The 57047-nt window shown below is 65.1% G+C and carries 49 protein-coding genes and 1 pseudogene (2 of these 50 only partly in view); 32 read left to right on the forward strand and 18 right to left on the reverse strand.

Annotated elements, in window-relative coordinates; translation table 11 throughout:
• From ISM_RS11020 to ISM_RS11080, 13 genes are all read left to right on the forward strand, one after another.
• On the forward strand, nt 1–1870 hold the 3' portion of the coding sequence (locus ISM_RS11020) for an acetate--CoA ligase family protein (RefSeq protein ID WP_009814243.1). 194 nt of this gene lie to the left of the window's left edge; only the last 1870 of its 2064 coding nucleotides appear in the window; the start codon falls outside the window, past its left edge; the stop codon is at nt 1868–1870.
• Nucleotides 1863–2648: a carnitinyl-CoA dehydratase gene (locus ISM_RS11025; RefSeq protein ID WP_009814244.1), complete on the forward strand. Its 786-nt coding sequence runs from the start codon at nt 1863–1865 to the stop codon at nt 2646–2648. Before ISM_RS11020 ends, ISM_RS11025 begins: the two co-directional genes overlap by 8 nt.
• A 48-nt stretch (nt 2649–2696) precedes the next feature.
• Nucleotides 2697–4421, forward strand: coding sequence for an ATP-binding protein (locus ISM_RS11030; protein WP_009814245.1), 1725 nt, complete (start codon nt 2697–2699; stop codon nt 4419–4421).
• Nucleotides 4421–5767, forward strand: a complete 1347-nt coding sequence (locus ISM_RS11035; protein WP_009814246.1) for a sigma-54-dependent transcriptional regulator — start codon at nt 4421–4423, stop codon at nt 5765–5767. Before ISM_RS11030 ends, ISM_RS11035 begins: the two co-directional genes overlap by 1 nt.
• A gap of 138 nt (nt 5768–5905) precedes the next feature.
• Complete coding sequence (locus ISM_RS11040) at nt 5906–6925, forward strand: C4-dicarboxylate TRAP transporter substrate-binding protein (protein WP_009814247.1); 1020 nt, start codon at nt 5906–5908, stop codon at nt 6923–6925.
• A gap of 145 nt (nt 6926–7070) precedes the next feature.
• Complete coding sequence (locus ISM_RS11045; RefSeq protein ID WP_009814248.1) at nt 7071–7703, forward strand: TRAP transporter small permease subunit; 633 nt, start codon at nt 7071–7073, stop codon at nt 7701–7703.
• An 11-nt stretch (nt 7704–7714) separates the two neighbouring features.
• Nucleotides 7715–9115: a TRAP transporter large permease gene (locus ISM_RS11050; RefSeq protein WP_009814249.1), complete on the forward strand. Its 1401-nt coding sequence runs from the start codon at nt 7715–7717 to the stop codon at nt 9113–9115.
• 106 nt (nt 9116–9221) lie between these two features.
• Nucleotides 9222–9788: a hemerythrin domain-containing protein gene (locus tag ISM_RS11055; protein WP_040618481.1), complete on the forward strand. Its 567-nt coding sequence runs from the start codon at nt 9222–9224 to the stop codon at nt 9786–9788.
• A gap of 141 nt (nt 9789–9929) precedes the next feature.
• Entirely contained in the window at nt 9930–10961 is a 1032-nt protein-coding gene (locus ISM_RS11060; protein WP_009814251.1) for a BMP family protein, read from the forward strand.
• Nucleotides 10961–12499 (forward strand): ABC transporter ATP-binding protein, encoded by a 1539-nt coding sequence (locus ISM_RS11065; RefSeq protein WP_009814252.1) that lies wholly within the window; start codon nt 10961–10963, stop codon nt 12497–12499. The genes ISM_RS11060 and ISM_RS11065 overlap by 1 nt, the downstream gene beginning before the upstream one ends.
• A complete protein-coding gene (locus ISM_RS11070) occupies nt 12489–13541 on the forward strand; it encodes an ABC transporter permease (protein WP_009814253.1) in 1053 nt (350 codons plus the stop codon). The genes ISM_RS11065 and ISM_RS11070 overlap by 11 nt, the downstream gene beginning before the upstream one ends.
• A 3-nt stretch (nt 13542–13544) precedes the next feature.
• Nucleotides 13545–14492, forward strand: a complete 948-nt coding sequence (locus ISM_RS11075) for an ABC transporter permease (protein ID WP_009814254.1) — start codon at nt 13545–13547, stop codon at nt 14490–14492.
• A complete protein-coding gene (locus ISM_RS11080; protein ID WP_009814255.1) occupies nt 14492–15775 on the forward strand; it encodes an amidohydrolase family protein in 1284 nt (427 codons plus the stop codon). Before ISM_RS11075 ends, ISM_RS11080 begins: the two co-directional genes overlap by 1 nt.
• A gap of 56 nt (nt 15776–15831) precedes the next feature.
• Here the strand turns inward: ISM_RS11080 and ISM_RS11085 are convergent, their stop codons facing one another.
• The 9 genes from ISM_RS11085 to ISM_RS11125 all read right to left on the reverse strand — a co-directional run bounded on the left by ISM_RS11085 (nt 15832) and on the right by ISM_RS11125 (nt 27989).
• On the reverse strand, nt 15832–16476 hold the full coding sequence (locus tag ISM_RS11085) for a DUF1523 family protein (protein ID WP_009814256.1): 645 nt from the start codon (nt 16474–16476) through the stop codon (nt 15832–15834).
• Nucleotides 16477–16487: 11 nt separating this feature from the next.
• Complete coding sequence (locus tag ISM_RS11090; RefSeq protein WP_009814257.1) at nt 16488–16754, reverse strand: hypothetical protein; 267 nt, start codon at nt 16752–16754, stop codon at nt 16488–16490.
• 20 nt (nt 16755–16774) lie between these two features.
• Nucleotides 16775–18094 (reverse strand): DUF6638 family protein, encoded by a 1320-nt coding sequence (locus ISM_RS11095; protein ID WP_040618482.1) that lies wholly within the window; start codon nt 18092–18094, stop codon nt 16775–16777.
• Nucleotides 18095–18224: 130 nt separating this feature from the next.
• Nucleotides 18225–20162, reverse strand: coding sequence for an AAA family ATPase (locus ISM_RS11100; protein ID WP_040618483.1), 1938 nt, complete (start codon nt 20160–20162; stop codon nt 18225–18227).
• 222 nt (nt 20163–20384) lie between these two features.
• Nucleotides 20385–23708, reverse strand: a complete 3324-nt coding sequence (locus ISM_RS11105) for an error-prone DNA polymerase (RefSeq protein WP_009814260.1) — start codon at nt 23706–23708, stop codon at nt 20385–20387.
• Nucleotides 23705–25183, reverse strand: a complete 1479-nt coding sequence (locus tag ISM_RS11110; RefSeq protein WP_009814261.1) for a Y-family DNA polymerase — start codon at nt 25181–25183, stop codon at nt 23705–23707. Before ISM_RS11110 ends, ISM_RS11105 begins: the two co-directional genes overlap by 4 nt.
• Complete coding sequence (locus ISM_RS11115; protein WP_009814262.1) at nt 25125–25685, reverse strand: hypothetical protein; 561 nt, start codon at nt 25683–25685, stop codon at nt 25125–25127. Before ISM_RS11115 ends, ISM_RS11110 begins: the two co-directional genes overlap by 59 nt.
• Before the next feature lie 61 nt (nt 25686–25746).
• The gene (locus ISM_RS11120) at nt 25747–26880 is read right to left on the reverse strand and encodes a hypothetical protein (RefSeq protein ID WP_009814263.1); all 1134 of its coding nucleotides are present in this window, start codon (nt 26878–26880) and stop codon (nt 25747–25749) included.
• Between the two features lie 32 nt (nt 26881–26912).
• The gene (locus tag ISM_RS11125; protein ID WP_009814264.1) at nt 26913–27989 is read right to left on the reverse strand and encodes a coiled-coil domain-containing protein; all 1077 of its coding nucleotides are present in this window, start codon (nt 27987–27989) and stop codon (nt 26913–26915) included.
• Nucleotides 27990–28243: 254 nt separating this feature from the next.
• On the opposite strand from ISM_RS11125, the gene ISM_RS11130 reads away from it, so the two are divergent.
• From ISM_RS11130 to ISM_RS11175, 10 genes are all read left to right on the forward strand, one after another.
• Nucleotides 28244–29107, forward strand: coding sequence for an MBL fold metallo-hydrolase (locus tag ISM_RS11130; protein ID WP_009814265.1), 864 nt, complete (start codon nt 28244–28246; stop codon nt 29105–29107).
• 189 nt (nt 29108–29296) lie between these two features.
• Entirely contained in the window at nt 29297–29584 is a 288-nt protein-coding gene (yajC, locus tag ISM_RS11135; RefSeq protein ID WP_009814266.1) for a preprotein translocase subunit YajC, read from the forward strand.
• A gap of 112 nt (nt 29585–29696) precedes the next feature.
• The gene (secD, locus tag ISM_RS11140; RefSeq protein WP_009814267.1) at nt 29697–32330 is read left to right on the forward strand and encodes a protein translocase subunit SecD; all 2634 of its coding nucleotides are present in this window, start codon (nt 29697–29699) and stop codon (nt 32328–32330) included.
• The gene (locus ISM_RS11145) at nt 32323–33081 is read left to right on the forward strand and encodes a sulfite exporter TauE/SafE family protein (RefSeq protein ID WP_040618484.1); all 759 of its coding nucleotides are present in this window, start codon (nt 32323–32325) and stop codon (nt 33079–33081) included. Before secD ends, ISM_RS11145 begins: the two co-directional genes overlap by 8 nt.
• 15 nt (nt 33082–33096) lie before the next feature.
• The gene (locus tag ISM_RS11150) at nt 33097–33456 is read left to right on the forward strand and encodes an Mth938-like domain-containing protein (protein ID WP_009814269.1); all 360 of its coding nucleotides are present in this window, start codon (nt 33097–33099) and stop codon (nt 33454–33456) included.
• A complete protein-coding gene (ccmA, locus tag ISM_RS11155; RefSeq protein ID WP_009814270.1) occupies nt 33453–34085 on the forward strand; it encodes a heme ABC exporter ATP-binding protein CcmA in 633 nt (210 codons plus the stop codon). Before ISM_RS11150 ends, ccmA begins: the two co-directional genes overlap by 4 nt.
• Nucleotides 34082–34738 (forward strand): heme exporter protein CcmB, encoded by a 657-nt coding sequence (gene ccmB / locus ISM_RS11160; RefSeq protein ID WP_009814271.1) that lies wholly within the window; start codon nt 34082–34084, stop codon nt 34736–34738. Before ccmA ends, ccmB begins: the two co-directional genes overlap by 4 nt.
• Nucleotides 34739–34751: 13 nt before the next feature.
• The gene (locus ISM_RS11165; protein ID WP_009814272.1) at nt 34752–35483 is read left to right on the forward strand and encodes a heme ABC transporter permease; all 732 of its coding nucleotides are present in this window, start codon (nt 34752–34754) and stop codon (nt 35481–35483) included.
• The gene (gene ccmD, locus ISM_RS11170) at nt 35480–35638 is read left to right on the forward strand and encodes a heme exporter protein CcmD (protein WP_009814273.1); all 159 of its coding nucleotides are present in this window, start codon (nt 35480–35482) and stop codon (nt 35636–35638) included. Before ISM_RS11165 ends, ccmD begins: the two co-directional genes overlap by 4 nt.
• Nucleotides 35631–36170, forward strand: coding sequence for a DsbE family thiol:disulfide interchange protein (locus ISM_RS11175; RefSeq protein WP_040618033.1), 540 nt, complete (start codon nt 35631–35633; stop codon nt 36168–36170). The genes ccmD and ISM_RS11175 overlap by 8 nt, the downstream gene beginning before the upstream one ends.
• 36 nt (nt 36171–36206) lie before the next feature.
• Here ISM_RS11175 and ISM_RS18600 read toward each other — a convergent pair whose 3' ends face one another.
• Together ISM_RS18600 and acnA are read right to left on the reverse strand one after the other, a co-directional pair.
• Complete coding sequence (locus ISM_RS18600) at nt 36207–36341, reverse strand: hypothetical protein (RefSeq protein WP_009814275.1); 135 nt, start codon at nt 36339–36341, stop codon at nt 36207–36209.
• Nucleotides 36342–36541: 200 nt separating this feature from the next.
• On the reverse strand, nt 36542–39316 hold the full coding sequence (gene acnA, locus ISM_RS11180) for an aconitate hydratase AcnA (protein WP_009814276.1): 2775 nt from the start codon (nt 39314–39316) through the stop codon (nt 36542–36544).
• A gap of 322 nt (nt 39317–39638) precedes the next feature.
• Between acnA and ISM_RS11185 the strand changes: the two genes are divergently transcribed.
• Nucleotides 39639–40283 (forward strand): DUF1223 domain-containing protein, encoded by a 645-nt coding sequence (locus tag ISM_RS11185; RefSeq protein WP_009814277.1) that lies wholly within the window; start codon nt 39639–39641, stop codon nt 40281–40283.
• A 41-nt stretch (nt 40284–40324) separates the two neighbouring features.
• Here the strand turns inward: ISM_RS11185 and ISM_RS11190 are convergent, their stop codons facing one another.
• The 3 genes from ISM_RS11190 to purB all read right to left on the reverse strand — a co-directional run bounded on the left by ISM_RS11190 (nt 40325) and on the right by purB (nt 44060).
• Nucleotides 40325–41263, reverse strand: coding sequence for a lysophospholipid acyltransferase family protein (locus ISM_RS11190; protein ID WP_156783370.1), 939 nt, complete (start codon nt 41261–41263; stop codon nt 40325–40327).
• Nucleotides 41264–41360: 97 nt separating this feature from the next.
• A complete protein-coding gene (locus ISM_RS11195) occupies nt 41361–42437 on the reverse strand; it encodes a flagellar motor switch protein FliG (protein ID WP_009814279.1) in 1077 nt (358 codons plus the stop codon).
• A 315-nt stretch (nt 42438–42752) separates the two neighbouring features.
• Complete coding sequence (gene purB, locus ISM_RS11200; protein WP_009814280.1) at nt 42753–44060, reverse strand: adenylosuccinate lyase; 1308 nt, start codon at nt 44058–44060, stop codon at nt 42753–42755.
• An 82-nt stretch (nt 44061–44142) separates the two neighbouring features.
• On the opposite strand from purB, the gene ISM_RS11205 reads away from it, so the two are divergent.
• A complete protein-coding gene (locus tag ISM_RS11205) occupies nt 44143–44550 on the forward strand; it encodes a DUF6314 family protein (RefSeq protein ID WP_156783371.1) in 408 nt (135 codons plus the stop codon).
• Between the two features lie 12 nt (nt 44551–44562).
• Here the strand turns inward: ISM_RS11205 and ISM_RS11210 are convergent.
• Nucleotides 44563–45336: pseudogene (locus tag ISM_RS11210) on the reverse strand (IclR family transcriptional regulator).
• Nucleotides 45337–45492: 156 nt separating this feature from the next.
• On the opposite strand from ISM_RS11210, the gene ISM_RS11215 reads away from it, so the two are divergent.
• From ISM_RS11215 to ISM_RS11245, 7 genes are all read left to right on the forward strand, one after another.
• Nucleotides 45493–47010 carry an ABC transporter substrate-binding protein gene (locus ISM_RS11215; protein WP_040618035.1) on the forward strand — a complete coding sequence of 506 codons (1518 nt, stop codon included), beginning with the start codon at nt 45493–45495 and terminating at the stop codon, nt 47008–47010.
• A 125-nt stretch (nt 47011–47135) separates the two neighbouring features.
• Entirely contained in the window at nt 47136–48053 is a 918-nt protein-coding gene (locus ISM_RS11220) for an ABC transporter permease (RefSeq protein ID WP_009814285.1), read from the forward strand.
• Between the two features lies 1 nt (nt 48054).
• Nucleotides 48055–48954: an ABC transporter permease gene (locus ISM_RS11225; RefSeq protein WP_009814287.1), complete on the forward strand. Its 900-nt coding sequence runs from the start codon at nt 48055–48057 to the stop codon at nt 48952–48954.
• A gap of 3 nt (nt 48955–48957) precedes the next feature.
• The gene (locus ISM_RS11230; protein ID WP_009814288.1) at nt 48958–49965 is read left to right on the forward strand and encodes an ABC transporter ATP-binding protein; all 1008 of its coding nucleotides are present in this window, start codon (nt 48958–48960) and stop codon (nt 49963–49965) included.
• Nucleotides 49962–50948 (forward strand): ABC transporter ATP-binding protein, encoded by a 987-nt coding sequence (locus ISM_RS11235; protein WP_009814289.1) that lies wholly within the window; start codon nt 49962–49964, stop codon nt 50946–50948. Before ISM_RS11230 ends, ISM_RS11235 begins: the two co-directional genes overlap by 4 nt.
• A gap of 3 nt (nt 50949–50951) precedes the next feature.
• Nucleotides 50952–52514: a gamma-glutamyltransferase gene (locus ISM_RS11240; protein ID WP_009814290.1), complete on the forward strand. Its 1563-nt coding sequence runs from the start codon at nt 50952–50954 to the stop codon at nt 52512–52514.
• Nucleotides 52515–52525: 11 nt separating this feature from the next.
• Nucleotides 52526–53920, forward strand: coding sequence for a M20 family metallopeptidase (locus ISM_RS11245; protein ID WP_009814291.1), 1395 nt, complete (start codon nt 52526–52528; stop codon nt 53918–53920).
• 107 nt (nt 53921–54027) lie between these two features.
• On the opposite strand, the gene ISM_RS11250 is transcribed toward ISM_RS11245, so the two are convergent.
• From ISM_RS11250 to ISM_RS11260, 3 genes are all read right to left on the reverse strand, one after another.
• Nucleotides 54028–55173 carry an iron-containing alcohol dehydrogenase gene (locus ISM_RS11250; RefSeq protein WP_009814292.1) on the reverse strand — a complete coding sequence of 382 codons (1146 nt, stop codon included), beginning with the start codon at nt 55171–55173 and terminating at the stop codon, nt 54028–54030.
• A complete protein-coding gene (locus ISM_RS11255) occupies nt 55170–56549 on the reverse strand; it encodes an aldehyde dehydrogenase family protein (protein WP_040618036.1) in 1380 nt (459 codons plus the stop codon). Before ISM_RS11255 ends, ISM_RS11250 begins: the two co-directional genes overlap by 4 nt.
• 97 nt (nt 56550–56646) lie before the next feature.
• A protein-coding gene (locus tag ISM_RS11260; protein WP_040618488.1) for a glutamine synthetase family protein crosses the window boundary here: on the reverse strand, nt 56647–57047 show its final stretch. 952 nt of this gene lie beyond the right edge of the window; only the last 401 of its 1353 coding nucleotides appear in the window; its start codon lies off the right edge, out of view; it ends in the stop codon at nt 56647–56649.

Below are 57047 nucleotides of genomic sequence, written 5' to 3' on the forward strand. Positions count from 1 at the left end.
TGCGGTGTTCATCGGGGTCAATCGCACCCTGACCATCGAGACGGTGGCGCGGCTCAGGGCCATGGGCGCGGGCGGGGCGGTGTGTTTTGCCAGCGGGTTCCGCGAGGCGCAGGCCGAGACCGGTGATGGCGACAGCCTGCAGGAGGCGCTGTTGGCGGCGGCGGGGGAGATGCCGATCATCGGCCCCAATTGCTACGGGTTCATCAATTATCTCGATGGCGCGCTGCTCTGGCCCGATCAGCATGGTGGCGAACGCACCGAGCGCGGGGTGGCGGTGCTCACCCAGAGCTCGAACATGGCGATCAACATCACCATGCAGGCGCGGGCCTTGCCTCTGGCCTATGTCGGCACGGCGGGCAATCAGGCGCAGATCGGCCTGTCGGAGATCGGCGCGGCGATGCTCGAGGATCCGCGGGTGACGGCGCTGGGGCTGCATATCGAGGGGATCGGCGATCTGCGGGCCTTTGAGGCGCTGGCGGCAAGAGCGCGGGCGTTGGGCAAGCCGGTGGTGGCCTTGAAAGTCGGCAAATCCGAGCAGGCGCAGAAGGCCGCGGTGTCGCATACCGCCTCGCTCGCCGGGTCGGATGCGGGCGCGCGGGCCTTGTTGCGCCGGTTGGGCATTGGTCAGGTCGAGAGCCTGCCCGGGCTTCTCGAGGCGCTGAAGCTGTTGCATTTCGCGGGGCCTCTGGCCTCGAACGGTGTGGCGTCGATGTCCTGCTCGGGCGGCGAGGCGAGCCTGATGGCGGACACCGGGTTTGGTCGTGACATTCGCTTTCCGCCACTCGATGAGGGCCAGCGGGTCGGGCTGCGCGCGGCGCTGGGTCCGATGGTGGCGCTGGCCAACCCGTTGGATTATCATACGTTTATCTGGGGCGACGGGGCGGCCATGGGCCGGACCTTTGCGGCAATGATGGGCGGCGAAGAGATCGCCATGGGCTGTCTCGTGGTGGATTTCCCGCGCATCGACCGCTGCAGTGACGCGGCCTGGGATTGCGTGCTCGAAGGGGCGGGCCATGCGGCGCGGGCGGTGGGCAAGCCGCTGGCGCTGGTGGCGACCTTGCCCGAGGCGCTGTCGGAACGGGTGGCGGCGCGGGCGATTGCAGAGGGGCTGATCCCGATGCTGGGGCTTGATGAGACGCTCTGCGCCATCGAGATTGCGGCGCGGATGGGCAAGGCAGCCGTGCCTGAGCCGCTGACCCTTCCCGGCGCGCGGAAGACAGGCGCACGGGAAACGGGCGCGACCCATGTGCTGAGCGAGGCAGAGGCCAAGGGGGCGCTGGCGGAGCATGGCGTGGCGGTGCCCCGGTCCGAGCGGGTCGAGAGCCGCGCGGCGCTGGGTGAGGCGGCGGCGCGGGCGGCCTATCCCGTGGTGCTCAAATCCGAGGGGCTGGCCCATAAGACCGAGGCCGGGGGCGTGGCGCTCGGCCTCAAGGATGCGGCGGCGGTGGCGCAGGCGGCGGGCAGCATGCCGGGCGAGAGTTTTCTCATCGAGGAGATGATCGACGGCGGGGTGGCCGAGCTCTTGATCGGGGTGGTGCGTGATCCGGCGCATGGCTTCGTGCTCACCCTTGGGGCGGGGGGCACCTTGACCGAGATCCTGCGCGACAGCGGCTCGCTCTTGCTGCCCACCACGGAGGACGCGGTGCGCGACACGCTGCGCGGCTTGCGGATTGCGCCGGTTCTGGCGGGCTATCGCGGCAAGCCGGGGGCGGATATGGGCGCGATCCTTGCCGCCGTCATGGCGGTGCAGGATTATGTATTGGCCCATGCCGATGAGATAGACGAAGTTGAGATCAACCCGCTGATCGTCACGCCCTCGCGGGCGGTGGCGGCGGATGCGCTAATCAGGAAGGGAGAGAAAGATGAGTGAGAGCCCGGTCAAGACCGAGCGGCGGGGGCATGTGCTCGAGGTGACGCTCGACCGGCCCAAGGCCAATGCGATCGACCTGCAGACCAGCCGTGCGCTGGGCGAGGTGTTTCGCGATTTTCGGGACGATCCAGAGCTGCGGGTGGCGATCATCACCGGCGCGGGCGAAAAGTTCTTTTGCCCCGGCTGGGATCTCAAGGCCGCGGCGGATGGCGATGCGGTGGATGGCGATTACGGCGTCGGCGGCTTTGGCGGGCTGCAGGAGCTGCGCGGGCTCAACAAGCCGGTGATCGCGGCGGTGAATGGCATCTGTTGTGGCGGGGGTCTCGAATGGGCGCTGAGCGCCGATATCATCCTTGCCGCCGAACATGCCACATTCGCCCTGCCGGAAATCCGGTCCGGCACGGTGGCCGATGCCGCCTCGATCAAGCTGCCCAAGCGCATCCCCTATCACATCGCGATGGAGATGCTGCTCACCGGGCGTTGGATCGACGCGGAAGAGGCGGCGCGCTGGGGCATGATCAACCGCATCCACAGCGCCGAGACGCTGATGGAGGAGGCGCGGGCGCTGGCCGATCATCTCGCCTCGGGGCCGCCGCTGGTCTATGCGGCGCTCAAGGAAGTGGTGCGCGAGGCGGAGGGGATGAATTTCCAGGACGCGATGAACCGCATCACCAAGCGCCAGTTCGAGACGGTCGATATTCTCTATGACAGCGAGGATCAGCTCGAAGGGGCGCGGGCCTTTGCCGAGAAGCGCGACCCGGTGTGGAAGGGCCGCTGAGCCGCCGCCACGCTTGAACTTTGCCCGGAAATCACGTCAGGGTGCCGCATGATTTTGCGGCGCCTTTTCATATTTGCCCTGTTGCCGCTGGCCCTGCTGGCGGCGCTTTATGTGGGGTCCGAACGGTATTTCCGGGCGCAGGAAGTGGCCCGGGCCGAGGGGCGCGTGTCGCTTTACCGGTCGACCGTGGTGGATGAGCTCGACCGGTTTTCCTATTTCACCCATGTGCTGGCGCGGGACCCGTTCGTGATGGCCGCGTCGATGCAGGGGGTGGCGGGCACGCTCGATGCGCGGCTGCGCGATTTCGCGGAGCAGGCCAAGCTCGACGCGATATATCTCATGGGCACCGATGGCACGACGATTGCGGCATCGAACGCCGGCACGCCCGCGAGTTTCGTGGGCCAGAACTATGCGTTTCGGCCCTATTTCCGGCAGGCCTTGGAAGGCGGGCAGGGGCGGTTTTACGGGATTGGCGCGACCACCGGGTTGCCGGGCTATTTCGTGGCCGATCCGGTGCGCGACCGCGAGGGGCGCATTCGCGGGGTGATTGCGATCAAGCTCGATCTGACGCGGCTCGAGGGGGCGTGGCGGGAGAGCGGCGAGCTTGTGCTCTTGGCCGATGCGGCGCGGGTGGTGTTGCTTTCGTCGCAGGAGGCGTGGCGCTACCGGGTGCTGACGCCGCTCAGCCCTGAGGCGCGGCGCGAGATCGAGGCGGCGCGGCAGTTCACCGGTCATGCGCTCGAGCCGCTCGACTGGCAGCAGAATGAGCCGGGGCGGACGATCGTCGCCGGGGAGGGGATGATCCATCTGGTGCGGGGCGACCTGCCGCATGGCTGGACGCTGCATTACCTCGGCAGCGAGACGCAGATCGAGACGCGCAGCTGGCTGGTGGTGGTGATCGGGGCGGTGATGCTCGGTCTGTTGCTCTTGGGTTGGCAATGGCGGCGCAACCGGATGATCGGCGCGGCGCTGCGCCGGTCGGAGGCCGAGGAGGCGGCGCTGCGCGAGGCGAACCGGCGGCTGGCGGTGGAGATCGAAGAGCGGCGCACGGCGCAGCGGCGGTTGCAGCGCACGCAGGGCGAGCTGGAGCGGGCCAGCAGGCTGGCGGCGCTCGGGCAATTGGCGGCCTCGGTGACCCATGAGCTGGGCCAGCCGATTTCGGCGATGCGCAACCATCTGGCGGCGGCGGAGATGTCGGGGGCTGGCTCTTCCGGGCAAACGGGGCTTACGGCGCGGCTGAGCGGGCTGGTGGAGCGGATGGAGGGGATCACCCGGCAGCTCAAGTTCTTTGCCGCGCCGACCGCGCCCGAAATGGGCGAGGTCGATCTCAACGCGGCGCTGGCGGAGGCGCTGGCGCTGGTGGCGCCCAATCTCGAGACGGCGGGCATTGACGTCACGCGTGATCTGTCGGGGTCGGCGGTTTTGGTGCGCGGCAACAAGCTTCGGCTTGAACAGGTGCTGACCAATCTTCTGCGCAATGCGGCGGATGCGATGGAGGAGAGCGCGACGCGGCAGCTGGTGCTGCGCACCGGGGTCGAGGAGGGCATGGGCTGGGCCGAGATTGCGGATAGCGGCAGCGGGCTTGGCCCCGGCGGGCTTGAGGCGCTGAGCGAGCCCTTTGTGACGACGCGTCCTTCGGGGCAGGGGATGGGGCTGGGGCTTGCGATTTCCGGCGGGATCGTCAAGGAGCATGAAGGCCGCCTGACCGCGCGGGACAGGCCGGGCGGCGGCACGGTGTTCCGGATGGAGATCCCGCTGGCGGAGGAGATGTGATGGCCGAGGGCAAAGCGACCCCCCTGAACCTGCTCATCGTCGATGACGATGCGGCGATGCGCGCCTCGCTGGTCGAGCTGGCCGAGGCCGCCGGGTGGCAGGCGAGCGCCGTCGGGCGGGCGGCGCAGGTGGCCGATCTCTTGCCCGAGCTGCGGCCCGATGTGATCCTGTCGGATGTGCGGATGCCGGGGATGTCGGGGCTCGACCTGCTGGCCAGCCTGCAGGGCGCGGGCGCGCCGCCCCTGGTGCTCATCTCGGCCCATGGCGATATCACCATGGCGGTCGAGGCGATGCAGGCCGGGGCCTATAGTTTCGTCGAAAAGCCCTATGATCCGCGCCGCTTGCTCAGCATTCTGCGCCATGCGGGCGAGCAATATCGGCTCACCCGGCAGGCCGGGCGGCTCAAGGCGCGGCTGGCGCAGCTGTCGGGGCTCGACCGGGTGTTGCTTGGCGGGACGCCGGAGATGGTGGCGCTGCGCGAGACGGTGATCGACATGGCCGATGCCATGGTGCCGGTGTTTCTCAGCGGTCTGACGGGCACCGGCAAGGATGTGGTCGCCAAGGCGCTGCATGATCTGGGGCCGCGGTCCGAGGCGCCTTTTGTGGCGCTCAACTGTGCGGCGCTGTCGGAGCGGCATTTCGAAGAGGGCATGTTCGGCATTCATGGCGAGCGGCAGGGCAGCCTGATGGGGGCGCGGGGCGGCACGCTCTTCCTCGATGAGGTCGGCGCCTGTCCGGTGGCGGTGCAGGCCAAGCTCTTGCGGGTGATCGAGACCGGTGAGGTGACGCCCATTGGCGCGCCGGGGCCTGTGCCGCTCGACTGTCGGGTGGTGGCGGCGACCAATGAAGACCCGGAAGAGGCCATCGCGGCGGGGCGGCTCAGGCCCGATCTCTATTACCGGCTGAGCGGCGTGGTGCTGCGGCTGCCGCCTCTGGTGCAGCGGCGCGACGATCTCGAGATGCTGGCCACGCATTTCCTGCGCCATTACGCGGCGATCTACGAGATGTCCGCCCCGGCGCTTACCACCGAGGATCTGGCGGCGCTCTTGGCGCATGACTGGCCGGGCAATGTGCGCGAGCTGCGCCATGTGGCGGAGCGGCGGGTGTTGATGGCGCGGCGCGACCGGGGGTCGATGGCCGAGGCGCTGCGCCCGGATGTGGTGGCCGAGGACATGCCCGGCACGCTGCGCGAGGCGGTGGCGGCGCTGGAACGGGGGATGATCGCCCGCGCGCTCAAGGCGCATGAGGGGCGGATGGACGATGTGGCGGCGCAGCTTGGCATCGGGCGGCGCACGCTCAACGAGAAGATCGTCAAGCTCGGTCTCGACAAGGATGCGCTTCTCTAACGCTCAGCAAATCCCGCCGTTGCCCTGCGGAAATCCGCAGGGCGGCCCCCTGACCCCCTGCGGATAACTTCATTGGCGAATCGACCTGCCGCGTTATGATCTCGCGAATTCAATGGATTTTGACTGGGAGGATCATCCATGAACGGATTTCTGAAAACCACTGCGCTTGCGGCAATCACCCTCGGCTTTGCCGGTGAGGCGATGGCTGTGGAGTGGAATGTCTCGCTCTGGGGCAAGCGCCGCGCCTTTACCGAGCATGTCGAGAAGCTCGCCGAGCTGGTGAGCGAAAAGACCGGCGGCGAGTTCACCCTGAACATCAGCTATGGCGGCCTGTCGAAGAACAAAGAGAACCTCGACGGTATTTCCATCGGCGCGTTCGAGATGGCGCAGTTCTGTGCCGGCTATCACCGCGACAAGAACCCGACCATCACCGTGCTCGAACTGCCGTTCCTCGGTGTTGAGACGCTCGAGCAAGAGCGCGAGCTGAGCATGGCGCTCTATGCGCAGCCGGCGGTGCAGGAAGATCTGGCGCGTTGGAACGCGACGCTGCTGATGCCGTCGCCGATGCCGCAATATAACCTCGTGGGTCTCGGCGATGCGCCGACCAGCCTCGAAGGGTTCGAAGGTCTGACCGTGCGCGCCACCGGCGGCATCGGTGAGGCGATGAAGGCCGTGGGTGCCGTGCCGACCTCGATGTCGGCCACCGAAGTGCGCCAGTCGCTCGACAGCGGCGTGATCAAGGCCGCCGCCTTTGCGCCGCATGCGCATATGTCCTTTGGCACGATCGAGAACGCCAATTGGTGGACCACCAACCTCAACCCCGGCACCGTGAACTGCCCGGTTGTGGCCAACACCGATGCGCTCAATGATCTGTCGGATGAGCATCGCGAGGCGCTGCTGGGGTCGATCGACGAGGCGCTCGACCATTATGTCGCCAATTATGAGGGCAACACGATGGAGCGTTGGGGTCCGGCGCTCGACGAGCGTGGCATCGAGAAAGTGACCTTCTCGGCCGAGGCGCTCGCCGCCTTTGAAGAGCGCGTGGCTGGCCCCGCGGCGCAGGACTGGATCAGCTCGATGAGCGAGCGCGGTCTGCCGGCGCAGGAGCTCTATGACTTTGCCACGTCGAAGCTGAAAGAACTCAAGGGCAGCATGTAAGCCTTTGCGGCCCTGCCCCCCGATCCGGGGGCGGGGCCTTTTTATGCACCTCCGAGCGCCGCCCCAGAGGGGGCAGGATGCGCCACCCCGCGCGGCGGGGCATGGGGGCGGATCGTAACGGGACATATCACGGGAGGGACACGCCATGGCGGGCGGCGGAACGGTGCTGAGCGATGACAGCACGCTGAGCCGGGTGGACCGGCAATTCTATCGCATCGAGAGGGTTCTGGCGCTGGTCAGCGGGCTCGCGGTTTTTGCGATGATGCTCTTGGCGGTGGGATCGGTCAGCGGGCGCAATTTCTTTGACCAGCCGCTACCGGGCTATGTCGACTGGATCGAGCAGGCGATGCCGCTCATTGCCTTTATGGGCATTTCCTATGTGCAGCGCGACGGCGGGCATATCCGCATGGATCTTGTCGTCGGCAATCTCAAGGGCCGTGTGCTGTGGCTGGTGGAGATGATCACCACGCTGGTGGTCCTTGGCCTGATGGTCCTTCTGGTCTGGGGCACCTGGGCGCATTTCCAGCGCAGTTTCGATTTCGGCGCGCCGCTATGGAGCCGCGACAGTTCGATGGATATCGCGCTGCCGCTGTGGCCGGCGAAGCTCTTGGCGCCGGTGGCCTTTGGGGTGCTGTGCCTGCGGCTGGTGCTGCAGGTGATCGGCTATGGCCGGGCCTTTCTTGAGAATGCGGAAAAGCCGGTGGCGGTGCCGCTGGTGGTGGATGCCGCGACACAGGCCGCCGAAGAAGCGCGCCATGTGTCCGATGGCAACGGGTAAGGGGCAGAACCATGGAACCGATTGATATTGGGCTGATCGTCACCGGCGGCATGCTGGTGCTTGTGATCCTCGGCATGCGGGTGGCCTTTGCCGCCGCGGCCTGTGGCATGGTGGGGCTGATCTGGATTTTCTGGGCCAAGTTCGGCTATGACCCGGCGCGGTTCGGCAAGGCGGTGACGGTGGCGGTCAAGACCGCCGGGCAGGTGCCGCATTCCAAGGTGAGCGCGCAATCGCTGAGCCTCATTCCGACGTTCATCCTGATCGGCTATCTCGCCTATTACGCGGGGCTGACCAAGGCGCTGTTCGAGGCGGCGAAACGCTGGATCGCCTGGGTGCCGGGGGGCTTGGCGGTGTCGACCGTGTTCGCGACCGCGGGCTTTGCCGCCGTCTCTGGCGCGAGCGTCGCGACCTCGGCCGTTTTCGCGCGCATCGCCATTCCCGAGATGCTGTCCATTGGCTATGACAAGAAATTCGCAGCCGGTGTGGTGGCGGCGGGCGGCACGCTGGCCTCGCTCATCCCGCCGTCGGCGATCCTCGTGATCTATGCGATCATCGTCGAGCAGGATGTCGGCAAGCTCTTGCTGGCGGGGTTCCTGCCGGGGATCTTCTCGGCGCTGATCTATGCGCTGCTGATCATCGGCATGGCGATGTCGATCAAGGGGTTTGGCCCGCCGGTGGGCGGCTTTACCTGGCGCGAGCGGCTGGTGGCGCTGCCGCCAGCGCTGCCGATCCTCGTGGTTGTCGCGACCATCGTTCTGTTTGTCTACAACCCGTTTGGCGGCGATGCCTGGGGCACGCCGACCGAGGGCGGGGCGATCGGGGCATTTGTGGTGTTCCTGATGGCGCTCTATCGCGGCATGCGCTGGGGGCAGTTCAAGGATGCGCTGCTTGAGACCGCGAAGCTCAGCGTGATGATCTTTACCATCATCTGGGGCGTTCTCATCTATGTGCGCTTTCTCGGCTTTGCCGATCTGCCGGGGGCCTTTGCCGATTGGATCACCTCGCTCACCATGTCGCCGATGTTGATCCTTGTGTGTATCCTGCTCGCCTATGCGGTGCTGGGCATGTTCATGGATGCGATCGGGATGCTGCTTCTGACCCTGCCGGTGGTCTATCCGGCGGTGATGGCGCTCAACGGGGGCGAGTTTGTCAGCGCCGCCGACAGCACCTTTGGCATGTCGGGGCCGATGTGCGCGATCTGGTTCGGCATCCTCGTGGTGAAGATGGCGGAGTTCTGTCTCATCACGCCGCCCATCGGGCTCAACTGTTTCGTGGTGGCCGGCGTGCGCGATGACCTCAGCGTGCAGGACGTGTTCAAGGGCGTGACGCCGTTCTTTATCGCGGATGCGATCACCATCGGCCTGTTGGTGGCCTTCCCGATGATCGTGCTCTGGCTGCCCGGTCAGGTCTGATCCGGGAGCAAGGACCAAGTGACGGGGCCGCCTCTGTGCGGCCCCGCGTGTTTGCGGTGCGGGGCTGCGCATTTGTTATAGTGTAACGTGCCCCCATATGCTCGTCATGACCAGACAGCATGACATAAGCCGGGAGGCGCTTCCGCAAGAGATGCGTTTCCTGCTGCGGGACTATCCGCGCGACGCTTGGCCGGAGAATCCGCATTTCACCCGCTCGATCCGCAACTGGATGGGCGCCCATCAATCCTTTCGGCAGCTCGGCGAGATCGCCCGGGGCGAGACCGAGCTCTATCTCACCAAGGGGCGTGATCCGCAGGAATTCGCGGCGCGGTTTGCCGAGTTTGGCAACCTCTTGGTGCGCAACCTCCACGGGCACCATACCTGGGAGGATCGCAAGTTCTTTCCGGAGCTGGAAGGCGCCGATCCGCGCTTTGCCGAGGGGCTCGAGATGCTCGAAGGGGATCACGCGGAGATGGACGAATTGCTCGACCAGTTCACCCGGCAGGGCAACCGGGTGGTGCAGCTTGTGACGCTCGACGAGGGGCAGGCGCGAAATGAGGCAGGGCTGCTGCATGATTTGGCAGCGCGGCTCGAAGGCTTTCTCGCGCGGCATCTCAGCGACGAGGAAGACCTTGTCGTGCCGTTGCTTTTGCACCACAAATTGAGAGGATAGAGCGTGATCCCGGGCGGCTGGCCCGGCCGGGACATTCGGGGCAGGAAAACTTGGGCGGACCCAAGGTCGTTGCCCCGAATCGCTTTGCTCTTTACCGTTTGGTAAAATATGAAAAATCGCCAACTGGGATGGGATAGGAATATGAAACTCACAAAACCCGTGTTTGCCCCGCTGAACCGCCGGGGTGTTCTCAAGGGCGGTGCCGCGCTCGCCGCGACCGCCGGTCTTGGCGCGATGCCGACCGGCCTGCTTGCACAAGAAAAGATCAGCGTCGCCGCCATCTATACCGTTCCGGTTGAGCAGCAATGGGTGAGCCGCATCCACAATGCCGCCACCGGCGCCGTCGAGGCCGGTCAGATCGAGTATCAATTCTCGGAAAGCACCTCGAACACCGATTACGCCCGCGTCATGCGCGAATATGCCGACAGCGGCGTCGACATGATCATCGGCGAGATGTTCGCGGTCGAGCAAGAAGCGCGCGAAGTGATCGCGGAATATCCCAACACCACTTTCCTGATGGGCTCGTCCTTCCCGGCGGATGAAAACTATCCGAACCTCGGTGTGTTCGACAATTACATCCAGGATGCGTCCTATCTCAGCGGCATCATTGCCGGGTCGATGACCGAGACCGGCAATATCGGCATGGTCGGCGGTTTCCCGATCCCCGAGGTGAACCGGTTGATGCATGCCTTCATGGCCGGTGTCCGCGAAGTGAAGCCCGAGGCGAAATTCCAGGTGAGCTTTATCGGGTCGTGGTTCGATCCGCCGAAAGCCAAGGAAACCGCCTTTGCGATGATCGAGAACGGTGCCGATCTGCTCTATGCCGAACGCTTTGGCGTGTCGGACGCGGCGCAGGAGAAGGGCATTCTTGCCATTGGCAACGTGATCGACACCCAGGCCGATTACCCCGAAACGGTCGTGGCCTCGGCGCTGTGGCATTTCGAGCCGACGCTGCAGGCGGCGCTGGCCAATCACAAGGCAGGCACGTTCAAGGCCGAGAATTACGGCGTCTATTCCTTCATGAAGGAAGGCGGCTGTTCGCTGGCCCCGCTCGGCACGTTTGAAGGCAAGGTGCCGGCCGAGGCGATGGCGCTTGTCGAAGAGCGGACCAAGGCGATCAAGGCCGGTGAGTTCACCGTCGAGATCAACGACGACGAGCCCGCTTCTTCCTGATGACTGACAAGACGACGGCGCAGGACATTGTCCTGCGCCTCAACCGCATCACCAAGCGCTTTGGCAGCCTGACCGCCAATGACGGGATCAGTTTCGAGCTGCGGCGCGGTGAGGTGATCGCCTTGCTGGGCGAAAACGGTGCGGGCAAGACCACCCTCATGAATATTCTCTTCGGCCATTACACGGCCGACGAAGGCACGGTCGAAGTCTTTGGCCAGCCGCTGCCGCCGGGCGAGCCGGGGGCGGCGCTGGCGGCGGGCGTCGGCATGGTGCATCAGCATTTCACGCTGGCCGACAATATGAGCGTGCTCGACAATATCCTGCTCGGCACCGAACCTTTGTGGAAGCTCGGCATGGGCCGTGGCGCGGCGCGGCGCAAAGTCAGCGATCTGGCGCGCGATTTCGGGCTGGTGGTCGATCCGGACGCCCGCATCGGCAGCCTGTCGGTGGGCGAGCGGCAGCGGGTCGAGATCCTCAAGGCGCTCTACCGCGATGCGCGGATCCTGATCCTCGACGAGCCGACCGCGGTGCTGACCCCGCAGGAGACCGACGCGCTCTTTGAGACCTTGCAGAAGGCAGTGGCGCAGGGGCTGTCGATCATTTTCATTTCGCACAAGCTGCATGAGGTCATGGCGATCTCGCAGCGGGTGCTGGTGCTGCGCCACGGCAAGCTGGTGGGCGAGGTGGCGACGCAGGCGACGGATCGTCACAAGCTCGCCGAGATGATGGTCGGGGCCGAGATCACCCCGCCGGCGCCGCGCGAGGCGCGTCCCGGCGCGGTGCTGATGTCGCTCAAGGCGGTCAGCACGGCGGCACGGGGCAATCAGACCGGGCTGCGCGCCGTTGATCTCGACCTGCGGGCCGGGCAGATCACCGGGCTCGCCGGGGTGAGCGGCAACGGCCAGGGGGCGCTTGCCGATCTGCTGTCGGGGCTCGAGGTGCCGCAATCGGGCGAGATGCATCTCGCCGAGGGCGAGACCGCCCGCTGGACCCCGCGCGCCGCGGTGGCGCAGGGCGTCGGGCGCATCCCCGAAGACCGGCACAAGACCGGCACGATCGCCGATTTCAGCCTCACCGAGAACGCGGTGCTGGAGAGCTATACCAAGCCGCCGATCGCGCGGCGGGGCTGGATGAACTGGCGCGAGGCCGAAGACCAGACCCGTGCCATCATCGAGAAATACGACGTGCGCTGCCCGGGGCCGGAGGCGCGTATTCGCCTGCTGTCGGGCGGCAATATGCAGAAACTCATCCTTGGTCGGGTCTTTGAGGCCGCGCCGCGCATCATCCTCGCCAATCAGCCGGTGCGGGGGCTTGATATCGGGGCGGTGACCTATGTGCAGGAACAGCTCATCGCGGCGCGGGACGCGGGCGCGGCTGTGCTGCTCATTTCCGAGGATCTCGACGAGGTGCTGGCGCTGTCGGATGTCATTCATGTGATGTCCGAAGGCCGGTTGTCGCCGGAATTTGCGCGCGGGACGAAGACGCCCGCCGAGCTGGGGGTATGGATGGCAGGACAGGGGTTTGACGATGCGGCTTGAACCGGTGGCCAATCCGGGGCTGGCGCGATCGCTGGGATACCCGGCGGTGGCGCTTGGCCTGACGGTGGTGGTGGCGTCGCTGCTGGCGCTGGCGGCCAAGGCCGATCCCTTTGCGACGCTGGGGCTTATCCTCAAGGGGGCGGCGGGGTCGAAATTCGCGCTGCTCGAGACGTTGAACCGGGCGACGCCGCTCATTTTCACCGGGCTGGCGGTGGCGGTGGCCTTTCGCGCCAAGCTCTGGAATATCGGGGCCGAGGCGCAGTTCTATGCCGGGGCGCTGGTGGCGGTGCTTTTGGGCACCGGGGCGCTGGGCTTTCTCCCCGGGTTTCTGCTGATCCCGGCGATGGCGGGGGCGGCGATGCTGGCCGGGGCGTTGATGCTCTTGGGGCCGGTGATGCTCAAGGTGCGGCTCGGCGTGGACGAGGTGGTGACCACCTTGCTTTTGAACTTCATCATGCTGCTCTTTATTTCCATGCTGCTCGAAGGCCCTCTCAAGGACCCGATGGGCATGGGCTGGCCGAAATCCGAGCCGCTCGACCGGGCGGCGCGGCTGGGGAGGATCGTCGATGGTCTACGGCTGCATTGGGGGTTTGGGCTGGCGCTGATTTCGGCGGCGGTGGTCTGGATCATCCAGGCGCGCACCACGCTCGGCTATGAGATCCGCGCGGTGGGGCAGAACCCGCAGGCAGCGCGGTTTGCGGGCATTCCGGTCAATCTGGTGCTGGTCAAGACGGCGCTGTTGTCCGGTGGTCTTGCGGCGCTGGCGGGCTGGTCCGAGGTGGCGGGGCTCAAGGGCAATCTGACGCTCGATATCAGCCCGGGCTTTGGCTACACCGGCATCATCGTGGCGATGCTGGCGCTGTTGCATCCGGGCGGTGTGGTCATTTCAGCCATCTTTGTCGCGGGCATTTTCGTGGGCGCAGACAGCATGAGCCGCGCCGCCGGGGTGCCGACCTATATCGCCGATATCCTGCTGGCGACGGCGCTTCTCTTCATGGTGCTGGCGATATTGCTGACGCGGTTCCGCGTGGTGAGGGGGTAGGCCATGGCGGATATCATCGACATTCTTCTTTCGGCAAGCTTCTGGGCCGCGGCGGTGCGCATCGCCTCGCCGCTGATCTTTGCGACGCTGGGCGAGCTGATCTGTGAGCGTGCCGGCATTCTCAACCTCGGGATCGAGGGGATCATGGTTCTGGGGGCCTTTACCGGCTGGCTGGCCGTGTATTACGGCGCGGATCTGTGGACCGGGGTGGCGGTGGCGATGGGGGCGGGGATGCTCTTTGGCCTGCTGCATGCGACGCTGACGGTGCCCTTTGGCCTGTCGCAGCATGTGGTGGGGCTTGGCATCACGCTCTTGGCCACGTCTGTGGCCTATTTCGCCTATCGGCTGGCGCTGCCGCAGGTGACGAGCCCGCCGCGCATCACGCCGTTTCAGCCCTACGAGATTCCGCTGCTGTCGGATATTCCGATCCTCGGGCCGGCGCTCTTTGCGCAGACGCCTTTGACCTATCTCGCCTTTGTGCTGGCCTTCGCGGTGTGGTTCACCCTCTACCGCACGCCGCTCGGTCTGGCCCTGCGGGCCGTCGGCGAAAACCCCGGCGCGGTCGAGGCGCAGGGCCTGTCGGTCACCGCGCTGCGCATGGGCGCGGTGATGGTGGGCAGCGGTTTCATGGCGGTGGGCGGTGCGTTCCTGACCATGTCGGCCTTTTCGAGTTTCTTCTTCGAGATGGTGAACGGGCGTGGCTGGATCTGTATCGCGCTGGTGGTCTTTGGCGCGTGGAAGCCGGGCAAGGCGGTGCTTGGCGCGCTGTTGTTCGCCGGGTTCGATGCGCTGCAGATCCGGTTGCAACAGACCCCGCTCGGCGCGGAAATTCCCTATCAGATTTTCCTGATGATCCCCTATATTCTGTCGATCCTGGCGCTCATCTTCATGTCGCGCCGGGCCGAGGTGCCAGCCGCGCTCATGGTGCCCTATAACCGAGGAGAACGCTGATGGCCGAGTTCGACATTCTGGTGACGGGCGGCACGCTGCCGGATGGCCGCGTGGCGGATATCGGCATCACCGGCGACCGGATCGCGGCGCTGGGCGATCTGTCGGGGTCGACAGCAGGCGAGGTGATCGAGGCCGCCGGCGATCTGGTGAGCCCGCCCTTCGTTGATCCGCATTTTCATCTCGACGCGACGCTGAGCTATGGCACGCCGCGCATCAATGCCAGCGGCACGCTGCTGGAGGGGATCGCGCTCTGGGGTGAGCTCAAACAGACGGTGACGGTGGATGAGATGGTCGAGCGGGCGCTTGCCTATTGCGATTGGGCGGTGAGCCTCGGGCTGCTCACCATCCGCAGCCATGTCGATGTCTGCGACGACCAGCTGCGCGCCGTGGAGGCGATGTTGCAGGTGCGCGAGACGGTGAAACCCTATCTCGATCTGCAGCTCGTGGCCTTTCCGCAAGATGGGCTCTATCGCGACCCAACAGCGCATCAGAACCTGATCCGCGCCCTCGATATGGGGGTGGATGTGGTGGGCGGCATCCCGCATTTCGAGCGCACCCGCGCGGCGGGCGATGCCTCTGTCACCGAGCTGTGCGAGATTGCCGCGAAACGCGGGCTCATGGTCGATATGCATTGCGACGAGAGCGACGATCCGCAGAGCCGCCATATCGAGACGCTGGCCGCCGAGACCACGCGGCTCGGGTTGCAGGGGCGGGTCGCCGGATCGCATCTCAGCTCGATGCATTCGATGGACAATTACTATGTCTCGAAGCTCTTGCCGCTGATGGCGGAGGCCGAAGTATCCGCCATTCCGAACCCTCTCATCAACATCATGCTGCAGGGGCGGCAGGACACGTTTCCAAAGCGGCGCGGGCTGACCCGGGTCAAGGAGATGCAGGCGCTCGGCATCCGGGTGGGCTGGGGTCAGGATTGCGTGCGCGATCCGTGGTACAGCCTCGGCACCGGCGACATGCTCGACGTGGCCTTCATGGGGATGCATGTGGCGCAGATGAGCGCGCCGGAGGAGATGCAGCGCTGTTTCGACATGGTGACGCAGGAGAACGCGGCCATTCTGGGGCTCGAGGAGTATGGGCTGCGCGAGGGCGCGCTCGCCTCTCTCGTGGTGCTCGATGCGGGCAGTGCGATCGAGGCGCTGCGGCTGCGCCCGGCGCGGCTTGCCGTGGTGTCGAAAGGCAAGATCGTCTCGACCCAGCCGCGGGGCGACGCGACGCTCAGACTGCCGGGACGACCGAAGAGCGGCAACCGGCGGCATGAACTCAGCTAAGAACCGCCAAGAACCGCCAAGACCTGCGCCGTCCCCGGTGAGGGCGGCGCTTTGGGTTATTTCGAGCGCCAGCTGTCGCGCCAGCGGCGCAGCCGCGACCGGCGGTCGTTGATCGCGTTTCCGGCGGCGTCCCAGCTGTCTTCGATATCGTCAAAGACCGGGTCGATGCGGCGCGCGCGAAACCGCCGCCAGCGCACCCAGATCGCCCAGACCGTGGCAAAGAACAGCGTCAGGATGATGATGTTGAGCCAGGGGATCGGGCTGTAATCCGGGCCCGGCGCGGGCTTGATCGAGATCGCGTTGGGAAAGATCGTCAGGAACTCGTTGCGCCAGCCGTAGTGTTTGACCACGTACCATTCCGGGTTGGCCTTGGTCGAGACGGCGTCATTGGCCTCGGTATAGAGATTGGCGGTGTCGAATTTGAAATAGGGCGGCCAGCGCCAGCCGGTGTCCTCGTTGCGATAGACGATGGCGCGGCCATTGGGGCGCACCGCCTGAATGAACTGCACGTCGCGATTGGCGAGCGAGGTGGATTGATCCTCGGGCTCCGACCAGAAGATCCGGGTCCAATCGGTCAGATCCTGCCGTTCCTCATAGGTGTTGACGATGCGCACCGTGTCATGCTGCGGCAGCGTGTAGTGAAAGAAGATCGCGACAGCCGCCCAGAAGGTCAGCCAGAACGCCCATTTGAGGTAAACCATTAAGCGGCCTTTCAGTGGAAATTCGTCAGGTAGATGATCACCGAGACGATGATCACCGGGATCACATAGACCCCGAGGATAAGCTTGCGCCGGAGCGAGCGGTCATAATCGCGCAGGCCGTCGTCCATGAAGGCCTCATAGCTGCCTTCGTGGCCGCCTTCCTGCCATTCGGCGTTGAGTTTGCCACGGCGCACCGAGCGCGACCAGAGCGACAGGCAGATATAGATCACCGTCAGGACAAAGAACCCTATGACGACGAGCCGGGCCAATGCGAACATGGGTCTGTCTCCTTAGCTGCTTAGCGGCGGACCGGGCCCCAAGGGCCGGTGGTGGGCCGTTTGAGGGGCGGGGGTGGCGTTTGATGGGCAAAGAGTGCCTGTCGGGTGGCCTCTTTGTCCAGTTGATAGTCCTGTTTGAGGAAGCGCACGGCATAGTCCTTCTTGGCCTCGGGCCAGCTGGCATAGAGCCGGTAGAAGAGCGATTTGTGGCAGATGAAGAGCTGTCGGATATCCTTGGGGGCGAGTTCGGCCAAGAGCATGTTGACGAGATCGGCATCCGGGTGATCGGCGGCGCGCAGGGTGTAGAAATAGGCCGGGTGATCGGAGGCGATCCGCGGCCAGTCGCCGCCCGCCTCGGCCCAGGTCACCAGGCTGTTGAGCGCGTGGAACTCGGGCGGCAGGAGGGCGCTGTGCCGGGCGGCGAGACGGCGCAGCGCGGCGCTGTCGGCGCCCGGGGTGATGTCATGGGCACAGAGCGCATCGACGAGGATGAACTCCATCTTTTGGCGCAGGATGGCGGCGGCATCGATGCCGCGCGCGCCGATCACCGGCTCGACCAGCTTGTTGAGGTCGAGAAACTTGGCGATCTGGTTGCGCTGGCTCAGATCAAAGACATGCGCCAGCGGCGCGTCGTCAAAGAGCGCCCGGTCGCCCGCGGTGATGAGCGCGGGATGGGCCACGGTCTGAAAGAGATAGGTGCCGCCGAAATGGGCGGTCCAGAAATTGCCCTGCTCAAATTCCATCTTGGGCAGGGCGATCGGGTTGCGGGTGATGTCGCCGGTCTCGCCCGCCAGATCGATCATCTCGGCGATGAGCAGGTCGTCATACCAGCCGTCGTCGCGGCTCAGAAATTCGCCGATCTTCTGTTCGAGCTGGGCCGCGTGGCGCAGCGCGCCGCCGGTGGTGTCGGCCTCGATGGTGATGCGGCGCAGATCGAAGAGCCGGGCGGGCGTGGCCATGTCATAGACCGAATTCACCAGCTCACCCGCCACCGCATCGCGGGCGGTGAGGGCAAAGAGCGCGGGTTCGTTGTCGTCGATGAAACGGCGCAGGATCGAGCGCGAGGTCGAGAATTTCGCATCGAGCAGCGGCGCGGTTTTCTGCGCGGTGCTGAGCAGGATGAACTGCCGGTTGACGCCCGCATGGTTGAGATAGAGCGGATCGCCGAGCTCGTGGCCGATCTCCGGCGAGAAGCCCGAGATGTCGATGTAGAAATCGGTGAGCGCGGTTTCGCGGCCCGTCAGATGTTTGAGCGCCCGGTTGTAGCGTTCCACCAACGCGGGCGAGGCCACGTGGACGAGATTGCCATACATGAGGCCGGATTGGATGAGGCGGTTCATTTTGTTGGCCTTCTCGCAGAACAAGAGCGAGGCGCCCGGCCCGAGGGGGGGGGGGGCGGAACGCGCCCGCCCTGGGGGGCGGGTCGGGCGCGTCGCGGCGTTGCCGCGATATAGGCTTGTGTCAGAGAGCTCATCCCTTGCTCTCCAGATAGCGGCGCTTGGCCTCTTCGGTGCGGCCATAGTCGCGGATCATCGCTTCGATCGCGGCTTCGTCGCTCTTGTCGGCGTAGCGGAATTCGCTGTCGGCGTAGCGGTTGATCTCTTGCAGCACCATGTCGATGGTGATCTGCTGGCGCAGCTCGTCGATCATCGCTTTCTTGGTCTCATAGTCGCGGAAGAGGAAGAGATCGGGCTTTTCCATCCATTCATCGGGCAGTTCGAAATCCATGGCGCGGACCTTGACCGCGTCGGTGATGTTCTTGATCGCGCGGCCGGTAAAGCGTTCGTCGGCCTCTTGGATGCCCTTGAGATAGGTGCCGAGCTTGGCAATCGTGTCGAGCGGGCCGATCTCATTTGCCACCCGGTCATAGACCCGCAGCAGCCCCTCTTCATGGGGTTTGCCATGGCTTTCAAAGCTGGCGGCAACGGCTTTTTCGATCTCTTGCGCGGCGTAAAGTTCATGCGCGCCGAGCGGGATGTCGTGGTCGTTGCCCATCAGCAACGCCAGAATATCGATGTAATCCTCGCGGGTCTGTGGCCCATCGACGAGGAACCGGGCCCCGGCGCGCTGGCGCAGGGCGTCGTCGACATTTTCGGGATAGTTCGAGAACATGCCAAAGGTGCAATTGCCGCGCACCACGGTGTTGGCCCCGGCAAAGCTCTCCATCAGCACGGCGGTGATTTCGAGCTGGCCGGCAGAGGATTGGCGGTCGCCCCGCTTGCCGGCGAGCTGATCGATATCGTCGATCGTGCCGAAACCGATCACGCCCGGATCGAGCACGTTGTTGATGAAGGCCTTGGCGTTTTGCGCCGATTTGCCCTGATAGCTGTCGATACTGTCGGTCGAGAGGTTCTGATAGCGAAACGGATAGCCCGCGTTGTCGCAATAGTCCTTGATCAGCCCGGCCATCATCTGAATGAGCGTGGTTTTCCCGGTGCCCGGCTTGCCGTCGCCCATGAAAGTGAAGATGAAGCCGCCAAGCTCGGCAAAAGGGTTGAGCCGCCGGTCGAAATCATAGGCCATGAGCATTTTCGACAGCTTCAGCGCCTGATATTTCGCGATATGGTTGCCGACCACCTCATGCGGTTTCTTGAAGCTCATGGTGAGGGTTTGCGACTTGCCCTTGGTCGAGGGGGCAAAGCCTCGGATCGTCAGGTCATCGGCCTCGATGCGCCAGGAGGCATTGGTAAAAGGCGCGAGCCGGGGCGCGGTCTGGGCGCGCAGGGCGGCCTTTTCCATGAGCTGTTCGGCATAGGCCTGGGCGGTGGCGATGGCGCGGCTGTCGTCATGGGCCTCGCGGGCGAGCATCTGATCGAGCTCCCAGAGCGCGCCTTGCAGGGCCATCTGGGCGTGATCGGTCAGCAGCTCTTCGACCTCGCCGAGCTCGACCGTGGTTTCGCTGCCATGGGGGGCGAGGAGGTAGGCCGCCGCATTGGCAAAGACATGGGCCGCGATGAGCGCCTCGGCAGCCATCAGCTCGGTAAAGTCGGATTTCTTGTCGGCGGGCAGCGTGCCTGCGAGATTGGCGCGGCGCAGATCGGCGAGGCCGGTGGCCTCGGCATAGTGTTCCGCCAGCGCCAGCGCGATGGCCAGCGCCCGGCGCAGATCGGTGAGCAGCGTCGCCTGCTGGGGCGAGGGGATCGGGTCGTCCTCATCGGTGCCGGTGATCCGGGCGATGAGATGCACCCCCTCGGGCCGCGCGGTCGAACGGGTCACAAGCCCCGGCGTCGTGCTGCGAAAGCGCCGCCGCGTGCCGACCCCGGACGAGCGTTCCGGTGCGGCCTCGGCGGGGGCGGCGCTGGCGATGCGGGGGGTGTGGTCGAACCCGGTGAGCAGGGCGGTGGCCGCCGTCATATGTTTGGTGATATCTGCTTCGCGCAGCTCCATCATATCGGCGGTCAAACTCATCTTGCGCATCCCCTTGCGGCGCGGCCCCGTGGCGCGCGACCTGTTACCATACCTCTGCCCCGGTCCGGAGCGCCGGGCGGGCCTTGGGGCGCGCGATCCCTGTCGTGATGTCAGGGGGTTACTGCGCGGGGCCGGACCGGGCGGGGCGGGGTCTTATAGGAGGAAATGTATAGGCGCGCCCAGCGTTTTGCCATGTTTAATTGGCGGTGCCCGGCGGCAGGGTCAGTGGAAATCGCGGCTTGGAAAGAGCTTCTTGGCCTGATCGCGCGGGTGGCGGGCGCTGGGGCTGCGGGTGCTGGCGCGGGGCTGTTCCTTGGGCAGGTTGTCGGTCACCGATGTGGTGCCGCCCACCACCTCGCTCAGGGGATGGCCGAGATCGCCCAGCCGGTGCGACAGGTCTTCGATCTCCTGCGCGATGAGATGCACCACTTGGCCCTCGCGCTGCAGCGGGCCGGTGACCCGCAAGAGACGCCCGCCCATCACCGGGCGGCGGAACCGTTCGAACACCTTGCGCCAGACCACCACATTGGCCACGCCGGTTTCATCCTCGAGCGTCAGGAAAACCACGCCGGAGGCGGTGCCGGGGCGTTGCCGGGTGATCACCAGCCCGCAGATCGAGCGCCGTTCGAGCGGCGCGGTGAGCAGCGCGTCATGGCGCGTCAGCCCGGGCATCGACGGGCGCAGCAATTCCATCGGATGCGCCCGCAGCGTCAGCCGCATCGAGACGTAATCCTCGACCACCTCTTCGCCCAGATGCATCGGCGGCAGGGTCACGGCGGGTTCGTGGATCGCCTCGCCATCGATGGGATCGTTGAAAAGCGGCAGCGGCTTTTGCCCGCGGATCGCCCGCACCGCCCAGAGCGCATCGCGCCGGGTCAGCCCCATATCGGCAAACCCGTCCGCCTCGGCCAGCCGTTCCAGCACCGCAGGCGCGACCCCGGCGCGCAGCCAGACGCTTTCGGGATCGCGGTAGCCATTGCCCCGCGCCGCGACGATCCAGCGGGCGTCCTCTTCGCGCAGCCCCTTGATCTGGCGAAACCCGAGCCTGAGCGCCAGCGCCCCGTCGCCGCGCCGTTCGAGCGTGTTGTCCCATTCGCTGTGATTGAGGCAGACGGGGCGGGTTTCGACCCCGTGGTCGCGGGCGTCGCGGACGATCTGGGCGGGGGCGTAAAACCCCATCGGCTGGCTGTTGAGCAGGGCGCAGGCAAAGATCGCCGGGTGGTGGCATTTGAGCCAGGCCGAGACATAGACCAGAAGCGCAAAGGCCGCCGCGTGGCTTTCGGGAAAGCCGTAATCGGCAAAGCCCTCGATCTGGCCGAAACAGCGTTCCGCCACCTCGCGGGCATAGCCATTGGCCATCATGCCGGTGAGGAACCGGTCGCGGTGTTCGCCGATCGTGCCCATGCGCCGAAACGAGGCGAGCGAGCGGCGCAGGTGGTCGGCCTCTTCGGCGGTATAGCCCGCCCCGGTCATGGCGATCTGCATCGCCTGTTCCTGAAAGAGCGGCACGCCGAGCGTGCGGCGGGTGACCTCTTCGAGCGCCGGGCCGAAGGGCTCGGGCGCCTCGAGCCCTTGCCGGCGGCGGATATAGGGCTGAACCATACCGCCCTGTATGGGGCCGGGGCGGACGATGGCCACCTCGATCACCAGATCGTAGAATTCCCGGGGTTTCATCCGCGGCAGAAAATTCATCTGGGCGCGGCTTTCCACCTGAAACACCCCCACCGCATCGGCGCGTTGCAGCATCTCGTAGGTGTGGCGGTCCTCCTGCGGCACGGTGGCGAGGCTGAGGTTCTGGCCTTCGTGCTGGGCCAGCAGGTCAAAGGATTTGCGCACGCAGCTCAGCATCCCGAGCCCGAGCACATCGACCTTGAGAATGCCCAGCGTGTCGATGTCGTCCTTGTCCCATTCGATCAAGGTGCGGTCCTCCATCGCCGCGTTCTCGATCGGAGCGAGCTCGTCGAGCCGCCCCTTGGTGATGACGAAGCCGCCGACATGCTGGCTCAGATGGCGGGGAAAGCCGATGATTTCCCCGATGAGCCGCATCGTCTGGGCGAGCCTGCGGTCGGCCGGGTCAAGCCCCAGTTCGCGGGCCCGTTCCATATCCGCGCCGCTGTTGGTCAGCCCCCAGATATCCGCCGAGAGCCGCGTCGTCAGATCCTGCGAGAGCCCCATCACCTTGCCCACTTCGCGGATCGCGGCGCGGGTGCGGAAATGGATCACCGTGGCGCAGAGCCCGGCCCGTTCGCGCCCATAGGTGGCATAGATCCACTGGATCACCTCCTCGCGCCGCTCATGTTCGAAATCCACGTCGATATCGGGCGGCTCGCCGCGATGGCGCGAGATGAACCTCTCGAACACCATGCCGATCATCTCGGGCGAGACATCGGTGATGCCGAGCAGGTAGCACAGGATCGAATTGGCCGCCGAGCCGCGCCCCTGACAGAGAATGCCCCGGCTGCGGGCGAATTGCACGATGTCGTGGACGGTGAGGAAATAGGCCGGAAACTTGAGCTCTTCGACCACCGCCAGCTCTTTGTCGAGAAGCGCCCGGGCCTTGGCCGTGGCACCCTTGGGGTAGCGCCGCGCCAGCCCCTCTTCGGCCAGCCGGCGCAACCGCGCCATGGGGGGCTCGTGCTGGCTGCCCTCTTCGGGATATTGATAGCTCAGCTCGCTGAGGCAAAAGCTGCACCTGCCGGCGATCTCCACCGTGCGGCGTAGCGCGGCGGGATGGTTGCGAAACAGCCGGGCCATGTCCTCGGCGCCTTTGAGGCGGCGTTCGGCATTGGGCAGGGCGCGGGTGCCGATATGGTCGATGGTGCAGCCCTCGCGCAGGCAGGTCAGCACATCGGCCAGTTGCCGCCGCGCCGCGCGATGCATGAGCACATCGCCCACCGCCACCATCGGCGCGGCACAGCGCAGGGCGAGCGCCGCGCAGGCGTCGAAATAGGCCTGATCCGACCCGTCATAGCGCGGGGCCGCGCCAAGGAACACATGACCCGGATAGCGTCGGCGCATCTGCTGGATCTCCGGCGCGGCGCGGCGCAGATCCTCGGGCAGGGCAATCAGGATCATCCCGGCGCAGCCCGCGAGGAGATCGGCCAGATCGAGATGGCACTGGCCCTTTTCGGCGCGCCGTTTGCCCAGGGTCAACAGCCGGGTCAGCCGCTGATAGGCGGCCAGATCCGTGGGCAGCGCCAGCCAGTCCACGCCGCGCCCGTCGCGCAGCACCAGCCGCGCGCCGGTGATCAGGCGCGGCAGCTGCGGGGTCTCGGGCCGGGGCAGGGGGCGCTGCCAGCCGACCTCCTGCCGCGAGCTGCTGTCGATGCGCCGATGCGAGCGGATCGGCAGCACCTCTTGCGCCTTGTCGCGCAGGAGCTTCAGCGCCTTATAGGCCCGCACCACCCCGGCGAGCGAATTGCGGTCGGTGATGGCGATGGCCTCGAGCCCCAGCTCGGCGGCGCGGGCGACCATTTCCTCGGGATGCGAGGCCCCGGTGAGAAAGGTGAAATTCGTGGTCACGCCAAGTTCGGCATAGGGGATCATGCGAATTCCCCCTGCACGAACCAGCCCGGCGCCTGTGGCGTGTAGAACATCCACAGCCGCCGCCCCTGATGGGTCTGCACCTGCCAATAGTCGCGCAGGCCGCGCCGCCAATTGTCATCGCTGAGCCACCATTCCGGGGCGATCCGTTCCGGGCCGCAGAGCCGCGCAACGCTCAGCGCCATACGCCGCCAGCGAAACCGCGCGGGCGGGCGCGGCCCGTGGCCCGCGATGGGTTCCGGCGGAAAGAGCACGAGAGGGCGCGGGCGCGGCGCGGACCAGTTGCCTTCGGGGCGCGAATAGGCCGCCGGCGAGATGAGAAAACCGCGTTCGGGGATGTGGCTGTCGGCGGGCAGGAAACGTTGCACATTCTCGAGCCCGATCCGGGTGCCGATGCGGGTGATGAGATCGTCGAGCTGGCTGTCGTCGCGTCCCTCCATATGGGTGATCTGCCGCGCCGGAAGCCGTTCCACCTGCACCGCCTCGAGCCGCAGCTGATCGATGCCATAGCCTGCCTCGACCGCTGCGACGCCGCGTTCAAAGAGCGGCAGGATGCGGGCCGCGTCGCGCAGCGGCTGGGCGAGGCGCAGCTCGACCGTGCGGGCCTCCTGATCGACCCGGCGCAGGGTCAGGCAGAGGCTGCGCGCGCCGGTCTCGTGATGGGCGAGCTTGGCGCAGAGCTGATCGAGGAGGCGCGACACCCCGGCCATGACATCGTCGCACAGGCCGATCGGCTCGGGCAGGGTCATGCGGACGCCGTAATGGGGCGGCTCGGCCAGCGGCGTGATCTCTTCGGGCTGGCGGCCCAGCGCCTGATCGAGCCGCAGGAGCGGCGCGGGACCAAAGCGGCGGGCGAGCGGCGCGCGCGGCGTGGCGTCGAGATCGGCGATCCGGCGCAGCCCCAGCCGTTGCAGCCCGGTCACCAGATCGGGATCGAGCCGCAGCGCCGCCACCGGCAGATCTGCGAGCGCCGCCTGGGGCGCGCCGGGCGCGGCGCAGCCTTCGCCATGACGGGCCAGCGCCCAGGCCGCCCCCCGCGTGTCGCCGAGCCCGAGCCGCGCCGCCACGCCCGCGCGACCGAGGCCTTGGCGCATATTGGCCAGCATCTGCGATTCGCCGCCAAAGAGATGCGCCGAGCCGGTGATGTCGAGCACCAGCCCATCATCCCCCTCGAGCCCGACCCAGGGGCAATAGCGCGTGGCCCAGCGCCGCAGCACATGCAAAAACCGCGCCTCGGCCTGAAGATCGGCGGGGCGGCTTTGCAGATCGGGGCAAAAGGCGCGGGCATCGGCAAAGGACATGCCACGGTGCAGCCCTTGGCGTTCGGCGGCCTGATTGAGGCAATGCAGCCGTTCCGCATTGGCCTCGCGCAGGGTCAGGACAAAGGGCCCGGCAATCGGGCGCAGCCGCAGAACCCGGTCACTCGCCAGCCGGGGAAACCAGATCGAGACGACGCGCCTCTGTAGACCATCGAACATGCCAGGCCCCTAATGTTCCCGATTTGTTCTTAATAAGATCCCATCGCATCAGAGTCGAGTCGTCGCAGCCCCGCGCGTCATGGATCGGCATGGCCTGCCAGCGGGTCTCGGCCGCATTGCTGCCCATGCCCTCGGGAATGAGGCAAAGCCCGGTCGCCCCCCCGGCCTTGGCCGCCAGTTGCAGCCGCCGTCCCTCGCGCAGGTCGAGCGCGGCGCTGATCTCGAGCACCACCAGCGGCACCGCGCCGTCGCGCAGCGCCTCTTCGGCCACCGCCAGAAGATCACTCTGGTCCGCGGCCTGCGCCACCAAGAGCCGCGCCGGATCGAGAAAGGCCGAGAGCCCCACCGGGTTGAGCGTCTCGCGCAGCCAGGCCTCGCGCAGCCACAGCACCCGCGTCATCGGTGCGGCGGCGATGGCGGCAAAGCCGCGCGCGCCTGCGCCGCAGACCTCGTGGACACGGGCCGGGCGCAGCGGAAAGGCGGGGAGGGAATCTGCACTCATGGCGCGCAGTATAGCGGCGCGGCGGGCAGGGGTGAAAGAGGGGCGGTGAAAGAGGGCGGGCTTAGTAGCGCAGCACGCGGCCCGCGCTGCCCACCACATATTTGGTCACCTGGGCAAAGCCCGGCGGGGATTTCTCGGCCAGCACCTGATAGGGGCGTTCGGGCAGGATGATGCTCCGGTCCATGCGGGTGGCGCCGATGTCGGCCCCGCGCCCGGAAAAGGGATCGAGCGCAAAGACTTCGCGTTCCACCGTGCCGAACCAGCCGGCGCGCTCCTCGATCACCCGTTCGCTCTGCAGGATCTCGTCGGTCCAGGCCAGCGCCCAGGTCTGATCCACGCTGGCGGCAGCCTCGGAGAGCACCTCGTGGAGTGGGCCGCTCTGCCGGGTGTAGCCATGGGCGTAGAGCGGGCCGAGATGCAGGCGGCGCAGGGATTTCGGGTGCAGATCGTCAAAACTGTCGTCGAAACCCTTGGCGATGGTCAAAAGCTTGAGCCCGCCGAGCGCCTGCCCCATGAGATGCGCCTGCACCTCGGGCCAGCGCCGGGTGTCGCGCAAAAGCGGCGTGCGGCCGCTGTCCTCGAGCTCCATCAGATAGATGGTGGGCAGGTTGACCTGACTGTCATAGACCGCCCAATGGATCAGCAGCCGGGGACGGGTGCCGGAATTGCCCCGGCCATAGAGCTCTATGGCGCGGGGGTCGTTCTGGGCCCAGAACAGTTCGCCCCGCGCAAGCTCTTGATAATAAAGCCGTTGTGCCAGCGCGAATTGCAGCCGGGTGGGGATGTCTCGCTCGGCCACGATCTGATCGACCATCTGCCGTTTGAGCGTCTCGGCCCCCGGCATATTGTCGAGATGGGTGGCGGCCTGCTGCGCGTCATTGGCCATGATCAGCAGCTCGTTGAACACCGGAAAACCGCTGTCCTGCGTGTCGAGCGTCAGCGGCGGCACTGGGCGGCCGGTGTCGCGCCCGACCAGCAGGTATTTCATCGACAGGGCGTGAAACGTGTGGCCGAGCTGGGTGAGATAGGTCGCGAGGATCTCGATCTCGGGCTCGGAGAGCTGGTTGCGGGCGCGCATATCGGCGGCGACCCGTGGCAGATGGTCGAGAATCTGCCGAAAGGTCGCAAAATAGCGCCGCGACGCCCGAAGGTCGCGCAGCGCCTTGTGGTCTTCTGCGGTCGGTGCCCTAGCCATGGGCGGCCTCATCCCCGGTCAGGACGCGCAGCTCAGACGCCATAAAGGTTCTTGTCATGTTTCTCGACAATATCCTGAAACCGGCGGGCAAAGCGTTCGTCGGCCTTGGCCTTGGCCTCGAGCACGTCGCGGGCAAAGACCATGTGATCCTCATGCGCCTCGAGCATGTCGGCCATCTTCTGATTGGTGGCCGCGCCGATCCCGGCCATGGCGGATTGCGCCTCTTGGTCGGTCTTGACGCCGATCTCGTTGATGCGGTGGGCGACGTCCTGCTGCTGGGCGGTTTTGAGCGATTTGGTCAGCGCATCATAGAGCACGACCCGCTGTTTGGTGTCGGTCTGCAGCTTGTTGATCAGCACCATCTGCGTCGCCGCCTGATTTTGCAGGCTGTCGACCCAGGTTTTGCCCTTTTCGATATAGCGTTCAAGGGTTTGCGACTTGGCGAGCTTGACCTGTTCGTCCTGCACCATGGCGTTGTATCTGGTGTTGAGCTCGGCAAGCTGCGTCTCGAGCTTGGTGCGGGCGGCGGCGTCGGTCTCGCTGGCGATGGCGTTTTCGAGCTTGATGATCTCGGGGTCGAGCGCCTTGATCTCGGTGCGCACGGTTTCGAGCTCTTGCACGGTGAATTCACGGTCGTCCAGCGTCTCGGTCAGGTTGGCTTCGACCTTTTGTTTCTGGTCTTCGAGCACCGCGAGCTGACCTTCGAGCAGCTGGGTGATCACGTCGGATTTGGAGATCAGATCCTGCAGTTTGTCGTCGATGCTGGCGGTGCGCATCCGGTCCTGGCGCATGCTGTCGGATTTCGCCTTGGAGAAGATGCCGACAAAGCTTTCCCAGCCGGTCTTGGTGCGCATCTCGTCGAAATCGCGGGAAAAGGCGGCGGTGACATCGTCGAGCCCCATGATCAGCTCGGCGATATTGGCGTTCATCACCTCGGTATGGGCATGAACATCCTCGAGCGTGGCGTTTTCGATGTCGAATTCGGCCGCTTGTTCGCTGCCGAGTTTCTGTCGGGCGCTCTGGATACGGCTGGTGATGGCTTCGATCTTGGCCTGGGCCTCTTCGACCTGAGCCTGGCTTTCGCGCATTTGTGTTTCAAGATCGGCCATATGCCCCCCCTATATACCTTAAGTTACAATCCGTTCGGGCGGGCGGGATCATGCCGGCTCGGCCCTCTTCGTCAGTCGTTATCCCGTTCAATATATGCAGGATTGCATGTCATTGAAACGGTTTGATCCCCTCGGGGCGGAAAAACCTGTGAGGGGCGGAGGCGCGGGCAATTCGCGTGACATATTCAGCCGGCTGCATGTATGATACGGCGCAACGAGAGCGAGTGAGATCAAGCGATATGACACGCCAAGACATGAGCCAAGCCCCTGAGGTCACAGCGTTTTTCGATGAGGCGTCGAACACGTTCAGCTATGTGGTCAAGGACCCCGAGAGTGCCGCCTGCGCGGTGATCGACAGCGTGCTCGACCTCGATTACGCGGCGGGGCGGATCGCGTTTGACGGGGCGGATGAGATCATCGCGCATATCCGCGACAAGGGGCTCGAGCTGCAATGGCTGATCGAGACCCATGTCCATGCCGATCACCTGTCGGCGGCGCCTTATATTCAGGACGCGCTGGGCGGGCAGGTGATGACCAGCGAGAAAATCATCGAGGTGCAGGAGACATTCGGCAAGGTGTTCAACGAGGGCACCGAGTTTCAGCGCGACGGGTCGCAGTTTGATCGGCTGCTCAAGGATGGCGACGAATACAGCATCGGACAGCTGCGGGCTTTTGCCCTGCTGACCCCCGGTCATACCCCCGCTTGCATGACGCATGTCATTGGAAATTCAGCCTTTGTTGGCGATACTCTCTTCATGCCGGATGGGGGGTCGGCGCGGGCGGATTTTCCGGGGGGGGATGCTGGGGTGCTCTATGATTCGATCATGCGGGTGCTGAGCCTTGAGGACGAAACGCGGCTCTTCATGTGCCATGATTACGGGCCGGGTGGGCGTGAGGTGCAATATCAGACCACGGTGCGCGAAGAGCGCGAGAACAATATCCATGTGGGCCAGGGCGTGAGCCGCGAAGCCTTTGTAAAGATGAGAGAAGATCGCGACAAGACGCTGTCGATGCCCAAGCTCATCATCCCCTCGCTGCAGGTCAATATGCGGGCCGGGGACGTGCCGCGCGACAAGGATGGCAACATGGTTCTGAAGGTGCCGGTCAACAAACTCTGAGGCCGCGACAGCGGGATGGGGCCGAAAAACGCCATGTCGGCAGGACGTCGGCATTACGTCGGTATTGCGACAGTGTGTCCGAGCCCCGCCAGAGCGGCGTTTTCGCGCCTTGCAAATAGGCCCGCGCGGCCATAGGTTCCCCGCAAATTCCCGGGCGGACACGCCCTTCATCGGACAAGGAGAATTCCTATGGAAGGCGGCAACGCATTGGCCCAGTTTCTACCCCTCATCCTGATCTTCGCGATCATGTATTTCCTGCTCATCCGGCCGCAGCAGAAGAAGGTCAAAGAGCATCGCGCGATGGTCGAAGCCCTGCGCAAGGGCGACCGTGTCGTGACCCAAGGCGGTCTCATCGGCAAAGTGTCGCGCGTGCAGGATGGTGAGCTTGAGGTCGAGCTGGCCCCGAATGTCAAAGTGCGCGTGCTGCGCCATGCCATTTCGGAAGTGCGTTCGAAGACCGAACCGGCGGAAAGCTGATCCAAAGCTGATCCCGGGGCCCCTGCGCGCGGATGATCCGCAGCGCCGGGGCCTGCGGCGCCACGGGCGTCGCGCGACCCTGACATTCTGACACTGCCCGAAAGCCTGCATCATGCTGAAGATTGATCTGTGGAAACGTATTCTCATCTGGGGCGTGGTTCTCATCGGACTTCTGCTGGCCGCGCCGAACGGGTTCTACAACAGGGTCGAGACGCATAATGACGCGGCCAAGCTGGTCGAGCAGGGGGCGGACCCGGCGAGCGTCAGCGACGAGCTGGCGCAATGGCCGACCTGGCTGCCCTCGGGGCTGGTCAATCTCGGGCTCGACCTGCGCGGCGGCGCGCATCTTCTCGTCGAAGTGCGGGTGCAGGAAGTGTATCAGGCACGGCTCGAGGCGATGTGGCCCGAAGTGCGCGACCTGCTGCGGGACAATCGCGGCGAGGTCGGCGCGATCCGCCTGCAGCAAGAAAATGCCGAAGAGCTCGTCGTTCAGCTGGTGCAAAAGCCGGAGGCGGTGAGCCAAGCGGTGACGCTGGTGCGCGGGCTGGCACGGCCCGTCACATCGCTGACCGGGGCCGGTTCGAACGATATCGAGGTGAGCGCGCGGGGCGACAGTGTCGTGGTGCGGCTCAGCGAGGCCGAACAGCGCGCCACCGATGAGCGGACCGTGCGTCAGGCGCTCGAAATCATCCGCCGCCGGATCGACGAGGTCGGCACGCGCGAGCCGACCATTCAGCGCCAAGGCGCCGAGCGTATCCTGATCCAGGTGCCGGGCATCGGCAGTGCCGAAGAGCTCAAGGCGATCATCGGCACCACGGCAAAGCTCACATTCCAGCCGGTGGTGAGCCGCACGAGCAATGCCAATGAACGCCCCGGTGCGGGCAATGAAATCCTGCCCTCGCTCGATGAAGAGGGGGTGTATTATATTCTGGAACGGGCGCCGGTTGTGACCGGTGAAGAGCTCGTCGATGCGCAGCCCGATTTCGACCAGAACGGGCGGCCTGCCGTGTCCTTCCGGTTCAACACCACGGGCGCGCGGAAATTTGGCAATTACACCGCCGAAAATATCGGCAATCCCTTTGCCATCGTTCTCGATGGTGAAGTGATCAGCGCGCCGGTGATCCAGAGCCATATTCCGGGCGGGTCCGGCATCATCACCGGCCAGTTCACGGTGGAAGAGACCACCAATCTCGCGGTTCTGCTGCGTGCCGGGGCGCTGCCGGCGGGGCTCGATTTCCTCGAAGAGCGGACCATCGGCCCAGAGCTTGGCGCTGACAGTATCGAAGCGGGCAAGATCGCCTGTTTCGTGGCCTTCGCGCTGGTGCTGGCCTTTATGTGGGCGAGCTATGGCCGGTTTGGCCTCTTTGCCAATATCGCGCTCATCGTGAACGTCGGGCTGATCTTTGGCCTGCTGAGCCTGATCGGGGCGACGCTGACCCTGCCGGGGATTGCGGGGATCGTTCTTACCATCGGGATGGCGGTGGATGCCAACGTGCTTATTTTCGAGCGTATCCGCGAGGAAATGGCCACGGCCAAGGGCCCGGCGCGGGCCATCGAGCTTGGCTATGAAAAGGCGCTCTCGGCGATTGTGGATGCCAATATCACCACCTTCATCACCGCTGTGATCCTCTTTGTCATGGGCTCGGGCCCGGTGCGCGGCTTTTCGATCACGCTGGGGCTCGGCATCATCACCTCGCTCTTTACCGCGATCTATGTGACGCGGCTCTTGGTGGTGATGTGGTATGACCGCAAGCGGCCCAAATCGGTGCTGCAGGGGCGGTCGCTCAAGCTTGTGCCGCAGGTCACCAATTGGGATTTCTTCCGTCGCTGGAAGCTCTCGATCGGGGCGTCGGTTCTGATGATCCTCGTGGCGGTCACCTCCTTTGGGGCGCAGGGGCTCAACTTTGGCATCGATTTCCGGGGCGGCACGACGATCCGCACCGAGAGCGCCGAGAGTATCGACATCGGCACCTATCGCGGCGCCATCGAAGAGCTTGGCCTTGGCGATGTGACCATCACCGAAGTCTTCGATCCGACCTTTGCCCCCGATCAGAATGTCGCCATGGTGCGCATTCAGGCGCAAGACGATCAGGAGAGCGTCACGGCCGAGCTGATCAACAGCGTCGAGGCGGCGCTCGCCGCGGCGGTGCCGGATATCAAGTTCACCTCGGTGGAGAGCGTCGGCCCGAAAGTGTCGGGCGAGCTGATCACCACGGCGGTGATTGCCGTGATGCTCGCGATCGGCGCGGTGCTCGTCTATATCTGGCTGCGCTTTGAATGGCAGTTCGCCTTGGGCGCGGTGGCGGCGCTCGTCCATGACGTGGTGTTGACCATCGGGGTCTTTGCGATCTTCCAGATCCAGTTCGACCTGGCCATTATCGCGGCGCTTTTGACCATCGTGGGCTATTCGCTCAACGATACGGTGGTGGTGTTTGACCGGGTCCGTGAAAACCTGCGCAAATACAAGAAAAAGCAGCTTGGCGAGGTTCTCAACCTGTCGATCAACGAGACGCTGAGCCGGACGATGATGACCTCGGTCACCACGCTTCTGGCGCTGGTGGCGCTCTATTTCCTCGGCGGCGATGTTATCCGTGGCTTTGTCTTTGCGATGATCTGGGGCGTGATTGTCGGGACCTATTCGTCGGTCTTCGTGGCCTCGACCATCCTGCTCAAGCTTGGCGTCAAGCGTGACTGGTCCAAGCCCGATGGCAATGCCGGCACGCAATTTGCCAATGTCGATGCCTGAGGCATTGCTTGCGGTCTTCGGCCTGCCGGGGATCGCGTGGCTGGCGCTGGCGATGGCGGTGGCGGGGCTCGTCCGGGGCTTTGCGGGCTTTGGCACGGCGCTGATCTTTGTGCCGGTGGCGGGGATGTTCCTCGCACCCGCGCAGGTGGTGGGCACCATCGTGATCACCGGGGTATTTTCGACGGCGGCGCTGCTGCCCCGCGCCTGGCGGCAAGGGGACCGGGCCGAGGTCGGCTGGCTGGTGCTGGCAGCCTTGCCGACGGTGCCGGTGGGGCTCTGGCTCATCACCCAGCTTGACGCGGATGTGGTGCGCTGGACCGTGGCGGTGATCGCGGGCGGCACACTGGCGCTGCTCATCTCGGGCTGGCGGTTTACCGGCACGGTGGGGCGCGGTGGTCTGTTGGTCATCGGGGCGCTGGCGGGGCTGATGGGCGGGCTGACCGGGCTCACCGGGCCGATGGTCATTCTGTTTTACCTGTCGGGGCAGGCGGTGGCGCAGTCGGTGCGGGCCAATACGATCCTGTTTCTCGCGGCGCTGGATGTGGTGATCGTGGCCAATCTGCTCATCTCCGGGACGGTGGAGATGAATATCGTCTGGCTGGCGGTGGTGCTGGCCGTGCCCTATTTCATCACCACGATGATCGGGCAGGCGCTGTTTGATCCGAAGCTTGAGAAGACCTATCGCGCACTGGCGCTGACGGTGATCGGGCTTGCGGTGTTGAGCGGGCTGCCGATCTGGAGCATGATCTGAGCCAAGGAGCGCACCATGCAACTCAATGAGATCACATTCACCTCTGCGACCCCGATCGACGGCTATGGGCCGGGGTTTTTCCGGGTTGGCGGGCAGGTGATGGAGGGGGCGATCCTCGTGACCGAACAGGGCGCAAAGCCTTGGGGCGGGCTCGAGGATGCCGCGACGCTTTTGGCGCTGGCGGGGCAGGTGGATGTGGTGTTCATCGGCACCGGGGGCGAGATTGCACCGCTGCCCGCCGGGCTGCGATCAGAGCTCGAGGCGGCGGGGATCGGGGCCGAGATCATGGCGTCGGACGCGGCCTGCCGGACCTATAACGTTCTACTGTCAGAAGGTCGCCGGGTGGCGGCGGCGCTGCTTCCGGTTGGCGGATGAGCGACACGCGGCCCTTGCTGGAAACGCGCGCGCTCAGCGTCGGGCGGGGCGGGGTCGGCCTGCTCGAGGGCGTCGATCTGCGGATCATGCCGGGCAGCGCGCTGGTCCTGCGGGGGCCGAATGGCAGCGGCAAGACGAGCCTCTTGCGGACGCTTGCGGGGCTACAACCGCCGCGCGACGGCACCCTTGAGGCCGAGCCGGACGACATTGTGCTCGCCGGGCATCTTGACGGGGTGAAACCCACCTTAAGCGTGGCCGAGAACCTGCGGTTCTGGGCCGAGATTTTCGGCACCAGCGGCATTGAGCAGGCGCTCAGGACCTTTGATCTCGACCGGCTGCGCGACCGGATGGCGGCGAGCCTGTCGGCCGGGCAAAAGCGGCGGCTGGGTCTGGCGCGGCTCATCGTGGCGGGGCGCAAGCTCTGGCTCTTGGATGAGCCGACCGTTTCGCTCGACCAAGAGGCGACCGGGCTCTTTGCCAGCGCGGTGCGCGCGCATCTGGATCAAGGCGGGGCGGCGATCATTGCCACCCATATCGACCTCGGCCTCGCGCCGATAGAGCACATGGATGTGAGCCGATACCGCGCCGCGCCGCCCGCGCCCGACGATTTCGACGAGGCCTTTGCATGAGGGCGCTGCTGCTTCGGGATCTGCGGCTGGCGATGCGGGCCGGGGGCGGCTTTGGCCTTGCCATGGCGTTTTTCCTGATCGTCGTGGTTCTGGTGCCCTTTGCGGTGGGTCCGCGGGCCGATCTGCATAGCGCCATTGCGCCCGGGGTGCTCTGGCTCGGGGCGCTGCTGGCGTGCCTCTTGTCGCTCGACCGGATGTTCGCGCTCGATTGGGAGGATGGCACGCTCGACCTTCTGGCCACCGCGCCGCTGCCGCTTGAGATGGTGATCATCGCCAAGGCGCTGGCGCATTGGCTCACCACCGGGCTGCCGCTGGTGCTGCTGGCGCCGATGCTGGGGATCTTGCTCAACCTTGCGCCCGAGGCCTATGGCGCGCTCACCCTGTCGCTCGCCGTTGGCACGCCGGCGCTGTCGGTGATCGGCGCCTTTGGCGCGGCGCTGACGGTGGGGGTGAAGCGCGGCGGGCTGCTGCTAAGCCTGCTGGTGCTGCCGCTCTACGTGCCGAGCCTCATCTTCGGGGCGGATATGGTGCGGCGGGCGAGCGAGGGCGGCGCGGTCACAACCCCGTTATTGCTGCTGGCCGGGATCACCTGCGGCGCAATCGCGCTTTTACCCTTTGCCTCGGCTGCGGTATTGAGGGTGAATCTCAGATGACCGGACGGTGCCCATGAACGCGATCTGGCAATATGCCAACCCGAAGAAATTCATCGACACGTCAGAGCGGCTCTTGCCTTGGGTGGCGGGGCTGGCGGCGCTGTGCCTGGGCGTCGGGCTGATCTGGGGCTATTTCCTGACCCCTGATGCCGAGCGCTTTGGCGCGACGGTCAAGATCATCTATCTGCATGTGCCCGCCGCCATGATGGCGATCAGCGCCTGGTTCATGATGCTGGTGGCCTCGCTCATCTGGATCATCCGCCGCCACCATGTGAGCGCGCTGGCCGCCCGGGCCGCCGCCCCGGTGGGCGCGGTGATGACGGTGATCGGGCTGGTGACCGGGGCGATCTGGGGCCAGCCGATGTGGGGCACCTGGTGGGCCTGGGACCCGCGGCTCACCTCGTTTTTGATCCTGTTCCTGTTCTACCTCGGCTATATCGCCCTTTGGGCGGCGATTGAGGATGATGACAGCGCCGCCGATCTGACCTCGATCCTCTGTCTGGTGGGGTCGGTCTTTGCGGTGCTGAGCCGCTATGCGGTGAATTTCTGGAATCAGGGGCTTCATCAGGGCGCATCGCTCAGCCTCGACAAGGAAGAGAACGTGGCGGATGTGTTCTATATCCCGCTGCTGGTCTGTATCGCGGGGTTTGTCCTGTTGTTCGTGGCGCTGGTCCTGATGCGGACCGGGACGGAAATCCGGGCGCGGCGGATGCGCGTCCTGCTGGCACGGGAGCGGATGAAATGATGCCGGATCTGGGCAAATACGCGGTCGAGGTTCTGGCCTCTTACGGGGCGTCGATTGCGCTGATCGTGGCGCTGGTGGTGCTCAGCGTGGCGCGGGCGCGCCGGGTGCGGGCCGAGCTTGAGACAGTTGAGAAACGGAGCAGGCAAGATGGCTAGGATCTCTCCCTTGATGGCGGCGCCGCCGCTGATTTTCGCGGCGATTGCGGGGCTGTTTCTCGTCGGCATGATGCGCGACGACCCCGATGCGCTGCCCTCGGTCTTTGTCGGGCGCGAGGCGCCGCCACTGCCGTCCGAGGCGCTGCCGGGGCGGGCGCCGCTCACCGATGCCGATCTGCGCAGCGGTGAGGTCACCATCGTGAATTTCTGGGCCTCCTGGTGTCCGCCCTGCCGGGCCGAGCACCCGACGCTCAAGGCGCTGGCCCAAGAGGGCTTGCGCGTTGGTGGGGTGAATTTCAAGGATGAGGCGGATCAGGCCAATGGCTATCTCGACCGGGATGGCGATCCGTTCTTTGGCGTGAGCTATGACCCGAAAGGGCGCACCGCCATTGATTGGGGGGTCACCGCGCCGCCCGAGACCTTTATCATCGGACGCGATGGCACGGTTCTCTTTCGCTTTGCCGGGCCTCTGGTCGGCAGTGATTACGAGCAGCGGTTTCGCCCCGCTCTCGACCGGGCCTTGGCGGAGTGAGGCCGGTCAAGATCGGTTAAGTCCGGTTAGGACGGCTCAATAGTCGCATTGCAGATGGCTGACCTCGTCGCTCGCCCGGCAATCATGGGTGTTGGCGGCGTCGCCCTGTGCGCCGACGACGGCGAGGATGACGAGGGCGGCCGCCTGAGCGGTAATCAAGAACCAGCGCATTTTTTTTCCTTATCTGCTTGTCCTAAGACATGGGGCAGGGCGGGAAAAAAAGAAGTGGGCATCTGCGCGCCATATTCCCCCTTGGGCCTCCTTGAGCGAAATCCAGCGTGGTGTTGCGCGGCAATCCCCCATGAAAAAACCCCCGGTGTGGAACCGGGGGTTTCGTGTTTTTCAGGATGCGGCGTCGGCTGACGCGGCGATCAGGCCGATTTGGCGAGGTTGCGCAGCACGTAATGCAGCACGCCGCCATGTTCGATATATTCGATCTCGATGGCGGTATCGATGCGGCACTTGAGAGTGATTTCCTTGGTGCTGCCATCGGCCATCTTGATCGTGCAGGGCACTTCCTGCTGCGGCTTGATCGTGTCGAGCCCGTGGATCGAGACCTCTTCCTCGCCGGTGAGGCCGAGCGTCTTGCGCGTGTCGCCACCGGTGAATTCGAAGGGGATAACGCCCATGCCGACGAGGTTTGAGCGGTGGATACGCTCGAAATTCTCGGCGATGACGGCCTTGACGCCCAGAAGCGCGGTGCCCTTGGCGGCCCAGTCACGGCTCGACCCGGCGCCATATTGTTCACCGCCAAAGACGACCAGCGGCGTGCCTTGCGCCTGATAGGCCATGGCGGCGTCGTAGATGGCCGTCTGTTGGCCATCGGGGCCTTTGGTGTAGCCGCCTTCGACCCCATCCAGCATCTCGTTCTTGATGCGGATATTGGCGAAAGTGCCGCGCATCATGACCTCGTGGTTGCCGCGGCGCGAGCCGTAGGAGTTAAACTCGCGCACGGGCACCTGACGGTCGATCAGATACTGACCGGCCGGGGTGGTGTCCTTGAACGAGCCGGCGGGGCTGATGTGGTCGGTGGTGACCATGTCGCCCAGAACCGCGAGGACGCGGGCGCCTTCGATGTTCGAGATCGTGCCGGGATCCTTGGACATGCCTTGGAAATAGGGCGGGTTCTGCACATAGGTCGATTGCGGCGGCCAGTCATAGGTCTCGCCCTCGGAGGTCTCGACCGCCTGCCATTTCTCGTCGCCTTTGAAGACATCGGCATATTTCGACTGGAAGGCGTCGCGGGTGACGGTCTTTTGCACCAGATCGGCGATTTCCTTGGAGGTGGGCCAAATGTCCTTGAGGTAGACCGGGTTGCCGTCCTTGTCGGTGCCGAGCGGGTCTTTGGTGACGTCGACATTCATGTCACCGGCCAGCGCATAGGCCACCACCAGCGGCGGCGACGCGAGGTAGTTGGCGCGCACGTCGGGCGAGATACGGCCTTCGAAGTTGCGGTTGCCCGAGAGCACCGAGACGCCGATCAGGTCGTAATCATTGATGCATTTGGAAATCTCGGGCGCCAGCGGGCCGGAGTTGCCGATGCAGGTGGTGCAGCCATAGCCGACCAGGTTGAAGCCGATGGCGTCGAGATCGTCCTGAAGCCCGGCGGCCTCGAGATATTCCGACACGACCTGGCTGCCCGGGGCGAGCGAGGTTTTCACCCAAGGTTTGCGGTTGAGTCCCAGTTCGCGCGCCTTGCGGGCGACGAGACCCGCGCCGATCATCACATAGGGGTTCGACGTGTTGGTGCAGGAGGTGATCGAGGCGATCACGATCGAGCCGTCGTGGAGCTGATAATGGCCGTCATCGGTGGGCACATAGCCGCGCTGATGGTGGCCTTCGTCGCCGGGGATCTCGGCCGGTTCAGGCTGTCCGCCCTCACCTTCCCAGCGGATCTCGGCCCGTTCGCCGGCGTCACGGCCTTCGCGGAAGCCCTTGACCCATTTGCCGAACTCGGTGGCGGCCACGTCGAGCGCGATATGGTCCTGCGGGCGCTTCGGGCCGGAGATGGCGGGCACCACGGTGCCCATGTCGAGGCTCAGCGTGTCGGTATAGACCGGCGCGTAATCGGCGCCGCGCCACATGCCGTTTTCCTTGGCATAGGCTTCGACCAGCGCGATGCGGTCCTTGTCGCGGCCGGTGAGTTCCAGATAGCGCAGGGTTTCCTGATCGATCGGGAAGAAGCCACAGGTCGCGCCATATTCGGGCGCCATGTTGCCGATGGTGGCACGGTCGGCCAGCGGCAGGTTGTCGAGACCGGCGCCGTAGAATTCGACGAATTTGCCAACCACGCCCTTTTCGCGCAGCATTTCCACGACCTTGAGCACGAGGTCGGTGGCGGTGGTGCCTTCGACCATCTGGCCGGTGAGCTCAAAGCCCACGACTTCGGGGATGAGCATCGAAATCGGCTGGCCGAGCATGGCGGCTTCGGCCTCGATGCCGCCGACGCCCCAGCCCAGAACCGCCGCGCCATTGACCATGGTGGTGTGGCTGTCGGTGCCGACGAGCGTGTCGGGATAGGCCACTTCGGTGCCGTCTTGGTCGACATCGGTCCAGACGGTCTGGGCCAGATATTCGAGGTTCACCTGGTGGCAGATGCCGGTGCCGGGGGGCACGACGCGGAAGTTGTTGAACGCGCCCTGACCCCATTTGAGGAACTGGTAACGCTCCATGTTGCGTTCATATTCGCGGTCGACGTTCATCTGGAACGCGCGCGGGTTGCCGAACTCGTCGATCATCACCGAGTGGTCGATGACCAGATCGACGGGGTTGAGCGGGTTGATCTTCTGCGCGTCGCCGCCCAGCGCCTTGATCCCGTCGCGCATCGCGGCCAGATCGACCACCGCCGGAACGCCGGTGAAATCCTGCATCAAGACGCGGGCCGGACGATAGGCGATCTCGCGCGGGTTCTTGCCGCCTTTCTCTGCCCAATCGGCAAAGGCCTTGATGTCATCGGTGGTGACGGTCTTGCCGTCCTCGAAACGCAGCATGTTTTCGAGCACCACCTTGAGCGCGGCGGGCAGGCGCGAAAAATCGCCCAGACCTGCGGCCTCGGCGGCGGCGATGGAGTAATAGGATACGGATTGGCTACCGACCGTGAGTTGCTTGCGCGTCTTGGCGGTGTCCTGACCAACGGTAATGGGCATTGGGATCTCCTTCCGGCTGGGAATGGCTCTGGCTTGGGTTGCTTCTGACCGATTTGCGGCAAGCGATCAAGGGGTCTGAGCGCAAATTGTATACGAGTGTACACAATTTCAAGCGCCTTGCGGGCTGTCACAAGGCATCGCGCAGGCGTGATTGGTTTCACGCGCCGTTTGACGCTAGGTTTTCCAGAGGGCAAAAGCCCAATGTGATATAGAGCAGACTGACCAAGGAACGGAGCGGCGCATGGCGCGAGGATGGAGATCGATAGCGTGTGGACTGGCTCTGGCCCTTCCTCTGGTTCTGGGCCTCGGGCCGGGATCGGCGGTGCAGGCGCAGGGCCGGGCCGTGGTGGTCGAGCTCTTTACCTCGCAGGGCTGTTCCTCTTGCCCGCCGGCGGATGAATATCTGCATGAGCTGGCCAAGCGCGACGATGTGATCGCGCTGGCGCTGCATGTGGATTATTGGGATTACATCGGCTGGAAGGATATTTTCGCCGATCCCGCCTATACGGCGCGGCAGCGCAAATATGCCAAGGTCGCCGGGCGGCGCATGGTTTATACGCCGCAGATGATCATCAACGGGCAGGAAGATGTGGTGGGCAATCGGCCGCAGGATGTGCAGGCCTTGATTGCGGCGCATCAGGCGAAACCGGCGCAGGTGCGGCTTCATGTGACGCGGGCGGGGCGGGCGTTGCAGATCAATGCGCGCGATGTGAGCGGGGCGGGGCAGAGCTGGGATGTGCAGCTGGTGTCCTACCGGCCTGAAAGCCCGGTCAAGATCACCCGGGGCGAGAATGCCGGGCATGATTTCACCTATGCCAATGTGGTCACCGGGATCACCCGGATCGCGCAATGGCAGGGCAATACGCCGCTGTCGCTGAATGCCAAGGCGCCGGGCGATGGGCCGGTCGTGGTGGTGGTGCAGCGCGCCGGGCTGGGTCGGATCGCGGCGGCGCAGATCGCCAAATAACCCGAAATTAACCTGAAAATGCCACGTCGGTGGCGCGTCGGTTACGCGTCGGTATTGCGACGGTCCTGCATATGGCGGGCGCGGGCCTCGGCGAGATCGCCGGTGCCATCCTTCCAGCGGCGGTGAATCCAGAACCATTGGTCCATGTGATCGCGCACCTGCGCCTCGAGCCGGTCGTTGAATTCGCGCGTCATCTCGACCGGGTCGCCATGGGCGATGGGGGCCTCGACATGGATGTCGAAATGGAGGCCGTCGGGGCGGCGGATGCCCCAGACCGGGACCAGCGGCGCGTCATATTTCAGCGCCAGCTCGGCGGTGACGAGCGAGGTCAGCGCGGGCTGGCCGAAGAAGTCGAGCGGCACGCCGTCCTGGGCGTTGAGATCGTTGAGGATGGCCAGCACGCCGCCCTTGCGGAGATGTTTGACCATGGCGACCATGCCGCGTTTGCCCTGTTCGAACATCGGCTGGCTCAGCGCGTCCATGACCTGGGTGTAATGGACGTTGAAATAGCGGTTCTTGAGCGGGCGGTAGAAGACGCCCATTTCGAACCCCTGTTCGATCATCGCGATGCGGGCGGCGTTGAAACTGCCGAAATGGCCGGTGACAAAGATCACCGGGCGGTTCTCGGCGCGGGCCTTGCGGATCGCCTCCATGCCGGGGCCGGAGACGGTGGATTGGCGCGCGGTCTCGATGAAATCGCGGGTCGAATACATCTCGATCATGTTGCGCCCGGCATTGTCGGGCACCCAGCGGACGAGGTGATTGACCTCGGCGGGCGAAAGATCGGGGCGCACCTGGGCGAGGTTCTCGCGCACCCGTTTGCCATAGCCCGCCAGCGGCGCGACGAGGCGCGCGGTGATCCAGCCCATCACCGGCACGCGGGTCCGGTAGGGCAAGAGAAGCGCCAGACCGATCAGCCCACGCAGCACGAGGTTCACCACATATTCGCTGGCGCGGGGGAGAAACGGGTCTTTGGACATGGGCTGGGCCGCCTTGTTGTTCACTGGCCCCGACATAAAGCGGACGGGACACGGGGACAAGCGCGGTGATCAGCGGCGGGATCTGCGGGCGACCGGGTCAATCCTCCTCATCGTCGTCTTGCGGGGTGACGAGGGAGATTTCGCCCGCCGCGTCGAGACGGCGGATGGCGTTGATCACCTCGGTCATCGCCTCTTCGCCGGTGCGGGGGCGGACGGTGCCCATCTCCTGCATCGCCTCGCGGAGGTTTTCCGACATGCGTTTCGACATGTTCGACAGCAGGAATTCCGCCACATTGTCGAGCCCGGCAGGCCCGGCGGCGGCGAGCGCGGTGACGAGCCGGGTCTGATCGACCTCGCGCAACACGCGCGGCACATCGGCGGTGCCGAGCCGTTCCGGGATATGGGCGAAGGTGAAGATCGCCTTGCGCACCTGTTCGGCGAAATCGCGGTCCTCTTCTTCGAGCCCCGAGAGCACATCGTCGCGCAGCGAGGAGAGCGAGGAATTGAGAATCGCGCCGACCCGTTCCACCGGCCCGTCGGCAAAGGCCATCACCGGCTTGTCGGCGAGCTGCGCGGCGAGGGCCATGCCGATGCGTTCGACGGCGACCGGGTTCACCGCCTCGGTCTGCGACACGGCATAGGTGATGCGGCGGGCGGTTTCGCCGGGCAGTTTGCCCAGAAGTTCGGCGGCGCGGGTCACCTCGAGTTTCGACAAGAGCACGGCGGCCACCTCGGTGCATTCGGCCTGAATGAGCGGGGCAAGTTCCGAAAGTTCGGCCTTGCGGACCTGATCCCACGGATCGCCCATCTGCCGCACGCCCGCCTCCTTACGCAGGCGCGAGGCGGTCTGGGGCGAGAGCCTGCCGCCGAGTTCAGAGAGCGCGCCGGCGACGCCATGCGGGAAGATGAGGCCCATCGCCTCAAGCTCGGACGCGAATTCGCCGAGCACCGCGATAAGCGTTTCGCGGTCGACATAGCGCATTGCGCCCATCTGGGTGGTCAGGCTTTCCTGCAGCGGTTCGGGCAGGTCGGCGAGGCGCAGTTCGGCGCCTTCCTTGAGCAGGAAGCGCACGATGATCGCGGCCTTTTGTCGGCGGGTCAGGTGGGCGGCAGGGCGCAGGGGCGCGGTGCTGCCCTCGATCTGCGCCAGCGATGTCGGTGAGCCCATGGTCATCCTCGTCTGGTTCCGGCTCAGACTAGGGGCCAAGGGTGAAAAATCGCCTAACGGGTTTGGGGGGGCGGGGAACGCCCGGTCGCGGGTTGTATCCGGGCCAAATCGGAGATTTGGCAGCGCCCGAACCGCCCCCACGGGGCGGGCGCTTGCGCCCACCCCTCGGTTCGGGCGCGGGGGTGTGGGGGTTTACCGTGCAGCTTGCTCCGGGCGGGCGGGTGCTTGCGCCCAGCCCTCGGTTCGGGCGCGGGGGAGGCGCTGGGAATGAAAAAAGGGCCGCCATGAGAGGCGGCCCTTGGTTTGGTCGGTCGGGTGGGATCAGCTCTCGCCGAAGACCCGGCCAAAGATCGTGTCGACATGTTTGGTGTGGTAATCCATGTCGAATTTGGCGCGGATGCCGTCTTCGCCCAGCGCGGCGACAACCTCGGCATCGGCGAGCAGAAGTTCCTGGAAGTCGAGACGCTCTTCCCAGACCTTGAGCGCGTTGCGCTGCACCATGGAATAGGCGTCTTCGCGGCTGACACCGGCCTGGGTCAGGGCGAGGAGCACCCGCTGGCTCATCACCAGGCCGGGGAATTTATTCATGTTGTCGAGCATGTTCTCGGGGAAGATCAGCATCTTGTCGATGACGCCGGTCAGCCGGTTCAGCGCGAAATCGAGCGTCACGGTGGCGTCGGGGCCGATGCCGCGCTCGACCGAGCTGTGCGAGATGTCGCGTTCATGCCAGAGCGCCACGTTTTCCATCGCCGGGATCACCGTCATCCGCACGAGACGGGCGAGACCGGTGAGGTTTTCGGTCAGCACCGGGTTCTTCTTGTGCGGCATGGCCGACGAGCCCTTTTGGCCCATCGAGAAGAATTCCGCGCCTTCGAGCACTTCGGTGCGCTGCATGTGGCGGATTTCGATGGCGACGTTTTCGATCGACGAGGCGATGACGCCGAGCACGGCAAAGAACATCGCGTGGCGGTCGCGCGGGATCACCTGGGTCGAGATCGGCTCGGGCGAGAGGCCGAGCTTGGCGCAGACATGTTCCTCGACCCGGGGGTCGATATTGGCGAAGGTGCCGACCGCGCCCGAGATGGCGCCGGTGGCGATCTCTTCGCGGGCCTGTTCGAGACGGCGCTTGTTGCGGTCCATCTCGGCATAGAAGCGGGCGAAGGTGAGCCCCATGGTGGTGGGTTCGGCATGGATGCCGTGGCTGCGGCCGACGCGCACGGTGTTCTTGTGCTCCATCGCGCGCTTCTTGAGCGCGGCGAGCAGCTTGTCCATATCGGCGAGCAGGATGTCGGCGGCGCGCACGAGTTGCACGTTGAGGCAGGTGTCGAGCACATCGGAGGAGGTCATGCCCTGATGCACGAACCGCGCCTCTTCCGAGCCCACATGTTCGGCGAGATGGGTCAGGAAGGCGATGACGTCATGTTTGGTCACGGCTTCGATTTCGTCGATCCGGGCGACATCGAATTCCACGTCCTTGGCCTTCCACACGGCTTCGGCGTTTTCGCGGGGGATCACGCCGAGATCGGCCATGGCGTCACAGGCATGGGCCTCGATCTCGTACCAGATGCGGAATTTGGTCTCGGGCGACCAGACGGCAACCATTTCGGGGCGCGAATAGCGGGGAATCATGCTAGCGGTGTCCTGTGGTGATGGATGGGTTGCTGCGGGGTTTAGACCCGTGCGCCCAAAGGAACAAGGCAGGAGCGCGAAAGTGGGTCGTTTTGCCCGTGTTTTGGCGGATTTCGAAGGGGTTTGGCAGCTTTCGCGCGAGATCGTTCAGGCGGATGGCGGGCGCGCGCGCTTTGCCGGGGAGGCGATGTGGCGGCCCGATCCCGAGGGGCTGCGCTATGAGGAGCGGGGGCTGTTGCAGATCCCCGGCCAGCCCGCGATGCAGGCCGAGCGGCGGTATTTGTGGCGTGACGATCTGACGGTCTGGTTCGACGATGGGCGGTTTTTCCATCAGGTGCCGCCGGAGGGCGGTGAGACCGGCCATTGGTGCGATCCCGATCAATATGACGTGGCCTATGAGTTCGGCCGCTGGCCCGAGTTCACCGTGCGCTGGCAGGTGCGGGGGCCGCGCAAGGATTATGAGATGCGGAGCCTCTACAGGCGCGCCTGAGCCGCGCGGCGTTTAGGCGAGGATGCCATTGGCGGTGTCGAGCACGGCGGGCAGGATGCGGGCGCGGACCTCGTCGAAATCATAGCTGAGCCCGGAGACCGAGACCTGCACCGCTGCCTCGGAGCGGCCGCCGGGGCCGGTGATCGGGGCGGCGAGGCTGATTTCATTGAGGATCACCTGATCGCGGGTGAGCGCATAGCCGTTGCGGCGGCATTCGACGATATCGGCGTTGATCGCGTCGCGGTCGGTGATCGTCTTATGCGTATAGGGGTGCACCTCCTAGGTTTCGACCGCCTGCCAGCGGTCCTCTTCGGCCCAGGTCGAGAGCATCACCCGGCCCGAGGCGGTGCAGAGCGCGGGCACCCGGCGGCCGACGATGGAGGCGGCGAAATGGGTGCGCTGCGAGGGCAGGCGCAGCGCGTAGATGATGTGATTGCCAGACATCTGCGCGAGGTTCACCGTCTCGCCGATCTGCTGCGACAGTTCCACCAGTTTCGGCAGCGCCCGGGCGATGATCGGATCGGACCAGTAATAGGCATAGGCCAGTTCGAGCCAGGCATGAGAGGGACGGAATCGCCGGGTCGCGCTATCGCGATCGAGCATGCCTTCGACATGAAGCGTGTGGGCGAGGCGCTGAACCGCGCTTTTTTGCAGCCCGGTGCGCTGCACCAGTTCCGAGAGCGACAGGCTGGCATGAGATTCGTCGAAAGCGCGGAGCAATTTCAGCCCTTTGGCCAGCGTGCCTGCGTAAAGTGAGCTGTGCTTTTGCGCGGTTTCTTCGCCCATATTTTAAGTCTCCCCCCAATTGAGCCCCGACATGATCCGCAAAAACCCTTGACGGGTGCGGGACTCTTCCGCTTAACTTGATCATATAACGATGCTGTGTGTCAAATAGTGATACTCGGCATCCCGTCAAAAAACTGCCACCCACAGGGAGCCGACATGAAAACTTTCCTTTTCAAGACCACTGCCATTGCTGCGCTGGCTGCCAGCACCGCGATGCCTGCCCTGGCCGACAAGGCCTCGGGCACGCTTAACGTGGCCTTCACCAAAGAGCTCGAGAACGTCGACAGCTATTTCAACTCGTCGCGCGAAGGCGTCGTGTTGCAGCGGGCGATCTGGGACGGTCTGATCTATCGCGATCCCGAGACCAACGAATATATCGGCAACCTCGCGACCAGCTGGGAGTGGATCGACGACACCACGCTCGAGCTCAAGCTGCGCGAAGGGGTGACGTTCCACAACGGCGAAGCGTTCAACGCCGATGACGTGGTGTTCACCGTCAATTACGTCGCCAAGGAAGAAAACGGCGTCAAGACGCAGCGCAATGTGAACTGGATGAAATCGGCCGAGAAGGTCGATGATTACACCGTGCGCATCCTGCTCAAGGACAAGTTCCCGGCGGCGATCGAATTCCTGTCGGGTCCGGTGTCGATGTACCCGAATGAATATTACGCCGAAGCCGGCCCCTCGGGCATGGGGCTCAAGCCCGTGGGCACCGGCCCCTATAAGGTGACCGAAGTGGTGCCGGGCCAGCATTTCGTGCTGGAGGCCAATGAGAGCTATCACGACAGCCCCAAGGGCCAGCCGGAGATTGCCAAGATCGACATCCGCACCATCCCGGATGTGAACACGCAGATGGCCGAGCTGTTCTCGGGCTCGCTCGATCTGATCTGGCAGGTGCCGTCGGACCAGGCGGAAAAGCTCGCCACGATGGACCAGTTCACCGTCGCCAATGAATCGACCATGCGGGTCGGTTACCTGCAGATGGATTCGGCCGGTCGCAGCGGTGAGGACAACCCGTTCACCAAGCTCAAGGTACGTCAGGCGATCAACCACGCGATCAACCGTCAAGAGCTTGTCGATGCGCTGCTCAAGGGCAAGAGCAAGGTGGTCTATACCCCCTGCTTCCCGAGCCAGTTCGGCTGTATCCAGGACGTGACCGAATATGAGTACGATCCGGAGAAGGCCAAGGCGCTGCTGGCCGAGGCGGGCTATCCCGATGGGTTCACCATCGAGTTCTACGCCTATCGCGACCGGCAATATGCCGAGGCGATTGCCAGCTATCTCAACGCCGTGGGCATCCAGACCGATTTCAAGATGCTGCAATATTCGGCGCTGCGTGAGCTCAACATGAATGGCGAAGTGCCGATCTCGTTCCAGACCTGGGGCAGCTATTCGATCAACGACGCCTCGGCCATGGTCAGCCAGTTCTTCAAGCACGGCGCGCTCGATTCGACGCGCGACGATGAGGTGCTCGAATGGCTCAACGTGGCCGACAGCTCGACCAACCCGGACGAGCGGATCGAGTATTACACCAAGGCGATCCAGAAGATCACCCAAGAGGCCTATTGGGCGCCGATGTTCACCTATAACACCAACTACGTCTTCACCGGCGAGGTCGATTACACCCCGACACCTGATGAGGTGCTGCGGTTCGTCGACATGAGCTGGAAGTAAGATCCAAACCGCGAGGGGCGCGCCTGGTCGCGCCCCTTATCCCCTGACCATGTGATGCCTCTCTTCAGGTCTGGCCCCAAGGGCCAGGCGGCGGGTGGTGTCATGTGCAGTTCGAGGTTTATCAAATGTTACCTTTCATCCTGAAACGTCTGGGCCTCGCGTTGCTTGTGGCCTTTACCGTCAGTTTCATCAGCTTCTCTTTGCTCTTCCTGTCGGGTGATCCGGCGGCGGCGCTCGCGGGCGAGACCGCCAGCGGCGAAGATGTCGAAGCGATCCGGCGGCTCTATGGGTTCGACCGGCCGATGCTGGTGCAATATGGCGAATGGCTCTTGTCTGCTGTGCAGGGCGATTTCGGGGAAAGTTACTATTTCAAGTTGCCGGTGGCCTCGCTCATCGCGGAGCGGCTGCAGGTGACCATGCTGCTCGGTGTCTGTGGCATCAGCTTTGCGCTGCTGACCGCCGTGCCGCTGGGCGTGGTGGCGGCGATCCGGCCCAATTCACTCATCGACCGGGTGGCGCTGTTCCTGTCAGTGGCCGGGCAGGCGATGCCGTCCTTCTGGTTCGGTCTGATCCTGATCGTGATCTTTTCGATCACGCTCGGCTGGCTGCCGCCTTCGGGGGCCGCGAGCTGGAAACATTTCATCATGCCGACCGTGGTGCTGGGCTATTACGCGATGCCCGCCATCATGCGGCTGACGCGGGCCGGGATGCTCGATGTTCTCAATTCGGATTACATCCGCACGGCACGGGCCAAGGGCGCGGGCGAGGGCCGGGTTCTGTTCAAACACGCGCTGCGCAACGCGATCATCCCGGTGGTGAGCCTCGCGGCGGTGCAGATGGGCTTTATGCTGGGTGGCTCGATCGTGGTCGAGAGCGTCTTTGCCCTGCATGGCGCGGGATACCTCGCCTGGGAGAGCATCGCCCGCAATGACCTGCCGACGGTGCAGGCGCTGATCCTCGTTTTCTCGATGTTCTACATCGTTTTCACCTTCCTGGCCGACGTTCTCAACGCCTGGCTCGACCCCCGTATGCGGAGTAGCTGATATGAGCAGTGATGTGACAGATCCCCTCACGGCGGAAATCCAAGGGCCGACCCCGCGCGAAATGCTCAAGGCACGGGCGCGGGGGCACAAGGGCCTCATCTTTGGCATGGGCATCGTTGGCCTGCTGGTTCTGGTGGCGATCCTCGCGCCGGTGCTGGCGCCGCATGATCCCTATGCGCAGAGCCTGATGAAACGCATGGCGCCGCCCGTATTCCTTGGCGGCACATGGGAGCATCCGCTCGGCACCGACCATCTGGGCCGCGATTACCTCAGCCGTCTGATCTATGGCGCGCGGGTGTCGCTTCTGATCGGGGCGGTGGCGGCGCTGATTTCCGGTGTCATCGGCACCGCGATGGGCGTCGCGGCGGGCTATTTCGGCGGCAAGGTCGATGCGGTGGTGACCTTTCTCATCAACGTGCGCCTCGCGATGCCGGTGGTTCTCGTGGCGCTGGCGGTGGTGGCGATCCTTGGCGGGTCGCTCACCGTGGTGATCTGTGTGCTGGGGCTGTTGCTCTGGGACCGGTTCGCGGTGGTGATGCGGGCCTCGACCCTGCAGGTGAGCCGGCGCGATTACGTGGCGGCGGCGCAGGTGATCGGTGCCTCGACCCCGCGCATTCTCTTGACCGAGATCATGCCCAATATCTTCAACAACCTGATCGTGGTGATCACCCTCGAGATGGCCCATGCGATCTTGCTCGAAGCGGCGCTGAGCTTTCTCGGGCTGGGCGTGCAGCCGCCGACCCCGAGCTGGGGTCTGATGGTGAGCGAGGGCAAGAACATGATGCTGTTCGAGCCCTGGCTGGTGCTGATCCCCGGTGCGGTGCTGTTCCTTCTGGTGCTGGCGATCAATCTCATGGGCGACGGTCTGCGTGACGTCACCGCCCCCGAAGGACGGAGCTGAGCCATGACCGAAGAGACGCTTCTGAGTGTGCGCAACCTGACGCTGACCATCCCCACGGGGAGCGGTATCCTGCATGCGGTGCGCGGTATTGATTTCGATCTCAAGCGGGGCGAGACCCTGTCGATCGTGGGCGAAAGCGGGTCGGGCAAATCGCTCACCTCGCTGGCGGTGATGGGCCTTCTGTCGAAGGGCATCAAGCGCGAGGCCGACGAGATGCGCTTTGACCAGACCGATCTGCGCAGCGCCTCGCCCAAGGTGATGCGCGATCTGCGCGGCAACCGCATGGCGATGATCTTTCAGGAACCGATGACCTCGCTCAACCCGGCCTATACGATCGGCGATCAGCTGATCGAGACCCTGCGGCTGCACCGCCGGGTCAGCAAGGCCAAGGCGCGCGAGCGGGCGATTGAACTGTTGGAAAAGGTCGGCATCACCGCCGCGGCGAGCCGGTTGGGGCAATATCCCCATCAGCTCTCGGGTGGGTTGCGGCAGCGGGTGATGATCGCGCTGGCGCTGATGTGCGAGCCGGATCTTCTCATCGCGGACGAGCCGACCACGGCGCTCGATGTGACCATTCAGGCGCAGATCCTGCGGCTCCTGGTCGATCTCACCAAAGAGATGAACATGGCGATGATCCTGATCACCCATGATCTCGGCGTGGTGGCGCGGGTCGCCGACAAGGTGGCGGTGATGTATGCCGGTGAGCTGGTCGAGACCGGTCCGGCCAAGGACATCTTTGCCGCGCCGAGCCATCCCTACACGCGCGGCCTGCTGCGCTGCATCCCGCAGCCCGGCAAGACCGAACGCGGCGCGCCGCTCGGCACCATTCCGGGCATCGTGCCGTCGCTCATCGGCGAGGTCACGGGCTGTGCCTTCCGCACCCGTTGCGCCCATGCGCAGCCGGCCTGCCGCGAGGCCATCCCGCATCATGGCGATGCCGCGCATCGTTTCCGTTGTATCCATCCCGACGGGGCCCGCTCCGCCGAGACCGCCGAAGGAGAGCCCGTATGAGTGAGCCCGTTCTCAAACTCGACAAGGTCAAGAAGACCTATACCGTCAAGCAGGGTCTCTTTGGCGAGCGCAAGCCGCTGACGGCGGTCAATGAGGTGAGCCTGTCGCTCGACAAGGGCGAGGTTCTGGGCCTGGTGGGCGAGAGCGGCTGTGGCAAGTCGACCATGGCCAAGCTCTTGCTCGGGCTGGAAGCGCCCACATCGGGGCAGGTTCTGGTCGATGGCGAGCCTCTCGATGGGCTTGACCGGCGCGCGCTGGCGAGCCGGTTGCAGCCGATCTTTCAAGATCCCTACAGCTCGCTCAACCCGCGCAAGTCGATCTATGACATCATTTCGCTGCCGCTGCGGGTCCACAAGATCGGCGACAGCGCCAGCCAGCAAAAGGCGGTGAAGGATATTCTCGATGTGGTGGGTCTGCCGCAGCGGGTGATGAACACCTATCCGAGCCAGATGTCCGGCGGGCAGCGGCAGCGGGTCGCCATCGCGCGGGCGCTGGTCATGCGGCCCGAGATCGTCATCTGCGACGAGCCGACCTCGGCGCTCGATGTGTCGGTGCAGAGCCAGATCCTCAACCTGCTGGGCGAGCTGCGCCGCGAGTTTGGCCTCACCTATCTGTTCATCAGCCATGACCTCGCGGTGGTCGAGCATCTGGCGACGCGGGTGGCGGTGATGTATCTTGGGCGGATCGTCGAAGAGGCGCCGGTGGCCGATCTCTTTGAAGCGCCGAAACACCCCTATACCAAGGCGCTGCTCAATTCGGTGCTCACGCCTGAGCCGGGGCTGGGCGTGCCGGAGACCGCGCTGGGTGCCACCTATCCCAACCCGATCGACCCGCCCTCTGGCTGTGCCTTTCATCCGCGCTGCCCGATGGCGACGGATCATTGCGCGGCCAAGGCCCCGCGCGCCATCGACACGCCCGCGGGCCATGTCGAATGTCATCTGCACGATCCCGAAAGTCCCATGTACAACAAGGACGCCGCTTAAATCATGTCGCACGCGCTCTCTTCGTCTCAGCACACCACGAAACATGTGATCGAAACAAAGGGGGGCGTGGTGGCATCACAGCACCGGCTCGCCGCAGAGGCGGGGGCCGAGGTGCTGCGCGCCGGGGGCGACGCGGTGGATGCGGCGGTCGCCTGTTCTTTTGTGGTGGGGGTGCTCGAGCCATGGATGAGCGGCCCGGCGGGCGGCGGCGCGGCGGTGCATTGGCGCGCCGACAGCGGCGAGGCGGTGGCGATCAATTTCGGCATGCGCTCGCCCAAGGGTTTGCGGGTCGAGGACTATCCTCTCTCGGGCGAGGGCAAGGCTGGCGATCTGTTCCCATGGGAGCGGGTCACCGAGGATCGCAACGTCCAAGGGGCCAAAGCGATTGCGGTGCCGGGCACGGTCGAAGGGCTGGGCCAGGCGCATGCGCGCTGGGGCAAGATGCCCTGGGCCGAGCTGGTCGCGCCGGCGGTGGCCCATGCGCGGCAGGGGATGCTCGTCGATTGGTATGCGGCGCTGATCATCGCCTCGACCGCGCGCGAGCTTGCCAAGGACCCGGATGCGGCGGCGATGTTCCTTGATGACGGGCAATGGCCCAAGGGCTCGGGCTGGACCGCGATCCCCGACAACCGTCTCGATCAGTCGCGGATGGCCGACAGTCTCGACATTGTGGCGCGGGGCGGGGCGCGGGCCTTTCACGAGGGCGATCTGGCGCAGGCCATGGCGCGCGATGTGCAGGAAAAAGGCGGCTCGCTCAGCTATGAGGACCTCAAGGGCTATCGCGCCTGGATGGGCGCGGCGACGCCGGTCAAATATCGCGATGCGCTCTATCATGTGATGCCGGGGCTGACGGCGGGGCCGACCTTTGCCCGCGTGATGGAAGAGCTCGAAGCCGTCGATATGTCGACCCCGGCGCAGGCCTATACGGCCTATGCGCGGGCGCTCGATCAGGCCTATGCCGAGCGGCTGGGCAAGATGGGTGACACGGGCGAAGTGCCGGAAGCGCCGGGATGCACCACGCATTTCGCGGTGGTCGACCGGGCCGGCAATATGGTGACCCATACCCAGACGCTTCTGTCGATCTTTGGCAGCCGTGTGGTGTCGCCCTCGACCGGGTTCCTGATGAACAACGGCATCATGTGGTTCGACCCCGAGCAGGGCAAACCCAATTCGCTCGGCCCGGACAAATCCTGTTTGATGAATGTCTGCCCGGTGCTGGGCGCGGTGGGCGACAAGCGCTTTGCCATTGGCGCGTCGGGCGGGCGCAAGATCGTCTCGGCGGTGTCGCAGCTCGCGTCTTTTGTCGTCGATGGCGGCATGGATATTGCCGGGGCCTTTCACAATCCGCGCATCGATGTGTCGGGCGGCGGTCAGATCATCGCCGATGAGACGCTGGACGAGGATGTGCTGGCGGCGCTCGGCGAGGTGCTGCCGATGAAAACCACGCGCCGCACCGTGCTGCCCTATGCCTTTGCCTGCCCGGCGGGGGTCATGCGGCAGGGCGCGGTGAACACCGGCTGTACCGAGATCATGTCGCCCTGGGGCGACGCCGCATTGGAAGACTGATTGGAGAAACCATGACCAGAGACGCCGCACTTGCCCATGTCGCCGATTATTACGACAGGGGCGCGTTTCAAAGCGAGCTTGCCGAGCTCGTCACCTATCGCAGCGAGAGCCAGAACCCCGCGCCCGAGGCGGCGGCCGAGCTGCGCCGCTATCTCGACGAGGCGATGCTGCCCCGGCTGAGCAAGCTGGGCTTTGACTGCGAGATCATCGCCAACCCGGATCCGCGTGGCGGGCCGCTGCTCATTGGCGAGCGGCGCGAGGGCGAGGGCCTGCCGATGGTGCTCACCTATGGGCATGGCGACACGGTGCGCGGGCAGGATGATATGTGGCGCGACGGGCTGCAGCCCTGGGAGCTCGTCGAAGAGGGCGAGCGGCTCTATGGCCGGGGGGTGGCCGACAACAAGGGGCAGCATCTGATCAATATCGCGGCGCTGGAATCGGTGCTGGCGGTGCGCGGTAGCCTTGGCTTTAACCTGCGGATCGTGATCGAGATGAGCGAAGAGGTGGGCTCGTCCGGGCTGCCCGAGGTGTTCGCGGCCTATAAAGACCGGCTCGCGGCGGATGTTCTCATCGCCTCGGACGGGCCGCGGCTGCAGCCCGAGGTGCCGACGATGTTCATGGGCTCGCGCGGCGGCACGACCTTTGATCTCATCGTCGAGACCCATGAGGGCGCGCATCATTCGGGCAATTGGGGCGGGCTTCTGGCCGATCCGGCGATGATCCTCGCCCATGCGCTGGCCGAGATCACCGACCGGCGTGGCCAGATCAAGGTGCCGGAATGGCGGCCCGACAGTCTCACCGACAAGATCCGCGACGCGCTGCGCGATTTGCCGGTGGCGGGGGGCGATGGCCCGGCGGTCGATCCCAACTGGGGCGAAGAGAGCCTGACGCCCGCCGAGCGGGTCTTTGGCTGGAACAGCTTTGCGGTGCTGGCGATGGTGTCGGGCGTGCCGGATGCGCCGGTCAACGCAATCTCGGGCTGGGCGCGGGCGAGCTGTCAGCTGCGCTATGTGGTGGGGACCGACCCTGAGGATGTGATCCCCGCGCTGCGCCGTCATCTCGACCGGGCCGGGTTCGACAATGTCCGGATCGAGCCGCATGACCGGGGGTTTTTCGCCGCGACGCGCCTTGATCCCGATCACCCCTGGGCCGAGTTCGTCGGCAACTCGATCCGCAAGACCAGCGGCGGCGATCTGCATGTGCTGCCGAACCTCGCCGGGTCGCTGCCCAACGACAGTTTCACCGATATTCTCGGTGTGCCGACCATCTGGGTGCCGCATTCCTATCGCGGCTGCTCGCAACATGCGCCGAATGAGCATGTGTTGAAATCCGTCTGCCGCAGCTCTCTCGAGGTCATGGCGGGCGTCTTCTGGGATATAGGTGAGACAGGCGGCCCCAAGGGCTAAGCCTGCGTAACAAGTACCATCACTCACGACAAAAAGAAGCGCCCCCGGACATCCGGGGGCGCTTCACGTTTCAGCACTGACGCAGTGGCGCGGGGCCCCGTGTCGCGTCAGAGCGCCGCCTTGAACAGGGCGCGCAGATTGTCGGTGGTGAGCGGCACCGGGTTGCCGCCACAGGACGGGTCTTCGAGCGCCATGGCGACCATGTCCTCGAGCCGGTCCTCGGTCACGCCGAGTTCGGTCAGGCTGCGCGGGATGCCGAGGCTGTCGTTGAAGCTCTGCACGAAGCGGCGGAAGCCGTCGAACCCGCCCTCGATGCCGAGATAGGAGGCGGCGAGATCGAACCGGTCCTTGATCAGCGGCGCGTTGAGCTCGAGCACGGCGGGCATGCAGACGGCGTTGGTGGTGCCGTGATGGGTGTTGAACACCGCGCCGATCGGGTGGCTCATGGCGTGGATCGCGCCGAGACCCTTTTGAAAGGCGGTGGCCCCCATGGCGGCGGCGCTCATCATATTGGCGCGGGCCTCGATGTCTGTGCCGTCGGCATAGGCGCGGGGCAGGTTGTCGATGACCAGGCGCATCCCTTCGAGCGCGATGCCCTGGCTCATCGGGTGGTAATGCGGGCTCGAAAACGCCTCGACGCAATGGGCGAAAGCGTCAAGCCCGGTGCCTGCGGTGATGAATTTCGGCATGCCCACGGTCAGTTCCGGGTCGCAGATCACCACGGCGGGAAGCACCTTGGGGTGGAAGATGATCTTTTTCACATGGGTTTCGGAATTGGTGATGACGCTGGCGCGGCCCACTTCCGAGCCGGTGCCGGCGGTGGTCGGCACGGCGACGATGGGCGCGATGGCCTCGGCATCGGCGCGGGTCCACCAATCGCCCACATCCTCGAAATCCCAGATCGGCCGGGTCTGACCGGCCATGAAGGCGACCATCTTGCCCAGATCGAGCCCGGAGCCGCCGCCAAAGGCGATAACGCCATCATGGCCGCCCGCCTTATAGGCCGCGACGCCCGCGTCGAGATTTTTCTCGTTCGGGTTGGGATCGACCTCGGAGAACATGGCGCGGCCAAGCCCCGCCGCCTCGAGAATGTCGAGCGCCTGGGCCGTGACCGGCAGGCCCGCGAGGCCTTTGTCGGTGACCAGCAGGGGCTTCTTGATGCCCGCCTGGGCGCAGGCCTCGGGCAGTTCCTTGATGCGGCCGGGGCCGAATTTCATCGCGGTCGGATAGGACCAGTTTCCGGTGAGGGTCATGATGTCACCTTTTTGAGATGGTAGGATTTGGGACGGGTCAGGTTGTGATAGCCGATCAGCGACAGGCCGCCGCCGCGCCCGGTGTTCTTGCAACCGGTCCAGCACAGGCCGGGATCGAGATAATCGGCGCGGTTCATGAAGACGGTGCCGGTCTCGATCTGATCGCCGACGCGCTGGGCGCGGTCGAGATCGGCGGTCCAGAGCGAGGCGGTGAGGCCAAATTCGCTATCGTTCATCAGCGCCACCGCCTCGGCATCGTCGCGCACCTTCATGATGCCGACCACCGGGCCAAAGCTTTCGTCGCGCATGACGCGCATGTCATGGGTCACATTGGTGAGGATCTGCGGCGTGAGATAGGCGGCGCCATCATCGGCGGCCATGGTTTCGATATGGGCGACGGCCCCGGCGGCGAGCGCCTCGTCGATCTGGTCGCGCACTTCGCGGGCAAAGCGGACATGTGCCATCGGGCCGATGGTGGTTTCCGGGTCGAGCGGATTGCCGAGCGTATAGCCCTGCACCACGGCGACGGCCTTTTCCACGAAAGCGTCATAGAGGCTTTCATGCACATAGATGCGTTCGATGCCACAGCAGCATTGGCCCGAGTTGAACATCGCCCCGTCGATGAGCGTGTCGACCGCCGCATCGAGATCGGCATCCTCCATCACATAGCCGGGGTCCTTGCCGCCAAGTTCGGTGCCGACGCCGGTGAAGGTGCCCGCCGCCGCGCGTTCCATGGCGCGACCGCCGCCCACCGAGCCGGTGAAATTGACGAAATCGAACGCCCGTTCGGCGATGAGCGCCGAGGTCGTGTCATGGTCGAGAAAGACGTTCTGGAACACGTCATCGGGCACGCCCGCCGCGTGAAAGGCCTGCGCCATGCGTTCGCCCACCAGAAGCGTCTGGGTCGCGTGTTTCAGGATCACGCTATTGCCCGCGATGAGGGCCGGGGCCACGGTGTTGATCGCGGTCATATAGGGGTAGTTCCACGGCGCCACGACAAAGACCACGCCATGCGGCACGCGCTTGATATAGCGTTTGAAACTGGCGTCTTCGCCCACCTCGATATCGGCCAGCCCTTCGGCGGCGATCTTGGCCATATGGCTCGCGCGTTCGTTGAAGCCGCCGAATTCGCCGCCATAGCGGATGGGGCGGCCCATCATATGGGCAAGTTCGGGCACGATCTCGTCATTCATCGCGCCGACGGCGGCAACGCCTGCCATCACGAGATCAATGCGTTCCTGCAGCGGCCGGGCCGCCCAGACCGCCTGGGCCATGCGGGCGCGGTCGGCGGCGTCGCGGGCCTGCGCCAGGCTCAGCGTGTCGCGCGTGGCGAACACCGAGCCGTCGATGGGCGAAATACATTCCAGAGTGCTCATCTTGTCCTCATTGTCGAAAGGGGCGCGAAGGGCGCCCTTGATCTTGCCAGTAGGGGGCCCCGCCGCCCGCGTCGGGCGCGGCACGGCGGGGCAGGTGTCAGACGCGTTCAAACCCGCGCTTGAGTTCGTAATCGGTAACGATCCGGTCGAAATCCTCGAGCTCGACCTCGGCAGCGCGGGCGTAATGCGTCACCACCTCCTCGCCCAGCGCCTTGCGCAGCATGGAAGACCCCAAAAGCGCCTCGCGCGCGTCGCGCAGATTGCCGGGGATGAGCCCGGTGTCCTCGCCATAGGCGTCGCCCTTGAACGGGGCGGGCAGGCTCAGCTTTTCCTCGATCCCGGCGATGCCCGCGGCGAGCAGGGCCGCCATGGCGAGATAGGGGTTGATGTCCGAGCCGCCGACGCGGCATTCGACGCGCACCGCCTTGGTGCCTTCGCCGCAGAGCCGGTAGCCCGCGGTGCGGTTGTCCACCGACCAGATGATCCGCGTCGGCGCGA

The organism is Roseovarius nubinhibens ISM, assembly GCF_000152625.1.
GTDB lineage: Bacteria > Pseudomonadota > Alphaproteobacteria > Rhodobacterales > Rhodobacteraceae > Roseovarius > Roseovarius nubinhibens.

What these genes read in the sequence shown, in the direction of transcription:
- ISM_RS11075 (WP_009814254.1), top strand. Translation starts at nt 13,545, where the DNA reads ATGGCGGATATCATCGACATTCTTCTTTCGGCAAGCTTCTGGGCCGCG.
- ISM_RS11250 (WP_009814292.1), bottom strand. Translation starts at nt 55,173, where the DNA reads ATGACCCTCACCGGAAACTGGTCCTATCCGACCGCGATGAAATTCGGC.
- ISM_RS11120 (WP_009814263.1), bottom strand. Translation starts at nt 26,880, where the DNA reads ATGGCTAGGGCACCGACCGCAGAAGACCACAAGGCGCTGCGCGACCTT.
- ISM_RS11130 (WP_009814265.1), top strand. Translation starts at nt 28,244, where the DNA reads ATGAGCCAAGCCCCTGAGGTCACAGCGTTTTTCGATGAGGCGTCGAAC.
- ISM_RS11165 (WP_009814272.1), top strand. Translation starts at nt 34,752, where the DNA reads ATGAACGCGATCTGGCAATATGCCAACCCGAAGAAATTCATCGACACG.
- acnA (WP_009814276.1), bottom strand. Translation starts at nt 39,316, where the DNA reads ATGCCCATTACCGTTGGTCAGGACACCGCCAAGACGCGCAAGCAACTC.
- ISM_RS11110 (WP_009814261.1), bottom strand. Translation starts at nt 25,183, where the DNA reads ATGTTCGATGGTCTACAGAGGCGCGTCGTCTCGATCTGGTTTCCCCGG.
- ISM_RS11190 (WP_156783370.1), bottom strand. Translation starts at nt 41,263, where the DNA reads ATGTCCAAAGACCCGTTTCTCCCCCGCGCCAGCGAATATGTGGTGAAC.
- ISM_RS11195 (WP_009814279.1), bottom strand. Translation starts at nt 42,437, where the DNA reads ATGACCATGGGCTCACCGACATCGCTGGCGCAGATCGAGGGCAGCACC.
- ISM_RS11085 (WP_009814256.1), bottom strand. Translation starts at nt 16,476, where the DNA reads ATGGTTTACCTCAAATGGGCGTTCTGGCTGACCTTCTGGGCGGCTGTC.
- ISM_RS11050 (WP_009814249.1), top strand. Translation starts at nt 7,715, where the DNA reads ATGGAACCGATTGATATTGGGCTGATCGTCACCGGCGGCATGCTGGTG.
- ISM_RS11230 (WP_009814288.1), top strand. Translation starts at nt 48,958, where the DNA reads ATGACCGAAGAGACGCTTCTGAGTGTGCGCAACCTGACGCTGACCATC.
- ISM_RS11240 (WP_009814290.1), top strand. Translation starts at nt 50,952, where the DNA reads ATGTCGCACGCGCTCTCTTCGTCTCAGCACACCACGAAACATGTGATC.
- ccmB (WP_009814271.1), top strand. Translation starts at nt 34,082, where the DNA reads ATGAGGGCGCTGCTGCTTCGGGATCTGCGGCTGGCGATGCGGGCCGGG.
- ISM_RS11055 (WP_040618481.1), top strand. Translation starts at nt 9,222, where the DNA reads ATGACCAGACAGCATGACATAAGCCGGGAGGCGCTTCCGCAAGAGATG.
- ISM_RS11150 (WP_009814269.1), top strand. Translation starts at nt 33,097, where the DNA reads ATGCAACTCAATGAGATCACATTCACCTCTGCGACCCCGATCGACGGC.
- ISM_RS11030 (WP_009814245.1), top strand. Translation starts at nt 2,697, where the DNA reads ATGATTTTGCGGCGCCTTTTCATATTTGCCCTGTTGCCGCTGGCCCTG.
- ccmA (WP_009814270.1), top strand. Translation starts at nt 33,453, where the DNA reads ATGAGCGACACGCGGCCCTTGCTGGAAACGCGCGCGCTCAGCGTCGGG.
- ISM_RS11065 (WP_009814252.1), top strand. Translation starts at nt 10,961, where the DNA reads ATGACTGACAAGACGACGGCGCAGGACATTGTCCTGCGCCTCAACCGC.
- ISM_RS11125 (WP_009814264.1), bottom strand. Translation starts at nt 27,989, where the DNA reads ATGGCCGATCTTGAAACACAAATGCGCGAAAGCCAGGCTCAGGTCGAA.
- ISM_RS11070 (WP_009814253.1), top strand. Translation starts at nt 12,489, where the DNA reads ATGCGGCTTGAACCGGTGGCCAATCCGGGGCTGGCGCGATCGCTGGGA.
- purB (WP_009814280.1), bottom strand. Translation starts at nt 44,060, where the DNA reads ATGATTCCCCGCTATTCGCGCCCCGAAATGGTTGCCGTCTGGTCGCCC.
- ccmD (WP_009814273.1), top strand. Translation starts at nt 35,480, where the DNA reads ATGATGCCGGATCTGGGCAAATACGCGGTCGAGGTTCTGGCCTCTTAC.
- ISM_RS11235 (WP_009814289.1), top strand. Translation starts at nt 49,962, where the DNA reads ATGAGTGAGCCCGTTCTCAAACTCGACAAGGTCAAGAAGACCTATACC.
- yajC (WP_009814266.1), top strand. Translation starts at nt 29,297, where the DNA reads ATGGAAGGCGGCAACGCATTGGCCCAGTTTCTACCCCTCATCCTGATC.
- ISM_RS11145 (WP_040618484.1), top strand. Translation starts at nt 32,323, where the DNA reads ATGCCTGAGGCATTGCTTGCGGTCTTCGGCCTGCCGGGGATCGCGTGG.
- ISM_RS11105 (WP_009814260.1), bottom strand. Translation starts at nt 23,708, where the DNA reads ATGATCCCCTATGCCGAACTTGGCGTGACCACGAATTTCACCTTTCTC.
- secD (WP_009814267.1), top strand. Translation starts at nt 29,697, where the DNA reads ATGCTGAAGATTGATCTGTGGAAACGTATTCTCATCTGGGGCGTGGTT.
- ISM_RS11255 (WP_040618036.1), bottom strand. Translation starts at nt 56,549, where the DNA reads ATGAGCACTCTGGAATGTATTTCGCCCATCGACGGCTCGGTGTTCGCC.
- ISM_RS11090 (WP_009814257.1), bottom strand. Translation starts at nt 16,754, where the DNA reads ATGTTCGCATTGGCCCGGCTCGTCGTCATAGGGTTCTTTGTCCTGACG.
- ISM_RS11025 (WP_009814244.1), top strand. Translation starts at nt 1,863, where the DNA reads ATGAGTGAGAGCCCGGTCAAGACCGAGCGGCGGGGGCATGTGCTCGAG.
- ISM_RS11225 (WP_009814287.1), top strand. Translation starts at nt 48,055, where the DNA reads ATGAGCAGTGATGTGACAGATCCCCTCACGGCGGAAATCCAAGGGCCG.
- ISM_RS11115 (WP_009814262.1), bottom strand. Translation starts at nt 25,685, where the DNA reads ATGAGTGCAGATTCCCTCCCCGCCTTTCCGCTGCGCCCGGCCCGTGTC.
- ISM_RS11080 (WP_009814255.1), top strand. Translation starts at nt 14,492, where the DNA reads ATGGCCGAGTTCGACATTCTGGTGACGGGCGGCACGCTGCCGGATGGC.
- ISM_RS11215 (WP_040618035.1), top strand. Translation starts at nt 45,493, where the DNA reads ATGAAAACTTTCCTTTTCAAGACCACTGCCATTGCTGCGCTGGCTGCC.
- ISM_RS11100 (WP_040618483.1), bottom strand. Translation starts at nt 20,162, where the DNA reads ATGAGTTTGACCGCCGATATGATGGAGCTGCGCGAAGCAGATATCACC.
- ISM_RS11245 (WP_009814291.1), top strand. Translation starts at nt 52,526, where the DNA reads ATGACCAGAGACGCCGCACTTGCCCATGTCGCCGATTATTACGACAGG.
- ISM_RS11035 (WP_009814246.1), top strand. Translation starts at nt 4,421, where the DNA reads ATGGCCGAGGGCAAAGCGACCCCCCTGAACCTGCTCATCGTCGATGAC.
- ISM_RS11040 (WP_009814247.1), top strand. Translation starts at nt 5,906, where the DNA reads ATGAACGGATTTCTGAAAACCACTGCGCTTGCGGCAATCACCCTCGGC.
- ISM_RS11095 (WP_040618482.1), bottom strand. Translation starts at nt 18,094, where the DNA reads ATGAACCGCCTCATCCAATCCGGCCTCATGTATGGCAATCTCGTCCAC.
- ISM_RS18600 (WP_009814275.1), bottom strand. Translation starts at nt 36,341, where the DNA reads ATGCGCTGGTTCTTGATTACCGCTCAGGCGGCCGCCCTCGTCATCCTC.
- ISM_RS11220 (WP_009814285.1), top strand. Translation starts at nt 47,136, where the DNA reads ATGTTACCTTTCATCCTGAAACGTCTGGGCCTCGCGTTGCTTGTGGCC.
- ISM_RS11060 (WP_009814251.1), top strand. Translation starts at nt 9,930, where the DNA reads ATGAAACTCACAAAACCCGTGTTTGCCCCGCTGAACCGCCGGGGTGTT.
- ISM_RS11045 (WP_009814248.1), top strand. Translation starts at nt 7,071, where the DNA reads ATGGCGGGCGGCGGAACGGTGCTGAGCGATGACAGCACGCTGAGCCGG.
- ISM_RS11175 (WP_040618033.1), top strand. Translation starts at nt 35,631, where the DNA reads ATGGCTAGGATCTCTCCCTTGATGGCGGCGCCGCCGCTGATTTTCGCG.